The sequence below is a fragment of the Planomonospora sp. ID91781 genome, assembly GCF_015711595.1.
Lineage (GTDB): Bacteria > Actinomycetota > Actinomycetes > Streptosporangiales > Streptosporangiaceae > Planomonospora > Planomonospora parontospora.
Genome location: NZ_JABTEY010000001.1, coordinates 2,642,672 through 2,698,654, shown reverse-complemented (window position 1 = coordinate 2,698,654; position 55,983 = coordinate 2,642,672). Strand labels below are relative to the sequence as shown.

At 73.7% G+C, this 55,983-nt stretch carries 56 protein-coding genes (2 of these 56 only partly in view); 26 read left to right on the top strand and 30 right to left on the bottom strand.

Annotated elements, in window-relative coordinates; translation table 11 throughout:
- Positions 1–808: the 5' portion of a DMT family transporter gene (locus HS048_RS12290; RefSeq protein ID WP_307832441.1), read on the bottom strand. Its footprint begins 134 nt before the window's first position; the window shows 808 of its 942 coding nt (coding positions 1–808); the start codon lies at positions 806–808; the stop codon falls past the left edge of the window.
- Between the two features lie 127 nt (positions 809–935).
- Between HS048_RS12290 and HS048_RS12285 the strand changes: the two genes are divergently transcribed.
- The 5 genes from HS048_RS12285 (at position 936) to HS048_RS12265 (ending at position 6,147) form a co-directional block, all read left to right on the top strand.
- A complete protein-coding gene (locus tag HS048_RS12285) occupies positions 936–2,324 on the top strand; it encodes a PLP-dependent aminotransferase family protein (RefSeq protein WP_374058776.1) in 1,389 nt (462 codons plus the stop codon).
- A gap of 146 nt (positions 2,325–2,470) precedes the next feature.
- A complete protein-coding gene (locus HS048_RS12280; protein WP_068896983.1) occupies positions 2,471–3,025 on the top strand; it encodes a CGNR zinc finger domain-containing protein in 555 nt (184 codons plus the stop codon).
- Between the two features lie 127 nt (positions 3,026–3,152).
- Positions 3,153–3,764, top strand: coding sequence for a GNAT family N-acetyltransferase (locus tag HS048_RS12275; protein WP_068896984.1), 612 nt, complete (start codon positions 3,153–3,155; stop codon positions 3,762–3,764).
- A 214-nt stretch (positions 3,765–3,978) separates the two neighbouring features.
- Positions 3,979–4,848: a 1,4-dihydroxy-2-naphthoate polyprenyltransferase gene (locus tag HS048_RS12270; protein ID WP_196467009.1), complete on the top strand. Its 870-nt coding sequence runs from the start codon at positions 3,979–3,981 to the stop codon at positions 4,846–4,848.
- Positions 4,849–5,094: 246 nt separating this feature from the next.
- The gene (locus tag HS048_RS12265) at positions 5,095–6,147 is read left to right on the top strand and encodes a hypothetical protein (RefSeq protein ID WP_196467008.1); all 1,053 of its coding nucleotides are present in this window, start codon (positions 5,095–5,097) and stop codon (positions 6,145–6,147) included.
- Between the two features lie 124 nt (positions 6,148–6,271).
- Here the strand turns inward: HS048_RS12265 and HS048_RS12260 are convergent, their stop codons facing one another.
- The 14 genes from HS048_RS12260 to rimP all read right to left on the bottom strand — a co-directional run bounded on the left by HS048_RS12260 (position 6,272) and on the right by rimP (position 21,811).
- Entirely contained in the window at positions 6,272–6,781 is a 510-nt protein-coding gene (locus HS048_RS12260; RefSeq protein ID WP_196467007.1) for a GNAT family N-acetyltransferase, read from the bottom strand.
- Between the two features lie 185 nt (positions 6,782–6,966).
- The gene (gene dapB / locus HS048_RS12255; protein ID WP_196467006.1) at positions 6,967–7,704 is read right to left on the bottom strand and encodes a 4-hydroxy-tetrahydrodipicolinate reductase; all 738 of its coding nucleotides are present in this window, start codon (positions 7,702–7,704) and stop codon (positions 6,967–6,969) included.
- An 89-nt stretch (positions 7,705–7,793) separates the two neighbouring features.
- A complete protein-coding gene (locus tag HS048_RS12250) occupies positions 7,794–9,104 on the bottom strand; it encodes a pitrilysin family protein (protein ID WP_068897115.1) in 1,311 nt (436 codons plus the stop codon).
- Positions 9,104–11,455, bottom strand: coding sequence for a polyribonucleotide nucleotidyltransferase (locus HS048_RS12245; protein WP_196467005.1), 2,352 nt, complete (start codon positions 11,453–11,455; stop codon positions 9,104–9,106). The genes HS048_RS12250 and HS048_RS12245 overlap by 1 nt, the downstream gene beginning before the upstream one ends.
- A 330-nt stretch (positions 11,456–11,785) precedes the next feature.
- Entirely contained in the window at positions 11,786–12,055 is a 270-nt protein-coding gene (gene rpsO / locus HS048_RS12240) for a 30S ribosomal protein S15 (protein ID WP_068896989.1), read from the bottom strand.
- A 246-nt stretch (positions 12,056–12,301) separates the two neighbouring features.
- Positions 12,302–13,255 (bottom strand): bifunctional riboflavin kinase/FAD synthetase, encoded by a 954-nt coding sequence (locus tag HS048_RS12235; protein ID WP_068896990.1) that lies wholly within the window; start codon positions 13,253–13,255, stop codon positions 12,302–12,304.
- Between the two features lie 286 nt (positions 13,256–13,541).
- Positions 13,542–14,441, bottom strand: coding sequence for a tRNA pseudouridine(55) synthase TruB (gene truB, locus HS048_RS12230; protein WP_196467004.1), 900 nt, complete (start codon positions 14,439–14,441; stop codon positions 13,542–13,544).
- 102 nt (positions 14,442–14,543) lie between these two features.
- Complete coding sequence (locus tag HS048_RS12225) at positions 14,544–15,737, bottom strand: bifunctional oligoribonuclease/PAP phosphatase NrnA (protein ID WP_196467003.1); 1,194 nt, start codon at positions 15,735–15,737, stop codon at positions 14,544–14,546.
- 11 nt (positions 15,738–15,748) lie between these two features.
- Positions 15,749–16,276 (bottom strand): 30S ribosome-binding factor RbfA, encoded by a 528-nt coding sequence (rbfA, locus tag HS048_RS12220; protein ID WP_196467002.1) that lies wholly within the window; start codon positions 16,274–16,276, stop codon positions 15,749–15,751.
- A 68-nt stretch (positions 16,277–16,344) separates the two neighbouring features.
- Complete coding sequence (locus HS048_RS12215) at positions 16,345–16,644, bottom strand: DUF503 domain-containing protein (RefSeq protein WP_068897117.1); 300 nt, start codon at positions 16,642–16,644, stop codon at positions 16,345–16,347.
- A 78-nt stretch (positions 16,645–16,722) separates the two neighbouring features.
- Complete coding sequence (infB, locus tag HS048_RS12210; protein ID WP_196467001.1) at positions 16,723–19,857, bottom strand: translation initiation factor IF-2; 3,135 nt, start codon at positions 19,855–19,857, stop codon at positions 16,723–16,725.
- A gap of 142 nt (positions 19,858–19,999) precedes the next feature.
- Positions 20,000–20,302 (bottom strand): YlxR family protein, encoded by a 303-nt coding sequence (locus HS048_RS12205; RefSeq protein WP_084008282.1) that lies wholly within the window; start codon positions 20,300–20,302, stop codon positions 20,000–20,002.
- Positions 20,286–21,290 (bottom strand): transcription termination factor NusA, encoded by a 1,005-nt coding sequence (gene nusA / locus HS048_RS12200; RefSeq protein WP_068896995.1) that lies wholly within the window; start codon positions 21,288–21,290, stop codon positions 20,286–20,288. Before nusA ends, HS048_RS12205 begins: the two co-directional genes overlap by 17 nt.
- An 11-nt stretch (positions 21,291–21,301) precedes the next feature.
- Positions 21,302–21,811 carry a ribosome maturation factor RimP gene (rimP, locus tag HS048_RS12195; protein WP_068896996.1) on the bottom strand — a complete coding sequence of 170 codons (510 nt, stop codon included), beginning with the start codon at positions 21,809–21,811 and terminating at the stop codon, positions 21,302–21,304.
- Between the two features lie 189 nt (positions 21,812–22,000).
- Between rimP and HS048_RS37105 the strand changes: the two genes are divergently transcribed.
- The 4 genes from HS048_RS37105 (at position 22,001) to HS048_RS12180 (ending at position 23,570) form a co-directional block, all read left to right on the top strand.
- Positions 22,001–22,495 carry a hypothetical protein gene (locus tag HS048_RS37105; protein WP_230880815.1) on the top strand — a complete coding sequence of 165 codons (495 nt, stop codon included), beginning with the start codon at positions 22,001–22,003 and terminating at the stop codon, positions 22,493–22,495.
- A complete protein-coding gene (locus tag HS048_RS37100; RefSeq protein ID WP_307832440.1) occupies positions 22,492–23,004 on the top strand; it encodes a ferritin-like domain-containing protein in 513 nt (170 codons plus the stop codon). Before HS048_RS37105 ends, HS048_RS37100 begins: the two co-directional genes overlap by 4 nt.
- 91 nt (positions 23,005–23,095) lie before the next feature.
- Positions 23,096–23,290, top strand: coding sequence for a DUF4236 domain-containing protein (locus tag HS048_RS12185; RefSeq protein ID WP_068896999.1), 195 nt, complete (start codon positions 23,096–23,098; stop codon positions 23,288–23,290).
- A 76-nt stretch (positions 23,291–23,366) separates the two neighbouring features.
- Positions 23,367–23,570 (top strand): DUF4236 domain-containing protein, encoded by a 204-nt coding sequence (locus tag HS048_RS12180; RefSeq protein ID WP_191895733.1) that lies wholly within the window; start codon positions 23,367–23,369, stop codon positions 23,568–23,570.
- A gap of 29 nt (positions 23,571–23,599) precedes the next feature.
- Here HS048_RS12180 and HS048_RS12175 read toward each other — a convergent pair whose 3' ends face one another.
- The 4 genes from HS048_RS12175 to HS048_RS12160 all read right to left on the bottom strand — a co-directional run bounded on the left by HS048_RS12175 (position 23,600) and on the right by HS048_RS12160 (position 27,672).
- The gene (locus tag HS048_RS12175; RefSeq protein ID WP_307832439.1) at positions 23,600–24,757 is read right to left on the bottom strand and encodes an NlpC/P60 family protein; all 1,158 of its coding nucleotides are present in this window, start codon (positions 24,755–24,757) and stop codon (positions 23,600–23,602) included.
- On the bottom strand, positions 24,754–25,056 hold the full coding sequence (locus HS048_RS12170) for a hypothetical protein (protein WP_196466999.1): 303 nt from the start codon (positions 25,054–25,056) through the stop codon (positions 24,754–24,756). Before HS048_RS12170 ends, HS048_RS12175 begins: the two co-directional genes overlap by 4 nt.
- Before the next feature lie 246 nt (positions 25,057–25,302).
- A complete protein-coding gene (locus HS048_RS12165; RefSeq protein ID WP_084008283.1) occupies positions 25,303–27,045 on the bottom strand; it encodes a proline--tRNA ligase in 1,743 nt (580 codons plus the stop codon).
- Positions 27,046–27,132: 87 nt separating this feature from the next.
- On the bottom strand, positions 27,133–27,672 hold the full coding sequence (locus HS048_RS12160) for a hypothetical protein (RefSeq protein WP_196466998.1): 540 nt from the start codon (positions 27,670–27,672) through the stop codon (positions 27,133–27,135).
- 188 nt (positions 27,673–27,860) lie between these two features.
- Between HS048_RS12160 and HS048_RS12155 the strand changes: the two genes are divergently transcribed.
- A complete protein-coding gene (locus HS048_RS12155; RefSeq protein WP_307832438.1) occupies positions 27,861–28,979 on the top strand; it encodes an acyl-CoA dehydrogenase family protein in 1,119 nt (372 codons plus the stop codon).
- A 113-nt stretch (positions 28,980–29,092) separates the two neighbouring features.
- Here the strand turns inward: HS048_RS12155 and HS048_RS12150 are convergent, their stop codons facing one another.
- Positions 29,093–29,545, bottom strand: a complete 453-nt coding sequence (locus tag HS048_RS12150) for a hypothetical protein (protein ID WP_230880814.1) — start codon at positions 29,543–29,545, stop codon at positions 29,093–29,095.
- Positions 29,546–29,760: 215 nt separating this feature from the next.
- Between HS048_RS12150 and HS048_RS12145 the strand changes: the two genes are divergently transcribed.
- The 3 genes from HS048_RS12145 (at position 29,761) to HS048_RS12135 (ending at position 34,414) form a co-directional block, all read left to right on the top strand.
- The gene (locus HS048_RS12145) at positions 29,761–31,149 is read left to right on the top strand and encodes an FAD-dependent oxidoreductase (RefSeq protein ID WP_307832437.1); all 1,389 of its coding nucleotides are present in this window, start codon (positions 29,761–29,763) and stop codon (positions 31,147–31,149) included.
- Between the two features lie 138 nt (positions 31,150–31,287).
- Positions 31,288–33,123, top strand: coding sequence for a GGDEF domain-containing protein (locus tag HS048_RS38810; RefSeq protein WP_196466996.1), 1,836 nt, complete (start codon positions 31,288–31,290; stop codon positions 33,121–33,123).
- Positions 33,124–33,238: 115 nt separating this feature from the next.
- The gene (locus tag HS048_RS12135; RefSeq protein ID WP_196466995.1) at positions 33,239–34,414 is read left to right on the top strand and encodes an aldolase; all 1,176 of its coding nucleotides are present in this window, start codon (positions 33,239–33,241) and stop codon (positions 34,412–34,414) included.
- A 141-nt stretch (positions 34,415–34,555) separates the two neighbouring features.
- Here the strand turns inward: HS048_RS12135 and HS048_RS12130 are convergent, their stop codons facing one another.
- From HS048_RS12130 to HS048_RS12120, 3 genes are all read right to left on the bottom strand, one after another.
- Entirely contained in the window at positions 34,556–35,230 is a 675-nt protein-coding gene (locus tag HS048_RS12130) for a copper homeostasis protein CutC (RefSeq protein WP_068897006.1), read from the bottom strand.
- A gap of 43 nt (positions 35,231–35,273) precedes the next feature.
- Complete coding sequence (locus HS048_RS12125) at positions 35,274–35,963, bottom strand: N-acetyltransferase (RefSeq protein WP_196466994.1); 690 nt, start codon at positions 35,961–35,963, stop codon at positions 35,274–35,276.
- Positions 35,964–36,179: 216 nt separating this feature from the next.
- The gene (locus HS048_RS12120; RefSeq protein ID WP_068897007.1) at positions 36,180–36,926 is read right to left on the bottom strand and encodes a GntR family transcriptional regulator; all 747 of its coding nucleotides are present in this window, start codon (positions 36,924–36,926) and stop codon (positions 36,180–36,182) included.
- Between the two features lie 509 nt (positions 36,927–37,435).
- Here HS048_RS12120 and HS048_RS12115 point away from each other — a divergent pair.
- Both HS048_RS12115 and HS048_RS12110 read left to right on the top strand, forming a co-directional pair.
- Positions 37,436–38,584 carry an acyl-CoA dehydrogenase family protein gene (locus HS048_RS12115; RefSeq protein ID WP_196466993.1) on the top strand — a complete coding sequence of 383 codons (1,149 nt, stop codon included), beginning with the start codon at positions 37,436–37,438 and terminating at the stop codon, positions 38,582–38,584.
- A 60-nt stretch (positions 38,585–38,644) separates the two neighbouring features.
- Entirely contained in the window at positions 38,645–39,334 is a 690-nt protein-coding gene (locus tag HS048_RS12110; protein ID WP_196466992.1) for a DUF2238 domain-containing protein, read from the top strand.
- Between the two features lie 11 nt (positions 39,335–39,345).
- Here HS048_RS12110 and HS048_RS12105 read toward each other — a convergent pair whose 3' ends face one another.
- The gene (locus HS048_RS12105; RefSeq protein ID WP_196466991.1) at positions 39,346–39,924 is read right to left on the bottom strand and encodes a DUF1772 domain-containing protein; all 579 of its coding nucleotides are present in this window, start codon (positions 39,922–39,924) and stop codon (positions 39,346–39,348) included.
- Between the two features lie 87 nt (positions 39,925–40,011).
- Between HS048_RS12105 and HS048_RS12100 the strand changes: the two genes are divergently transcribed.
- Positions 40,012–40,659, top strand: a complete 648-nt coding sequence (locus HS048_RS12100) for a TetR/AcrR family transcriptional regulator (RefSeq protein WP_068897009.1) — start codon at positions 40,012–40,014, stop codon at positions 40,657–40,659.
- 12 nt (positions 40,660–40,671) lie between these two features.
- Here HS048_RS12100 and HS048_RS12095 read toward each other — a convergent pair whose 3' ends face one another.
- The gene (locus tag HS048_RS12095) at positions 40,672–41,616 is read right to left on the bottom strand and encodes a family 16 glycosylhydrolase (protein ID WP_196466990.1); all 945 of its coding nucleotides are present in this window, start codon (positions 41,614–41,616) and stop codon (positions 40,672–40,674) included.
- 270 nt (positions 41,617–41,886) lie between these two features.
- Here HS048_RS12095 and HS048_RS12090 point away from each other — a divergent pair, with 270 nt between their 5' ends.
- Both HS048_RS12090 and HS048_RS12085 read left to right on the top strand, forming a co-directional pair.
- On the top strand, positions 41,887–43,185 hold the full coding sequence (locus HS048_RS12090; protein ID WP_068897011.1) for a DUF2252 domain-containing protein: 1,299 nt from the start codon (positions 41,887–41,889) through the stop codon (positions 43,183–43,185).
- Between the two features lie 94 nt (positions 43,186–43,279).
- Entirely contained in the window at positions 43,280–44,041 is a 762-nt protein-coding gene (locus HS048_RS12085; protein WP_068897012.1) for a glucose 1-dehydrogenase, read from the top strand.
- Between the two features lie 33 nt (positions 44,042–44,074).
- Here HS048_RS12085 and HS048_RS12080 read toward each other — a convergent pair whose 3' ends face one another.
- Both HS048_RS12080 and HS048_RS12075 read right to left on the bottom strand, forming a co-directional pair.
- Positions 44,075–44,644, bottom strand: coding sequence for an RNA 2'-phosphotransferase (locus HS048_RS12080; RefSeq protein ID WP_196466989.1), 570 nt, complete (start codon positions 44,642–44,644; stop codon positions 44,075–44,077).
- 101 nt (positions 44,645–44,745) lie between these two features.
- On the bottom strand, positions 44,746–45,597 hold the full coding sequence (locus HS048_RS12075) for a RimK family alpha-L-glutamate ligase (protein ID WP_196466988.1): 852 nt from the start codon (positions 45,595–45,597) through the stop codon (positions 44,746–44,748).
- Between the two features lie 180 nt (positions 45,598–45,777).
- Here HS048_RS12075 and HS048_RS12070 point away from each other — a divergent pair, with 180 nt between their 5' ends.
- The 4 genes from HS048_RS12070 to fes all read left to right on the top strand — a co-directional run bounded on the left by HS048_RS12070 (position 45,778) and on the right by fes (position 49,682).
- A complete protein-coding gene (locus HS048_RS12070; protein WP_068897124.1) occupies positions 45,778–46,467 on the top strand; it encodes a TetR/AcrR family transcriptional regulator in 690 nt (229 codons plus the stop codon).
- Positions 46,464–47,150 carry a DNA alkylation repair protein gene (locus HS048_RS12065; RefSeq protein ID WP_068897014.1) on the top strand — a complete coding sequence of 229 codons (687 nt, stop codon included), beginning with the start codon at positions 46,464–46,466 and terminating at the stop codon, positions 47,148–47,150. The genes HS048_RS12070 and HS048_RS12065 overlap by 4 nt, the downstream gene beginning before the upstream one ends.
- 241 nt (positions 47,151–47,391) lie before the next feature.
- Entirely contained in the window at positions 47,392–48,417 is a 1,026-nt protein-coding gene (gene fepB / locus HS048_RS12060) for a Fe2+-enterobactin ABC transporter substrate-binding protein (RefSeq protein ID WP_196466987.1), read from the top strand.
- Complete coding sequence (gene fes / locus HS048_RS12055; protein ID WP_196466986.1) at positions 48,417–49,682, top strand: enterochelin esterase; 1,266 nt, start codon at positions 48,417–48,419, stop codon at positions 49,680–49,682. Before fepB ends, fes begins: the two co-directional genes overlap by 1 nt.
- Before the next feature lie 9 nt (positions 49,683–49,691).
- Here the strand turns inward: fes and HS048_RS12050 are convergent, their stop codons facing one another.
- Positions 49,692–50,732: an iron chelate uptake ABC transporter family permease subunit gene (locus tag HS048_RS12050; protein ID WP_196466985.1), complete on the bottom strand. Its 1,041-nt coding sequence runs from the start codon at positions 50,730–50,732 to the stop codon at positions 49,692–49,694.
- Positions 50,729–51,715: an iron ABC transporter permease gene (locus HS048_RS12045; protein ID WP_196466984.1), complete on the bottom strand. Its 987-nt coding sequence runs from the start codon at positions 51,713–51,715 to the stop codon at positions 50,729–50,731. Before HS048_RS12045 ends, HS048_RS12050 begins: the two co-directional genes overlap by 4 nt.
- 233 nt (positions 51,716–51,948) lie before the next feature.
- Here HS048_RS12045 and HS048_RS12040 point away from each other — a divergent pair, with 233 nt between their 5' ends.
- Complete coding sequence (locus HS048_RS12040; RefSeq protein WP_068897018.1) at positions 51,949–52,584, top strand: HAD family phosphatase; 636 nt, start codon at positions 51,949–51,951, stop codon at positions 52,582–52,584.
- Positions 52,585–52,599: 15 nt separating this feature from the next.
- Complete coding sequence (locus HS048_RS12035) at positions 52,600–53,241, top strand: MerR family transcriptional regulator (RefSeq protein WP_196466983.1); 642 nt, start codon at positions 52,600–52,602, stop codon at positions 53,239–53,241.
- A gap of 126 nt (positions 53,242–53,367) precedes the next feature.
- On the opposite strand, the gene HS048_RS12030 is transcribed toward HS048_RS12035, so the two are convergent.
- Positions 53,368–54,036 carry a ThuA domain-containing protein gene (locus tag HS048_RS12030; RefSeq protein ID WP_196466982.1) on the bottom strand — a complete coding sequence of 223 codons (669 nt, stop codon included), beginning with the start codon at positions 54,034–54,036 and terminating at the stop codon, positions 53,368–53,370.
- Positions 54,037–54,250: 214 nt separating this feature from the next.
- On the opposite strand from HS048_RS12030, the gene glnII reads away from it, so the two are divergent.
- Positions 54,251–55,270: a glutamine synthetase gene (gene glnII / locus HS048_RS12025; RefSeq protein ID WP_068897022.1), complete on the top strand. Its 1,020-nt coding sequence runs from the start codon at positions 54,251–54,253 to the stop codon at positions 55,268–55,270.
- Between the two features lie 97 nt (positions 55,271–55,367).
- Positions 55,368–55,983: the 5' portion of an SDR family NAD(P)-dependent oxidoreductase gene (locus tag HS048_RS12020; RefSeq protein WP_068897023.1), read on the top strand. It continues 146 nt past the right edge of the window; the window shows 616 of its 762 coding nt (coding positions 1–616); its start codon is at positions 55,368–55,370; the stop codon falls past the right edge of the window.

Below are 55,983 nucleotides of genomic sequence, written 5' to 3'. Positions count from 1 at the left end.
TCTGCCCGGCGCGGGCGATGCCTCCCCGCGCCAGGCCCGCGTACCACGGGATGAAGCCGAGGAACATCGAGACCAGCCCGGCGTAGGCGAACCCGGCCAGTGGGAGGGCCCCCGGCCGGACCTCGGTGGTCAGCGCCAGGACGGCGGTCGCGGGGACGGTGAGCGGCGCGGCCACCACCAGGGCGCGGGAGATCACCTGCCAGCCGGGGGTCTCGCGGGTCAGCCGCGCGCCCTCGGTGTAGCCGGCGGCGGCCGCCAGCAGCGCCCCGACCAGGAGCAGGTCGGCCCCGCTGACGCGGCCGCCGCCCCGGCTGAGGCTGAAGACCGTGATCGAGACCGCTCCCAGACCGCAGGCGAGCCAGAACAGCGGCCGGGGCCGTTCTCCGGCCCGCAGTACGGCGCAGGCGGCCGTGGCGGCGGGTAGCAGCCCGATGACCACGGCGGCGTGCCCCGCGCTCGTCCCGGCGTCGAGCGCGAGCCCGCTGAGCAGCGGGAAGCCGAAGACCACGCCGGCCACGATGACGAGGTAGGACCTCAGCTGGGAGCGGGGAGGCAGCAGCGGCACCCGGGCCGCCAGGAGGAACGCCAGCGCCGCCACCGCCCCGACCACGGCCCGGCCGATCGCCACCAGGTAGGGGTCGAAGCCCTCCATCGCGAACACCGTCGCGGGGAACGAGCCGGAGAACGCGAGCACCCCGAGCCCGGCCAGCAGCGTCCCCTGCCAGGCTCCTGCCGGAGCACTCGGGGCGGAGGGGGCCCGGCTGGGGGAGCCCGGGACGGAGGACTTCGGGAGGGAGGAAGGCGGCACGGAGAGGCCTGGGACTCCCGAGACCTCGGGACCGGCGGACCCGCTCTGAACGAAGGGGCCGACCGCATCCGCTATCCGCGCGGAGGTGATAGCGCTACTCTTGCTTCTCATGAATGACGATAGCAGTATCCTCCGATTGGCCGCCATCCTCCGTGAGGAGACGGAGCGGCTCCGGCCGGGGGACAGACTGCCGTCGAGCCGGGAGCTGATGCGCCGCCACGGCGTCAGCCCGGTGACCGTCTCGCGGGCCCTCGGGCGGCTGGCGGCCGAGGGACGGGTGGTGACCCGGCCGGGCAGCGGCACCTACGTCGCACCCCGGTCCGCCCGCGCGAGCAGCGAGCCCGCCGACCTCTCCTGGCAGACGGTCGCCCTGGGCGACCGGGTGGTGGACGACACCCGGGTGGTCGGGCTGCTCACGCCGCCGCCCGAGGGGACCGTCCCGATGACCGGCGGCTACCTCAATCCCGCGCTCTGCCCGTCCAGGGCGCTCGGCACCGCCGCCGCCCGCGCCCTGCGCCGTCCCGACGCCTGGGCCGTCCCGCCGGTCACCGGGCTGGCGGAGCTGCGCCGGTGGTTCGCCCAGGAGGCCGGGGGGGACGTCACCCCCGCCGACGTCCTCGTGGTCGGCGGCGGGCAGTCGGCCCTCGCCCACGCCTTCCGGTCCCTGGCCGCCCCCGGCTCCCCGGTGCTCGTCGAGACCCCCGCCTACCCCGGCGCGCTCGCCGCCGCACGGGCCGCCGGACTGCGGGCGACCGCCGTACCGACGGACCGCGACGGGGTGCGGCCCGAGCTCCTGGCCGAGGCGTTCGCCGTCACCGGCGCGCGGGTCTTCTGCTGCCAGCCGACCCTGCACAACCCGACCGGCGCGACGCTCGGCTCGGAGCGCCGCGAGCAGGTCCTGGCGGTGGCCCGGGCGGCGGGCGCGTTCGTGGTGGAGGACGACTACGCCCGCTACTTCACGACCGCGCCCGTCCCTCCGCCGCTGGTGGCGCTCGACACCCACGGCACCGTGGTCCACGTCAACTCCCTGACGAAGGTCCTGTCCCCGAGCGTGCGCGTGGCGGGGGTCATCGCCCGGGGCCCGGCCGCCCACCGGCTCCGGGCGAGCCAGGTGGTGGACTCCTTCTTCGTGGCCAGGCCGCTGCAGGAGACGGTGCTGGAGTTCGTCGGCTCCCCCGCCTGGCCGCGCCACCTGGCCGCCCTCACCGGCGAGCTGGCCGCCCGCAGGGACGCGCTCCTCGCGGCCCTCGCCGCCCGGCTGCCCGCCGCCGAGCCCCACCTCGTGCCCCGGGGCGGCCTGCACCTGTGGGTACGGCTCCCGCAGGACCTCGATGAGGACGCCGTGGTGGAGGCGGCCCGGAGGGAGGGGGTCCTGGTCGGCCCGGGACGCGTCCACTACCCCGCCGAGCCGCCGGGGCCCCGGCTCCGCCTCACCCACACGGCCGCGGCCCACCCCTCCGAGCTGGTCGAGGGGGTTCGGCGGCTGGCCCTGGCGGTGGAGCGGGTGGCCTCATGATCCGGTCTCGGGCCTCCTCTCGGACCCGAGGCAGGGCCGCACGGCCCATGAGCCCGCCGGACACGCCGTCGGCGGCCTTCCGGAGGCGTCGGAGGCGAGGAGAACCACCTAATGCCATACAGTGGTGACGAAGGGGTGATCCGTCCATGTCCGAGCCCGCCGTCCTGGTGTGCGAGTTCGTCAACAGCTACGACGTCGAGAGCGACACCGACGCGCTCTCCTCACCGGCGGCGCTCGTCGCCTGGCTCGCCAGACGCGGCCTGGCCGGGACCGGCGATCCCGCGGGCGACGAGGAGCTGGCCGCCGCCGTCGACCTCCGCGAGACCCTGCGCGCCGCGTTGCGCGCCAACCACGCCCCGGGCCCCGGCCAAACCCCGGACCGCGGCTCCCCGCTCCCCCGCTCGTTCGGCCGGCTGCCGGTCACGGTCGTCCTGACCCCCGCCGGGCCCGTCCTGGAACCGGCCGGGACCGGAGTCCTGGCCGGGCTCGCCAGGATCGCGGCGGCGGTGGTGGAGGTCCGCGTCGAAGGGCTCTGGCCGCGGCTCAAGGTGTGCACCGAGAGCACCTGCCAGTGGGCGTTCGTCGACTCCTCCAAGAACCGTTCCCGATCATGGTGCTCGATGAAGGTGTGCGGAAACCGCACCAAGACCAGGGCATATCGGGCACGCCGACAGACGGGGACAGGTTCGCGTCATCTGTGAGCCAGATTCCCCGATACGGTGTAACTGCCTGTCTCCCGGGTCCACCCGCCTGATGCCCGCTCGCGTGGCACGAGACCTGCGAGGCAGCGCGTCCTGGTGGCGTACGGCAGATAAGGAGCGGGCCGAGATGGCAGACGTAGGCGTGCGGGCGGCTCGGCACGATGATGTCGACGCGGTGACGAAGACCCAGATCCGCGCCTGGCGATACGGCTACAGGGAGTTCCTGCCCGAGGGGCCGCTGGAGCAGATGACCGGCCCGGCCGCCGAGAAGATGTGGCGCCGGCAGTGGGACGAGGCGATCGTCACGCCGCCGACCTCCCTGCACCGCGTGCTGGTCGCGGTGGAGCAGGTCGTCCTGGACACCGACGCGTTCCCCGCGCTCGGCCCCGGCGGGATCGAGGCCATGGCCGCGATGCAGGGCGCGGAACGCGTGGTGGGCCTGGCCTCCCACGCCCCGGCCGAGGACCCCGACCTCGACCCCACCGTCACGGCCGAGATGCTCTCCTTCCTGGTGGACCCCGACCACGTCCGGCGCGGCCACGGCAGCCGCCTGCTCAACGCCACGGTCGACCACCTGCGCGAGGACGGCTACCGCACCGTCGTGACCTGGGTGTTCGCCGACAACCACGCCCTGCTCGGGTTCCTGGAGTCGGCCGGCTGGGGCGAGGACGGCGCCGAGCGGGTCCTGGACATGGGCCGCCCGGTGCGGATGGTCCGCATGGCCACCGACATCAGCTGACGGTCCGCCCGATCACCGGCGCGTCAGCCGGTGGCCCGCACGACCACCCGCATCAACCGGTGGCCCGCGTAACCACCCGCATCAGCCAGGAAGCCGCGCGGCCCCGCCACGGCGGAAGGCCCGCGGAGCACCGCCCGGAGGCGTCCCGCCCTGCTTCCGTCGTCACGACGGGCTCATGGAGCGCCCCGACACGTCCGAGAGGAAACCCGCCGCCATGGCCACCCCGAGCCAGTGGATCGCCGGAGCCCGTCCGCGCACCCTCCCCGCCGCCGTCGTCCCCGTCGCCGTCGGCACCGGCGTCGCCCTCGGGTACGGCGGAGCGGTGTGGTGGCGCGCCCTGCTGGCCCTGTTCGTCGCCCTCGCCCTCCAGGTCGGCGTGAACTACGCCAACGACTACAGCGACGGCGTGCGCGGCACCGACGACGAGCGGGTCGGCCCGATGCGCCTGGTCGGTTCGCGCGCCGCGTCTCCGCGCCAGGTCCTGGCGGCCGCCCTGGGCTGCTTCCTGGCCGCCGCCGCGGCCGGGCTGGTGCTGGTCGTGGCCACCGGCGCGTGGTGGCTGCTGCTGGTCGGCGCGGCGTCGATCGCGGCCGCCTGGTTCTACACCGGCGGCTCCCGCCCGTACGGCTACCGCGCGCTCGGCGAGATCTCCGTCTTCGTCTTCTTCGGCCTGGTGGCCGTGGCCGGCACCACGTTCGTCCAGCTGGAGCGGCTGCCCTGGCCCGCCCTGGCCGCCGCGGTCCCCGTCGGGCTGCTGTCCTGCGCCATGCTGGTGGTCAACAACCTGCGCGACATCGTCACCGACGGCCCCGCGGGCAAGCGCACGATGGCGGTCGTCCTGGGCGACGCCCGGACGCGGACGCTCTACGCCCTCTGCCTGCTCCTGCCGCTCGTCATCTCACTGGCCCTGGCCCCCTGGCACCCGTTCGCCGCGCTGGGCGTGCTCGCCGCCCCGCTGGCGATCGGCCCGGTCAGGGCGGTCCGCGCGGGCGCCGCCGGCCCGGCGCTGATCGCGACCCTCCAGCAGACCGGCCGCTTCCAGCTGGTCTTCGGCGTGCTGTTCACCCTCGGCCTGGCGCTCTGAACACCCTGACCCCCTGACCCCCTGGCGCTCTGAGCGCCCTGGCACTCTGAACGCCCTGCCGGCGGCGGAGGCCTCCCTTGACGAGGCGGCTTCACGCGGCCTCGTCCTCGGCCGCCGGGCCCGTCCCGGTCCCGGATCCACGGGCCGCGAATCCCCTGGGGTGTCACCGGGGTGGAGGAGCCGCGGCATGTGCCCAAAAGTGGCAGAGGGCACGATCGTGCCCGCCACGACGTGGGAAAGGTCGTCATGAGATCCAGAACTCTGCGAGGTGCGGCACTGTCCGCGGTGCTGCTGGCCGGCACCCTGCACACCCCTGCCGCGGCGGCTTCGGCGACCGCCGCGGGCTGCGCCTGGAAGATGAGCGCGCAACTGCCCCTGCCCCCCGGAACGACGTCGGGGATGGTCTGGACAACGGACAACCAGGGCTCCTACTCCGGCACGGCCTGGGGCGCCGACGGCAAGCGCCGGGTCCTGACGTGGAAGAACGGGACGTTCATCGACTACGGAACGGGGACCGCCCGCACCAGAGTGAAGGGCCAGAACCGGGCCGGGACCGTCATCGGCTTCAACTCCGGCGGCTGGATCGTACCCACCGGAGAGGGCTGGCGCACCCGCAACGGCAGGATGGAGCCCCTGCCGAAGCCGCCCGGCACCTTCGAGTCCTACCCCATCGCCATCGAGGACGACGGCGACGTCTTCGGCCGGATCTCGGTGACCGCGGACGACGGCGCCGTCCGGCGCAGCTTCGTGCGCTGGCCCGGTGACCGGCCGGACACGTTCGAGATACTGCCGCTGACCCTCCCCGAGGACGCCGTCCTCGCGGGCATCGACGACGACGGCACGATCCTGCTCAACTTCAACGGCAGGCAGGGGACGTACGCGGTGGGCCTGTGGCGCGACGGCGTGGTCACCTACCTGCCCAAGGTGCCGGGGGCGACGCACACGATCGTGCGGGCGATCTCCAACGGGCGGGTGGTGGGCGACACCACGCACCGGGACTCCGCGGGCCTGTACCACACCGACGGCGTGCTGTGGGACCAGGACGGCACCGTCCACGTCCTGGCCGACACCAGCTCCGCCGGGCAGATCAACCGCAACGGCCTGGTCGGGGCCGACTCCGACGGGCGTGCGAACCACGACTTCTTCCACCACGTCTGGCGGCTCGGGACGCTCGATTTCACCTTCCCCGGCCCCGACGACAGAGTGACCGTCCTGGCGGACGACGACACGATCGCCACCACCCACCCCGTACCGGGAACCACCGACGTCCGACCGGCGATCTGGCACTGCGTCCGGTGAGAGCCGGGCGGCGTGGCCGGCGGCCGAGATGAGCCGGAAGGAGATCCGCGGGCCGTGACGGCCAGCCGGATCCGGGCCGGGCGGCCGTGATCGGCCGCCCGGTCGCACGGCGGCGCGGCCCCGCCTACAGGGCGCGGCGCATCACGACCCGGGGAGCGAGCTCGATGCCCAGATCCCGCTCGTGCGCTACCAGAGCGGCCAGCTCGGGTCCCCACTCGGCCGGGTCCAGGACGGTGAAGCCGCGGCGGCCGTACCACGGCCCGTTCCACGGGACGTCCCGGAACGTGGTGAGGGTGACGGCCGCCGAACCGACCGACGCCGCGTGGACGCAGACGGCCTCCACCAGGCGGCCGCCGGCTCCCCGCCGCCCGTGGTCGGGACGGACCGCCAGCTGGTCGAGGTGGACGTTCCCGTCGACCCAGCCGAACATGGCGAACCCGACCGGCGGGTCACCGGCCACCAGCACCCGGGACGGGTCGTCGGTCTCCTCGACCATCGTCGTCCCGGCCGGGAAGGTGATGCCGACCTGGGCGAACACCCCGTCGGCCGCGATCTCCACGGCCGCCAGTCCGGGCAGCTCGTCCGCCGTCGCCCAGCGGACCCCAGCCGAAGCCGGAAACGGAATGCTCGTCATGGAGACGGAGGATACAGCGGCGGAGCACGCGGATCACCGGATTAACCGGTGGGAGGCCACCCCCACCGGCCGTCCGGACCGCTCCCCGCGGGACTCCGGGCCACCGTGGCACGGACGGGCGAGCCGGGACCGTGTCGTTCCGGTGCGGCGAACGGCTCCGCGGCCGGGGCGCCGGCCGCGAACCCTCACAGGTCGAGCAGGTGCTCCAGTCCCACGGTCAGGCCCGGGATCTCCCGGACCCGGCGCACGCCGAGCAGCACTCCGGGGGTGAACGACGCCCGGTTCATGGTGTCGTGGCGGATGGTGAGGATCTCCCCGTCCCCGCCCAGCAGCACCTCCTGGTGCGCGATCAGACCCGCCAGCCGTACGGCGTGCACGTGGACGCCGTCCACGTCGGCGCCCCGGGCGCCGTCCAGCTCGGAGCTGGTCGCGTCGGGCATCGGGGCCATCCCCGCCTTGCGCCGCGCCTCGGCGACCAGCTCGGCCGTACGGCGGGCGGTGCCCGAGGGCGCGTCCGCCTTGTTGGGGTGGTGCAGCTCGACGATCTCGACGGAGTCGAAGTAGCGGGCGGCCTGCTGCGCGAAGTGCATCATCAGCACGGCGGCGATGCCGAAGTTCGGCGCGATCAGCGCGTTGACGCCGGGGTTGGCCTCCAGCCAGCCGCGGACCTGCGCCAGCCGGCCGGCGTCGAACCCGGTGGTGCCGACCACCGGGTGGACGCCGTGCTCGATGCACCAGCGCATGTTGTCCATGACCGTGTCGGGGTGGGTGAAGTCGACCACGACCTCGGCACCCTCCAGGGCCTCGATCGGATCACCCTTGTCGACGGCCGCGACCAGCTCCAGGTCGTCCGCCGCCTCGACGGCCCTGCACACTTCGACACCGACGCGCCCGCGGGCGCCCAGAACTCCAACCCTGATCACGGCCCCAAGGGTATACCGCCGCAGAACGGCGGACGGCCTCGGCACCGGGTGCCTAGGCCGTCCGCGCGGGTTCCGCGGGGTGGATCCGGCTAGGCCGAGACGGCCCAGCCGAAGTCCTTGTCCTCGTAGGGCCCGATGACCGCGAGGGTCCGCGGGCGGGTGAGGACGTCGGCGGCGACCTCGGAGATCTCCTCCGGGGTCACGGCCTCGATCCTCGCCAGCACCTCGTCGACGGAGAGCAGCTCGTCGTAGACCAGCTCGCCCTTGCCGATCCGGGACATCCGGGAGCCGGTGTCCTCCAGGCCGAGCACGAGACCGCCGCGCATCTGGCCCTTGCCGCGGGCGATCTCCTCCTCGGAGAAGCCGTCGGCGACCACGCGCAGCAGCTCCTCCCGGCAGATCTTCAGCACCTCGTCCGTCTTGGACGGCAGGCAGCCGACGTAGACGCCGAACTGACCGGTGTCGGCGTACTGCGAGGTGTAGCTGTACGCCGAGTAGGCCAGGCCGCGCTTCTCCCGGATCTCCTGGAAGAGCCGGGACGACATGCCGCCGCCGAGCGCCGCGTTGAGCACGCCCAGCGCGAAGCGCCGCTCGTCGGTGCGGGTCAGGCCGATCGTGCCGAGGACCAGGTTGGCCTGCTCCGTCGGGCGGTGCAGCACCCGGACGCCGGAGCGGGCCGGGACGGTGTCACCGGACACGCGCGGCGGGACCGGCTCGGCGTCGCCGCCCAGCGCCCCCGCCCGCTCGTAGGCGGCGGCGACCAGCTCCACGACCTGCTCGTGGGTGACGTTGCCCGCCACCGACACCACGGTGCGCGAGGGGAGGTACCGGTCCCGGTAGTACTCGTCGATCCGGTCCCGGCCGATCGCGTTGATCGACTCGACCGTGCCGAGGATCGGCCGTCCGATGGGCGTGTCACCGTACATCTCGGCGGAGAACTGCTCGTGCACCACGTCCGACGGGTCGTCGTCGTGCATGGCGATCTCCTCCAGGATCACGCCGCGCTCGGCCTCGACGTCGTCGGCGGTGATCAGCGAGGAGGTCACCACGTCGGCGAGCACGTCGATCGCCACCCGCAGGTCCTCGTCGAGGACCCGCGCGTAGTAGCAGGTGTACTCCTTGGCGGTGAAGGCGTTGATCTCACCGCCGATGCCCTCGATCGCCGCGGAGATCTCCAGCGCGTCCCGCGTGGGCGTCCCCTTGAACAGCAGGTGTTCCAGGAAGTGGGAGGCCCCCATGTGCTCGGGGTCCTCGTCCCTCGATCCGATGCCGACCCACATGCCGACCGCGACGGAACGCACGGTCGGCATGGTCTCGGTCACCACCCGGAGCCCGCCGGGGAGGACGGTGCGCCGCACGACCCCGGCACCTCCGGATCCGGGGTGCAGAGTGGTGGTGATCACGAGTTGCGGTCTTCTTCCCCGCGGCCCCCGCCGCCGCTCGTACGGGTGCGGGTGCGGGTGCGGCGGGGCTTCTCCTCCGCGGGCGCGGCGGCGGCGGGCCGCTCCGCGACGGGTGCGGCGGGGGCGGCGTCCGTGTCGCCCGACTCGGAGGTGCCGGCCTCGCCCTTCGCCTCGGCCTCCTTCTCGACGACCTCGACGGGGACGAGGGAGAGCTTGCCGCGGGAGTCGATCTCGGCGATCTCCACCTGGATCTTCTCACCCACGTTCATGACGTCCTCGACGTTCTCGATGCGCTTGCCGCCGTGCAGCTTGCGGATCTGGGAGACGTGCAGCAGGCCGTCCTTGCCCGGCATGAGGGAGATGAACGCGCCGAAGGCGGCGATCTTGACGACCGTGCCCAGGTAGCGCTCGCCGACCTCCGGCATGTGCGGGTTGGCGATGGCGTTGATCGCCGACCGCGCCGCCTCGGCGGACGGGCCGTCGGTCGCGCCGATGTAGATGGTGCCGTCGTCCTCGATGGTGATCTCGGCGCCGGTGTCGTCCTGGATCTGGTTGATCATCTTGCCCTTGGGGCCGATGACCTCGCCGATCTTGTCGACCGGGACCTTGATCGTGATGATGCGCGGGGCCGTCGCGTTCATCTCCGCCGGGGAGTCGATGGCCTCCTGCATCACGTCGATGATGGCCAGGCGGGCGCCCTTGGCCTGCTTCAGCGCGGCGGCCAGGACCGAGGCGGGGATGCCGTCGAGCTTGGTGTCGAGCTGCAGGGCGGTGATGACGTCCTTGGTGCCGGCGACCTTGAAGTCCATGTCGCCCATGGCGTCCTCGGCGCCGAGGATGTCGGTCAGCGTGACGTACTGGTCGCCCTCGTTGATCAGGCCCATCGCGATGCCCGCGACGATGCCCTTCAGCGGGACGCCCGCGTCCAGGAGGGACATCGTGCTGGCGCAGACCGAGCCCATCGAGGTGGAGCCGTTGGAGCCGAGGGCCTCGGACACCTGGCGGATCGCGTAGGGGAACTCCTCGCGCGTCGGCAGCACCGGCAGGAGCGCCCGCTCGGCGAGCGCGCCGTGGCCGATCTCGCGGCGCTTGGGCGAGCCGACCCGGCCGGTCTCACCGGTGGAGTACGGCGGGAAGTTGTAGTTGTGCATGTAGCGCTTGGTGCGCTCGGGGTTGAGCGTGTCGATCATCTGCTCCATGCGGAGCATGTTCAGCGTGGTGATGCCCAGGATCTGGGTCTCGCCGCGCTCGAACAGGGCCGAGCCGTGCACCCGGGGCACGACGTGGACCTCGGCGTTGAGCTGCCGGATGTCCTTCACGCCGCGGCCGTCGATGCGGACGCCCTCGGAGATGACCCGCTCGCGCATGAGCGACTTGGTCAGCGACCGGAAGGCGGCGCCGACCTCCTTCTCGCGGCCCTCGAAGTCCGGGGCGACCTTCTCGGCGGCCAGGGCCTTGAGCCGGTCGAGCTCGGCCTCGCGCTCCTGCTTGCCGGCGATGGTCAGCGCGGAGGCGAGCTCGCTCCGCACCGCGGCGGTCACGGCCTCCAGGACGTCGTCCTGGTAGTCGAGGAAGAGGGGGTACTCGCGGGTCTCCTTGGCGGCGACCTTGGCCACCTTGGCCTGCGCGTCGCACAGGACCTTGATGAACCGCTTGGAGGCCTCCAGGCCCTGCGCCACGGTCTCCTCGGTGGGCGCGACGGCGCCCTCGGCGATGAGCTTGAGCGTGCCGCGGGTGGACTCGGCCTCGACCATCATGATCGCGACGTCGCCGTCGTCCAGGACCCGGCCGGCGACCACCATGTCGAAGGTGGCGCTCTCCAGCTCCGTGTTGGTCGGGAAGGCCACCCACTGGCCCTCGATCAGCGCGACGCGCACGCCGCCGATCGGGCCGGAGAACGGCAGGCCGGCCAGCTGCGTGGACAGGGAGGCGGCGTTGATCGCGACCACGTCGTAGAGGTGCTCCGGGTGCAGCGCCATGACGGTGGCGACGACCTGGATCTCGTTGCGCAGGCCCTTGACGAAGGACGGGCGCAGCGGCCGGTCGATCAGGCGGCAGGTGAGGATGGCGTCCTCGGACGGGCGGCCCTCACGCCGGAAGAACGAGCCGGGGATGCGGCCCGCGGCGTACATGCGCTCCTCGACGTCCACCGTGAGGGGGAAGAAGTCGAGGTTCTCCTTGGGGTTCTTGGACGCGGTGGTCGCGGACAGGACCATCGTCTCGTCGTCCAGGTAGACGACGGCGGAACCCGCCGCCTGGCGCGCGAGGCGGCCGGTCTCGAACCGGACGGTACGCGTGCCGAAAGAGCCGTTGTCGATGACGGCTTCGCTGCTGTGGACACCCTCCACGGGGGACCTCCTTGTGGTCGGTCGCCCGCGTCCCCCAGGCACGCGTGTCGCGCCTGGGCCTCTTTTCGCCGCCCCGTAGGTGCAGCGCCGGTCTTCGATCGAAGCGCCCGGTTCGCGTGCGGCACGAGCCGCGATGACCGGGGGCCACTACCGAGGACCGGCCCTTCGACGCCGTGGGGCGCACTTGCTCTCGGACGCGGGGCACTTTCTCGGCTATTCAGTTTTCTCGGTTGTTAAGTCTGCCCATGGAACCGGCGTTCACGCGACGCGACGCGCCGGGGACGGGACCATGAGGCGGGGGAGCGGCGCGGGCGCCGCTCCCCCGTCACGCTATCGGCGCAGGCCGAGCCGCTCGATGAGCGACCGGTAACGCTGGATGTCCTTGCTCTGCAGGTACTTGAGCAGACGACGGCGACGGCCGACCAGCAGCAGCAGACCGCGCTGGCTGTGGAAGTCGTGCTTGTTGCGCTTCATGTGCTCGGTGAGCTCGCTGATGCGCTTGCTGAGCAGCGCGATCTGCACCTCGGGCGAACCGGTGTCGGTCTCGCTCTTGGCGTACTCACTGATGATCTGCTTCTTGGCGTCGGTGTCGAGCGACACATCTCTCCTTGAACGTCTACGGGCACGCGCGATTTCGAGAGCCCGAGCGACCGTGCGTGCCTACAGTCGCCGTGGCGGGATCAGAGACCGGGGGTTACGACACCACCGGTTACAGAGCTGACATGCCAGGCTACCATCGGCCGTGACCCGCTCGCACGCCCCGCGGCACCGGGCGTCCCGCCGCGGCGCGGGCGGCGCGCCCGCGGGCGGGCCCCGGACCGAGCCGCAGGCGGGGCCGGGGGCCGCTCAGGAGGTGAAGCGGCGGGCCTCGTCGACGTCGGCGTGCATCTGCTCGATCAGCGCCTCGATCGAGTCGAACCTCTGGTTGTCGCGGAGCCGGCGGCCGAAATCCACCGCCACGTGCGCGCCGTACAGCTCCAGGTCGTCGCGGTCGAGTGCGTAGGCCTCGACGGTGCGGGCCACTCCCTCGAACGTCGGGTTGGTGCCCACGGAGATCGCCGCGGGCCAGCGCTCGCCGTCGTAGGCGGCGGGCAGGTTCCCCACCGCGATGCCCTGGAGCCAGCCCGCGTAGACCCCGTCCGGCGGGATCGCGGTGAACTCGGGCGACTCGACGTTGGCGGTGGGGAAGCCGAGCTGACGGCCGCGCTGGTATCCCCGGACCACCACGCCCTCCACCCGGTGCGGGCGGCCCAGCGCCGCGGTGACCGCCTCCACGTCCCCCGCGGCGAGCCGCTCGCGGATCCTGGTCGAGGAGATGGTCTCGCCGTCGCTGACCAGGGGGACGCCTTCGGCCTCGAAATCGTACTTCTCGCCGAGCGTCCGCAGCGTCTCGACGTCGCCGGAGGCCTTGTGGCCGAAGCGGAAGTTCTCCCCCACCACGACCCCGGCCGCGTGCAGCCGGTCGACCAGCACGGTCTGCACGAACTCGTCCGGGCTCATCCGGGAGAACTCCAGGGTGAAGGGGAGCACGCAGACCGCGTCCACCCCGAGCGCGCCGAGCAGCTCGGTGCGGTGCCTGGCCGTCGTCAGCCGGGGCGGGTGCGTGCCGGGGCGGACCACCTCGTCCGGGTGCGGGTCGAAGGTCACGACCACCGAGGGGAGCCCGAGCCGCCCGGCCATCGCCACGGCGCGGGCCACCATCTGCTGGTGGCCGGCGTGCACCCCGTCGAAGACGCCGATCGTGATGACGGACCTGCCCCAGTCGTCGGGAACATCGTCCAGTCCGTGCCAGCTTCGCACCGCAGCCTCTTCCTTCTCGACGTCTCCCCTGCGTGGACCGCCGGGGATCGGGGGTTCCGGCCCTGGCCCGAGGGACAGGTCCTCCGCCCTGAGTATCCGGTGACGGATCGACTTCTCAAGCGTGCCATGCGCCGGGCGTTCCCACCGCATCGGGGAGGCCCTACGGCGCGGGGGATCCCACCCGCTCCGCCTCCGGCCGCCCCGGCGGGGGCCGGCCGGGAGCGGTCCGGTCCGGGTCCCGCCGTCCCGGTGCGGGCCGGGCAGGAGCGGTCCGGTCCGGTCCGGGTCAGCCCGCGAAGACGGCCAGGGACTTGGCGACCCTGCCGTGCTCCTCGACCAGGGCGACGAGGGCGCCGTCCGGCCCGAACACCCCGATCGGTCCCGGACCCAGTCCCGCCGCGGGCAGCCGCCCGCCGTGCGCGACCGTGCCCGCCTCCTCCGCGGTCACGTCGCGCCGGGGGAAGGCCGCCGCGACGGCGTCGGCCATCGGCAGGATCACGCACTCCCGGCCGAGCTCCTCGATCGTGTGCGCCATCGACAGGTCGTACGGGCCGACCCGGGTGCGGCGCAGGCGGGTCAGGTGGCCGCCGGTGCCCAGGGCCGCGCCCAGGTCGCGGGCCAGGGCCCGGATGTAGGTGCCGCTGGAGCAGGTCACCGAGACGTCGACGTCGAGCAGGTCGCCCTCCCGGCGGACGGCGGCCACCTCGAACCCGGACACCGTCACCGGGCGCGCCGCCAGCTCGACCTCCTCCCCCGCCCTGGCCATCTTGTAGGCCCGCTGCCCGTTCACCTTGATGGCGCTCACCTGCGGCGGGACCTGCATGATCCGGCCGGTCAGCGCCGCGATCCCCCGGCGGACGTCCTCCTCGGCCACGTCGGCGGCCGACGCCGTCGCGACGACCTCGCCCTCGGCGTCGTCGGTGTTGGTCGTCTGGCCCAGCCGGATCGTGCCGTCGTAGCCCTTCTCGGTCAGCGCCAGGTGGCCGAGGAGCCGGGTCGCCTTCTCCACGCCCACGACCAGCACGCCGGTGGCCATCGGGTCCAGGGTCCCGGCGTGGCCGACCCTGCGGGTGCCCGCGATGCCGCGGAGCTTGCCGACGACGTCGTGCGAGGTCCAGTCGGCGGGCTTGTCCACGATGATCAGCCCGCTCGGCGGCGGGGTTCGCTTGGCGCGAGCCGTGCTCATCGAATCTCCTCGGTTGTGGAGGCCTCCGTCCCGGGGGCGGGAGGGAGGCCGGCGGCGCGTCCTCCTGGCGGGGACGTCTTCACGGGCTTGCGGGGGACGCCGCTACAGCAGCGCGCGGAGACCGGCCATGGTCTCCTCGACGGGCAGGCGCGAGGTGAAGCCCGCGGCCCTGGCGTGCCCGCCGCCGCCCAGCGCGGAGCAGACGCGGGCGACGTCCACGCCGCCCCGGGAGCGGGTGGAGACCTGCCAGGCGCCGTCGTCGTCCTCCTTGAGGACCACGGTCACCTCCGCCTCGCCGGTGCGCCGGACCACGTCGATGATCCCCTCCACCTCGTCGTACGGCAGGCCGTACGGGGCCCGGTCGGCCCGGGTGACGAACGTCCACACCAGGCCCCCGCCCACCTCCGGCTCCAGCGTCGCCCGGCCGAGGACGGCGCCCAGTACCTTCAGGTAGCCGAACGGGGAGCTGTCCCACAGCCTGCGGGCGATCTCCTCGGGGTCCGGTCCGGCCGCCACCAGCCTGGCGGCCATGTCGTGGGCCGCCGGGGTGGTCGAGGAGTGCCGGAAGGAGCCGGTGTCGGTGACCAGGCCGACGTACAGGCAGGTGGCGATCGCCTCGTCGATCGGCAGGCCCAGCCGGTGCAGCAGCCGCTCGACGAGCGTGGTGGTGGACGCGGCGGCGGGGTCGATCAGGTTGAGCGTGCCGAAGCCGGGGTTGGACGGGTGGTGGTCCACCACGATCAGCTCCCCGGCCCTGCCCGCGCTCTCCGCCAGCGTGCCCAGCCGGTCCACGGTGGAGACGTCGAAGGTGACCATCAGCTCCGGGGCGGCGGGGTAGCGGGCGGGCTCGACCAGGAGGTCCTGGCCGGGCAGGAAGCGCAGCAGCCGGGGGACCGCGAAGCGGCGGTCGCCGAAGGAGGCCGTCACCCGCTTGCCCGCCGCGCGCAGCGCCGCACCGGCCGCCAGCATCGAGCCGAGCGCGTCGCCGTCCGGCGACACGTGGCAGGCCAGCGCGACCTCGGAGGCGGACGAGATCAGCGCGACGGCCCGGTCCCAGTCCGCGTCCGGCGCCTGGGCCGGGACCCCGCGGGCACCGCCGCGCCCGGCGACCGCCACGTCACCGGCCGCCGCACCGCCGGGCACCGCCGCACCGGCCGGCGCACCACCGGCCGCCGGGTCACCGGCGGTCGCACCGCCGGGCACCCCCGCACCGATCGGCGCGTCACCGGCCGCCGGGTCACCGGCGGTCGCACCGCCGGGCACCCCCGCACCGATCGGCGCGTCACCGGCCGCCATCTCGCCCGGTGTCACGTCGCCGGACGTCCGGCGCGGTCCGGGGCTCCGCCCGCGCTCCCGCCGGACTCCCCGTCCGCGGCGCCCTCAGCGTCCTCATCGTCTTCGAGAGCCTCGTGGGCCTCGTCCCTGGGCCGCCGGTACGGGTCGGCCTCGCCGGCGTGCCGGGCCTTCTCCCGCTTTCTGGCGATCTCCTCGTCCCTGGCCCTGGCCTCGGCGAAGAGGTCGTCCAGATGGCGGGCGCTGTCCGGGAGCGGGTCGTGGGTGAACGTCAGCGTCGGCGTGTGGCGCAGGCCGGTCTGGCGGCCCACCTCCGAGCGGATGAGTCCCTTGGCGCTCTCCAGCGCCGCCGCGGAGTCGGCCCGCTCGGCCTCGGACCCGAACACGGTGTAGAACACCGTGGCCTCACCGAGGTCCGCGGTGATCCGAGCGTCGGTCACGGTCACGAAGCCGAGTCGCGGGTCCTTGATCCGGCGCTCCAGCATCTCCGCCACCACCTGCTGGATACGGTCAGCGATCTTGCGCGCGCGTGCGGCGTCCATCGTCGCTCCCCCTTCTCACAGAGACGACCGGGCGCGAAGGCGTCTTCGCGGCCGTTCCTCTGCGTCTGCTAGTCCTCGTCCTCGTTGTAGAGCCGCTGCCGCGCGGACAGCAGCTCGATCTCCGGGCGGCCGGCGACCAGGCGCTCGCAGTCGTCCAGCACGGCGCCGCAGTTGGCGGCGGTGGCGGAGACGACCGCGATCCCGATCTCCGTACGGCGGTGCAGGTCCAGGTGGCCGGTCTCGGCGACCGCCACGGCCGGGAACTTCTTCTGCACCTCGGCGATGATGGGACGCACCACGGAGCGCTTCTGCTTCAGCGAGTGAACGTCGCCGAGCAGGATGTCCAATGTCAGGGCACCTACGTACATGTCAGGTTCACCGCGCATGCCTGCTCCCGGCCCCGCGCCGGTGCGGCGGTGCGCACCGGCGCGGGGAGGGGCGAGGCGTCAGGCGCGCGGCTTCTCCCGCATCTCGAACGTCTCGATGACGTCGTCGATCTTGATGTCGCTGTAGCCGACACCGATACCGCACTCGTAGCCCTCGCGGACCTCGGTCGCGTCGTCCTTGAACCGGCGCAGCGAGGAGACCGTGAGGTTGTCGGAGATCACGACACCGCCACGGATGATCCGCGCCTTGCTGTTGCGGACGATCGTGCCCGAACGGACCAGCGCACCGGCGACGTTGCCGATCTTCGGCACCTTGAAGACCTCGCGGACTTCGGCGGTGCCCATCTGGACCTCTTCGAACTCGGGCTTGAGCATGCCCTTGAGGGCCGCCTCGATCTCCTCGATCGCCTGGTAGATGACCGAGTAGTAGCGGATGTCGACGCCCTCGCGCTCGGCCAGGTCGCGCGCCCGGACCTCGGGGCGCACGTTGAAGCCGATGATGACGGCGTTGTCGTCGGCCACGGCCAGGTTGACGTCGTACTCGGTGATGGCGCCGACCGCGCGGTGGAGCACCCGCAGGCGCACCTCCTCGCCGACGTCGATCTTGAGCAGGGCGTCCTCGAGGGCCTCGACCGAACCGGAGACGTCACCCTTGATGATGAGCTTGAGCTCGTCGACCTGGCCCTTCTCCATCTCGCTGAAGAGCTCTTCGAGGGTGCGACGGCGGCCGGACCTGGCCATGTCCGCGATGCGCTTGCGCGCCGCGCGCTGCTGGGCGATCTGGCGCGCCATCCGGTCGTCGGTGACCACGATGAAGTTGTCACCGGCGCCGGGCACCGCGGTCAGACCGAGGACCAGCACCGGACGCGACGGGTCGGCCTCTTCGATCGACTCGCCGTTGTCGTCCAGCATCGCCCGGACGCGGCCGAAGGCCTCGCCGCAGACGATCGAGTCGCCGACGCGGAGCGTGCCGCGCTGGACCAGCACGGTCGCGACCGGACCGCGGCCCTTGTCGAGGTGGGCCTCGATGGCGACGCCCTGGGCGTCCATCGTCGGGTTCGCCCGCAGGTCGAGCTCGGCGTCCGCGGTGAGCAGGACCGCCTCGAGCAGGCTCTCGATGCCGATGTCGTTCTTGGCGGAGATGTCCACGAACATCGTGGTGCCGCCGTACTCCTCGGCGACGAGGCCGTACTCGGTGAGCTGGGCGCGCACCTTGCTCGGGTCCGCACCCTCCTTGTCGATCTTGTTGACCGCGACCACGATCGGCACGTCGGCCGCCTGGGCGTGGTTCAGCGCCTCGATGGTCTGCGGCTTCACACCGTCGTCGGCCGCGACCACCAGGATGGCGATGTCGGTGACCTTGGCACCACGGGCACGCATGGCGGTGAACGCCTCGTGACCGGGGGTGTCGATGAAGGTGATCCGCCGCTGCTCGCCCTCGTGGTCGGTGGCGATCTGGTAGGCACCGATGTGCTGGGTGATGCCGCCGGCCTCGCGCGCCACCACGTTGGTCTTGCGGATGGCGTCGAGCAGCCTGGTCTTACCGTGGTCGACGTGACCCATGACGGTCACGACCGGCGGACGGGCGACCAGGTCGGCGTCGTCGCCCTCGTCCTCGCCGAACTCGATGTCGAAGGACTCGAGAAGCTCGCGGTCCTCCTCCTCCGGGCTCACGACGAGCAGGTTGTAGTCCAGCTCGGCGGCGAGGAGCTGCAGCGTCTCCTCGTTGACCGACTGCGTCGCGGTCACCATCTCACCGAGGTGCAGCATGATCTGCACCAGCGACGCGGGGTTCGCACCGATCTTGTCCGCGAAGTCCGCCAGGGACGCGCCGCGCGACAGGCGGATCGTCTGACCGCCGCCGCGGGGGGCCTGCACGCCGCCGATCGCCGGCGCCTGCATGTTGTCGAACTCCTGGCGCCTCTGGCGCTTGGACTTGCGGCCGCGGGCCGGGCGTCCGCCCGGACGGCCGAACGCGCCCGCCGTACCGCCGCCGCGGCCACGGCCGCCGCCACCGGGACGACCGGCGAAACCGCCGCCGCCACCGGGGGCACCGGTTCCGGTGCCGGGACGACCGGCACCGCCGCCGGGACGACCGGCGAAACCGCCGCCGCCACCGGGACGACCGGCACCGCCACCCGGACGACCGGCACCGCCACCCGGACGGCCGCCGCCACCGGGACGACCGGCACCGCCGCCGCCCGGACCCGCCGGACGGCCCTGGGGCATCATCATCGGGCTGGGACGCGGACCGCCGGGACGGGGACCGCCGGCACCCGCGCCGCCGCCGGGGCGCGGACCGGCCGCGCCGGCACCGCCGCCCGGACGCGGACCGCCCGCACCGGGCCCCGGACGGGGACCGGCCGCACCGGGCGGGCCGGGACGGGCGCCCGGAGGACGCGGAGCCGCACCGTCGCGCGGACCGCGGTCCTCACGGGGACCGCCGCCGGGACGGGGACCGCGGTCACCGGGACCGCCGGGGCCGCCCGGACGCGGCGGACGGGTCTGGCCCATGCCGCTGGCGTTCGAGGAGAACGGGTTGTTGCCCGGCCGCGGGCCGCGCGGGCCCGGACGCGGACCCGGCTTGGCACCGGGACCGCCGGGAGCCCCGGCGGCGGGACGCGGGCCCGAAGGGGCACCGGGACCGCCGGCGGGACGGGTCTGCGGGCCGGCCGCCTCGGGACGCGGCGCCGGGCGCGGGCCCGGACGCGGGCCCGGCTTGGCACCGGGACCGCCGGGGCCCGCGGGCCGCGGGGCCGGAGGCGCCTCGAAACGCGGCGGCTGGACCGGCGACGGCTGCTGCTGCACCGGCGGCTGCTGCTGGATCTGGGGCTGCTGCTGAACCTGGGGCTGCGGGGCCTGCGGCGCGGGGGCCGCAGGACGCGGAGCCGGCCGCGGACCCGGCTTGGGAGCCGGTCCCGGCCTGGGAACCGCGGTGGGCGCCGCAGCGCCGCCGGCCTGGCCCTCGGCCGGCCGGGGGGCCGCCTGAGGCGGCCGGGGCGCCCTTCCGGCACCCTTGTCGGACGAACCCTTCGCGGGCACGCCCAAAGCTTCCGTGAGCCTGCGGACCACCGGTGCTTCGATGGTCGAGGACGCCGAACGAACGAACTCGCCCATCTCCTGGAGCTTGGCCATGACGACCTTGCTCTCCACACCGAACTCCTTGGCGAGCTCGTATACCCGGACCTTCGCCACTGCACTCCCTTACTCGGCCCGGGAGGCTGTGCCGCCGGACCGTCGTTACGTAGACGTACTCATCGCCGCATGCTCATCAGGCGCTCATAGCTATCTGACCAGCCCATCAACTCGGCGTCCTACATGACAGTTGGCAACCATTTCACCCGGTCCTTTCAGCCTGCAGCTCTTCCACGTGGCCGCGCACGAGCGACAGGTCGAGCGTTTCCGTGACGCGGAAAGCGCGCGGAAACGCCCGTCTGCGCTCGGCGAGCTCGAGGCATCTCGGGGTGGGATGCAGTGAAGCACCACGCCCCGGGAGCCGTCGTCGCAGGTCGGGGACTATGACGCCCTCGACCGCCACCAGGCGGAGCAGCTCGGAGGAGACCGTGCGAACCCGGCAGCCCACACAAGTTCTCAGTGGGGCGGCCTGGCCACCATATTCCAGCTTACCGTGTGGACGCATCTGCGGAACCGGCCGCACCCTCCACATGGGTGTCCGGCCGGATGTCGATGCGCCAACCGGTCAGGCGGTTGGCCAGCCGGGCGTTCTGCCCCTCCTTGCCGATGGCGAGGGAGAGCTGGTAGTCCGGCACGGTCACCCGCGCGGCACGGCCGGCGGCGTCGATCACCTCGACATGGGAAACACGGGCGGGAGACAGGGCATTCCCGACGAACTCCGCCGGGTCCTCCGACCAGTCGATGATGTCGATCTTCTCGCCGTGCAGCTCGGTCATCACGTTGCGCACCCGCGAGCCCATCGGGCCGATGCAGGCGCCCTTGGCGTTGACGCCCGGCCGGCGGGAGCGAACCGCGATCTTGGTACGGTGGCCCGCCTCCCGGGCGATCGCCGCGATCTCGACGGTGCCGTCGGCGATCTCCGGGACCTCCAGCGCGAAGAGCTTCTTCACCAGGCCGGGGTGGGTCCGCGACAACGTCACCGACGGGCCCTTGTGCCCCTTCTTGACCTGCACCACGTAGCAGCGGATCCGCTCTCCGTGGACGTACTCCTCACCGGGGACCTGCTCGTTGTGCGGGAGCACCGCCTCGATCTTGCCCAGGTCCACCAGGACGACCCGCGGGTCCTTGCCCTGCTGGATCACCCCGGCCACGAGCTCGCCCTCACGGCTGGCGAACTCGCCGAAGTTGATCTCGTCCTCGGCGTCCCGGAGCTGCTGCAGGATGACCTGCTTGGCGGTGGTCGCGGCGATGCGGCTGAAGTTGCCCGGAGTGTCGTCGTACTCGCGGAGCACCTCCCCGTTCTCGCCGATCTCCGCGGCGTAGATGGCCACGTGACCGGTGCTCCGGTCCAGCTCGGCGCGGGCCTTGGCGGCCGCGCCCTCGGTCCGGAAATACGCGATCAGCAGCGCGTCCTCGATCGCCTTGACGACCAGGTCGAAGGAGATGTCCTTCTCCCGCTCCAGGCTGCGCAGGACGCTCATGTCGATGTCCACGAGGCTCCCCCTTAGCCCTCGTCGCCGTCTTCGCCGTCGTCTTCGGCGTCGTCGCTCTCATCGAGCCGGCGGAATTCCACCTGCACCCGTCCTCGGGCCAGGTCCTGATAGTCGGCGCGGTGCCGCACGCCCTCGACGTCCAGCTCCACACCGGTCTCGTCGGTCGCGACGATCCGGCCCTCCACGCAGGTGCCGTCCCGCAGGTCGGCCTTGACCAGCCGGCCCGCCGCCCGGCGCCAGTGGCGCGGCTCGGTGAGCGGGCGGTCGACTCCGGGAGAGGAGACTTCCAGCACGTAGGGGGCGGAGCCCATCGCGTCGCCGGCGTCCAGCGCCGCGGAGACGGCGTGGCTGACCTCCGCCACGCCGTCCAGGCTCACGCCGCCGTCGCGGTCGACGACGACGCGGAGCAGCCGGCGCTTGCCCGCCGGCGTGACCGTGACGTCCTCCAGGTCGAACCCTTCGGCCTCGACGACGGGCCCCAGAAGCTTCATCAGGCGGTCGCGGGATGTGACGCTGCCCATGTCGACCTCCTATTGTCACGATCTCGTCCGGGCGCACCTCGCCCATGTGATTCCCCAGCCTATCCACACCGGAGCGCGGAAAGAGCGTCACTCGGTGTGGCGGAGCCGTCCGGGACACGGGGTGAGCGCGGTTGCGAGCCCGTACGATGCTAGAGGCGTCAGCACCCCACCCGAGACCGGAGGTCGTCCGTGCGTTCCCTCACCCGGCGCGCGCTGCTGCGGAGCGGTGCCCTCGGGGCGGCCGCCGCGACGCTCGCGGGATGCGCCGGCGAGGAGCCCGGGCCCGCCCCCGCGCCGCCGCCCGACCCGGAGACCGTGCTGCTCAGGCAGCTGATCGAGGAGAAGGAGCGGACCGTCGCGCTGTACGCCGCGCTGCCCTCGCGCAGGCTCGCCCCCTTCCGGCGGCGGCACGAGGCCCACCTGGCGGAGCTGCGCCGGAGACTGCCCGCCGGGAACGTTCCGGAGCCCGCCGTCCCGGCCTCGCCGTCCGCCGCCCCGTCCGTCTCCGGATCCCCTTCGCCGGGTCCGGCACCGTCCCTGCGGAAGCTGCGCGACCTGGAGCGCAGGGCCGCCGCGCTCCGGCCCCGGCAGACCGAGGGGGTCTCCCCCGCGCTAGCGCAGCTGATCGCGTGCATCGGCGCCTGCGAGGCCGCGCACGCGGCGGCCCTGCCGAGGTCCCTGTGAGCGCCGGGACCGGCGGGCTCTCCACCGCCCTGGCCGCCGAGCATGCGGCCGTCTACGCCTACGGGGTCATCGCCGCCAGGACCACGGGCGAGCTGCGCGCCACCGCGACGGCGGCGTTCAAGGCCCACCGCGTCCGCCGCGACCGGCTCCGGGCCATGATCACCGAGCGCGGCGGCGTCCCCGCCGAGGCCGACCCGGCCTACGCGCTCCCGGTCACCCCGTCCAGCGCCGACCAGGCCGTGGAGCTGGCGGTGCTGGTCGAGAAGGGGGTGACCACCGCCTACCTGGAGCTGGCCGCCGACGACGACGCGGTGCTGCGCCGCATGGCCGCGCTGGCCATGCAGGAGTGCGTCAAACGCTCCTACGGCCTGCGTCCGGAGATCGAGGCCTTCCCCGGCATGCCGCCCGGCGCGGTGCCCTCGGCGCCCTCGGCGTCCCCGACGCCGTCACCGTCGCCCTCACCCTCCGCGACCCCGGGGCCCGGGGAGGACGGCGCCCGCACCTCCTGACGGCCTCCAGTGGCACCCCAGGCCGTTTTGCACAGGTTTGCAGCGCCTGTGACGGGTAGCCGACCTTCACGGATTCACAAGGAGGAAAGCGATGGGCTGGGGATTCAGGAAGTCGATGAAGTTCGGTCCGTTCCGTCTCAACCTCTCCCGGAGCGGAGTCGGCCACAGCTGGGGCAACCGCGCGTTCCGGGTGACCCGGACGGCCGACGGCCGCCGCACGCTGAGCGTCAACCTGCCCGGCGGCCTGCACTGGCGCAAGACCCTCAGCGGGTCGTCCCGCCGCTGATCCGGAACCCCGGGCGGGCGCCCGGCGTTGTTCCCACTGCAGGCATCCAGGGTTTCCGGAGGAGACGGGGAGAGACATGGGCTGGAACTACCACAAGTCGATCAAGCTGGGCCCGTTCCGCCTCAACCTGTCCCGGCACGGGGTCGGGCACAGCTTCGGCGGCCGCCGGTTCCACGTCTCCCGGACGCCCGACGGCCGCAAGTACGTGAGCGTCACCCTGCCGGGCGGGTTCCACCTCGGCAAGACGATCGGCGGCCACCCGCGCCGCCGCCGTTACTAGACTCCGCCCTTCCGCCCCGCCGGGTGCGCTCAGCCCGCCCCCGGCCGGGTGAACCCCAGGCGGGGCGTCGAATAGTCGCCGTAGCTCTCGACGCGCACCACCGAGCGCGAGTTGGGCGCGTGGATCATGGTCTGCCGCTCGGGGTCGAGCACGATGCCCACGTGATCGGCCTTGCCGTCTCCGGTGCTGTCGAAGAAGATCAGGTCTCCGGCCTGCACCTCGCCGTCGGGCACCCGCGGTCCGTGCACCCACTGGTCCGCGGCGACCCGTGGGATGCCGATCCCGGCCGCCTGGTACGACCGGAGCGTCAGGCCGGAGCAGTCGAAGGTGTTCGGCCCGGTCGCGCCCCAGACGTAGCGGTCGCCGAGCTGGTCGAGCGCGTACCCCACGATCGCCTTGGCGCGGGGGTTCGCACCCAGGTTGGGGACCGTGACCGGGCCCCCCGGGCTCCCCCCCGGATAGCCGGTCCCGCCGGACCCGCCCCCTCCGCCCGGCCCGTACCCGGATCCCGCGCCGTACCCCCCGGAGCCGCCGGTTCCGCCGTCCACCGGTGCCGAGCCGTCGTATCCGGCCAGCTGCGTCGATCTCCCCTGCCGGAAGTCCGGGTCGGGCACCCAGCGCATCGAGGGATTGTTGCGGGGGACGAAGTCCTGGTCCCCCGGGGCGGGGATGGCGGTGAAGAACGCGGTGCCGAGGTGCCCGCCGAGCGCGCCGACGGCCGCCTCGACGGCCTCGACGGCCCGCCGTCGCGAGTCTTCGGCCCGCCCCAGGGCGTCGGCCGCCTGGGAGGCGACGAGCTCCGCCGGCACGGCGCCGCCGGTCCGCTCGCGCTGCCCGGCCAGCCAGGCCTGCTTCTCCTCGTAGATCGCCTGGACCTCGCCCCTGGCGGTCTCCAGCGCGCCCCCGGCGCGCTCCAGCGTGGCGGCGCAGCTCTTCAGCGCGTCGCCGAGGGCCGCGCCCGCCTGCGGGTACCGGGCCATGTAGCCGATGAAGTTCTCGGCGGCGCCGCCGTTCCAGGCGTCGTCCACGGTGCCGGCCGCGCGCTTGAGCGCGCCGGTGTGCGTGCCGACGCCGGTCGCCAGCGCCCGCCAGCGCTTCGCGATCCCGGAGATCTCGGACTGGTCACCGGTCAGCTCGCCGACGATGCGCAGGAGGGCGCCGAACTCCCCCTCCCCGCCGCCCGTCACACGCTCTCCACCGGGACGTCCGGCCCGTCGGCCCTGCGGACGTTGGCGATGACGGTGTGCAGCGCCGCCTCGACCTTGTCGAGGTTCCGCTGGGCGTACCGGGTCTCCGCCTCGATCTTCCCCTCGAGCTTGCGGACGGCCTCGGCGAGCCTGCCGGACGCGTCCCCGAGCTTCCCGAAGCAGGAGGATCCGACGTCGGCGGGCCGCTCGTCGGCCGTGCTCCTGAACTGGTTCGCGACGCTTCTGGCCTTGTTCGCGCACTCTTCCAGCGCGTCGAAATGGAGGTCGAACCCTTTCACGGAACCTCACCCCATATGCCCCACGGGTGCCGATCGTCGGTAAAAGCTATCACTTCGATGATCAGAAAAGGGGCTTTCGCCCCGAACGCGCGCACGGCGCCGACCGGAGGACGGCGCCGTGCGCGCGTTCGGGCCCGGAGACCTGCCGGCGGATGGCCGTGCGCGTCATGGAGCCGGGCCCCGGGGCGGTGGAGCGCCACCGCGCCGGGCCCCGACCGGCGGGGCCCGACGGGGCCCGGCCGGATCTCAGGCCCGGCAGGCGGCCTCGACGCGGTCGGCGGCCTCGGCGATCGGGATCTCCTCCTTGACGCCGGTGGCCCGGTCGCGCAGCTCCGCGACGCCCTGGGCCAGGCCGCGGCCGATCACCACGATGGTCGGCATGCCGAGCAGCTCGGCGTCCTTGAACTTCACGCCCGGCGAGACCCCGGCGCGGTCGTCCACCAGCACGCGCAGGCCCCGTGCGTGGAGCTCCTCGGCGAGCCGGGTGGCGACCTCGACCTGGTTCTCCTTGCCGGTGCCCACGATGTGGACGTCGGCGGGGGCGACCTCGCGGGGCCACAGGAGCCCGAGCTCGTCGTGCCGCTGCTCGACGAGCACCGCCACCGCGCGGGAGACGCCGATGCCGTACGAGCCCATGGTGACGCGGACCGGCTTGCCGTCGGGGCCCAGGGCGTCGAGCCTGGCGGCGTCGGCGTACTTGCGGCCGAGCTGGAAGATGTGGCCGATCTCGATGCCGCGGTCGATGGACAGCTCCGAGCCGCAGGCCGGGCAGGCGTCCCCGGCGCGGACCTCGGCGGCCTCGATGGTGCCGTCGGCGGTGAAGTCGCGGCCGGCGACCACGCCCACGGCGTGCTTGTTCGGCTCGTTGGCGCCGGTCACCCAGGCGCTGCCCTCGACCACGCGGGGGTCGACGAGGTAGCGGATGCCGAGGTTCTTGAGGACCTGCGGGCCGATGTAGCCGCGCACCAGGCCGGGGTGCCGGTGGAAGTCCTCGGCCTCGAAGATGGCGGGCTCGCCGGGGGCCAGGGCGGCCTCCAGGCGCTTGAAGTCGACCTCGCGGTCACCGGGGACGCCGACGACCAGGACCTCGGTCTTGTCCGAGCCCGGGGTGGTCACCTTCACCACGACGTTCTTGAGCGTGTCGGCGGCCGTGACGTCCAGGCCGTGGTGCTCGTTGAGGTGGGCCACCAGCGACTCGATGGTGGGGGTGTTCGGCGTGTCCAGCACCCGCAGAGCCGGCCGCTCGCCGGTGGGCGCGGCCGGGGCAGGGGTGGTGACCGCCTCGGCGTTGGCCGCGTAACCGCAGTGGTGGCAGGCGACGAAGGTGTCCTCGCCGGTCTCGGCCGGGGCCAGGAACTCCTCCGAGGCCGAGCCGCCCATCGCCCCCGAGGTGGCGAAACAGATCTTGTAGGTGATGCCGAGCCGGTCGAAGGTGCGGATGTAGGTCTCGCGGTGCCGCTCGTAGGAGCGCTTGAGGCCCTCGTCGTCGAGGTCGAAGGAGTAGGAGTCCTTCATGACGAACTCGCGCCCGCGCAGGATGCCGGCCCGGGGGCGGGCCTCGTCGCGGTACTTCGTCTGGATCTGGTAGAGCGTCACCGGGTAGTCCTTGTAGGAGGAGTACTCCCCCTTGACCATGTCGGTGAACATCTCCTCGTGGGTGGGGCCGAGGAGGTAGTCGGCGCCCTTGCGGTCCTTGAGCCGGAAGAGCGTGTCGCCGTACTCCGTCCAGCGGCCGGTGGCCTCGTAGTACTCCCTGGGCAGGAGGGCCGGGAAGAGCACCTCCTGGCCGCCCATCCGGTCCATCTCCTCGCGCACGACGCGGGTGACGTTCTCCAGGACCATCTTGCCGAGCGGCAGCCAGGAGTAGACGCCGGGCGCGACCCTGCGGACGTAGCCGGCGCGGACGAGCAGCTTGTGGCTCGGGACTTCCGCGTCTGCCGGGTCGTCCCTCAGCGTTCGAAGAAACAGCGACGACATGCGCAGCAGCACGGCTACTCCTAGATGGCAGGGAATTCGGTGTCCTACAGGGTATCGAGCCCGGCGGGGCGGGCGCCTGCCATTAGGGTCCGCAGCCCGTCACGGCCCGGCGACGAAGAACAGGTGGGCGGTCGCCAGGACCGCACCCGCCAGGGCGGAGCGTACCGCCCCGGCCCCCCGGCGCAGCGAGAGGACCGCGGCGAGCAGCAGGACCGCGGCGATCTGGACGCTCCACGAGCCGGACTGCGCCGCCTCCACGGCCTCGATCATCAGGACGCCGGCGGGCAGCGCCGCGGCGAGGTCTCCCCGCGGGCCGTCCCGCCTGGTCCCGTAGGCCAGCAGGGCGCAGACGGCGAGGGCGAGGAGCGTGACGCCCGGCACCGCGCCGTCGACCCCGACGTGGAAGGGGTGGTAGCCCGACGGGAAGGCCGCGGCGGCCAGGATCGGGACGACCGGCCCGAGGGCGGCGAGCACCCCGGCCAGCACCGCCCAGCCGAACCCCGCGGCGGTCCTGCCGACGGCGAGGGCGAGGGCGAGGTAGGCGTAGGGGTCGTAGGCCGCGACGAGCGGGTCCGGCCCGTGGGCGAGCATCTCGCCGAAGGCGCCGAGCAGCAGCCCTCCGACGAGCGAGAGCATCATGTGCCAGAGGATCGCCCGCTCGCGACGGTCCCCCGTAATGAAATCGAACGTGTCATTCTGTCCGGCCAAAGCCGCTGATCCCCCGATCCGTCCCTGCCCGTGGGCATGCGCAGCATATATGACCTGCAAGAACACACAAAAACGTTCAAGCCCTACTAAACAACCGGTCGCTTGCTTATGCTGCGCGTGTGCATCCTGACGACACCGCTTCCCTCCCGGCGGCCGCCGTGCCCGCGGCGTCCCCGGAGTCCCCGGCGTCCGCGACCCCCGCCGGGCCGACCGGAGACGCCGGGATCGCCGACACGGGCCTAACCGGGGACTCCGGAGACGCCGACACGGGCCTCACCAGAGATCAGGCCGACCTCCGCGTCGCCGTCCGCTCCTTCCTCGCCGCGCGTCCCGGCGCCCCTTGGGAGCGCCTCGCCCGGGAACTCGGCGTGGCGGGCCTGGCCGTGCCCGAGGAGTACGGCGGGGCGGGGTGCGGCACCGCCGAGCAGGCGGTCGTCTGCGAGGAACTCGGCCGCGCGCTCTCCCCCCACCCCTACCTGGCCACCGCCGTGCTCGCCGTCGAGGCGCTCAGGGCCGCCGCCGATCCCGGGGCGATGGCCCGGCTGCTGCCCGCCATCGCGGACGGCTCCCGCACCGCCACCGTCCTGCTGCCCGGCGACGCCGACCTGGTCCTGTCCCGGGGACGGATCACCGGCACCGCGCCCTGCGCGCTGGACGGCGAGGTGGTCCTGGCCTTCGCCGGCGACGAACTGGTCGAGGCCGTGCCCTCGTCCCGCACGCCGCTGACGACGCTCGACCAGACCCGCCCGCTCGTCGCCCTCTCCTTCGACGCCGTCCCCGTACGGCCCGCCGGAGACGGCGCGGCCCGCGACCGGGTCCGGGACGCGGGCGTCGCCTGCCTGGCGGCCGAGCAGGTCGGCGGCGCCGCCGCCTGCCTGGAGGCCGCCGTGGAGCACGCCCTCCGGCGCCGGCAGTTCGGCCGCCCCATCGGTTCCTTCCAGGCCGTCAAGCACAAGCTCGCCGACCTGCTCCTGCTCGTCGAGTCCGCACGCTCGGCCGCGCTGGCCGCCGCCCGTGCCCTGCCCGGCGACCTCCCGGTCGCCGCCGCGATCGCGGGCTCCTACTGCACCGAGGCCTATCTGTCCGCCGCGGGCGAGAACATCCAGATCCACGGGGGCACCGGCGTCACCTGGGAGCATCCGGCCCACCGCCACCTCAAGCGCGCCGCCGCCGACGCCCAGCTCTTCGGCCCGCCGCAGGCCCACCGCGCCCGCCTCGCCGCGGCCGCCGGTCTGTGACGGTCCCGGCCCCGTCCGCGCGGGCACCGGCCACCATCCCGGACCACGCGGGCACCGCGGCCGCCGCTCCCCGCACCGGGCGGACCGTGCACGGCTCGGGAGCGCAGGAGGGCTCACCCGCCGAGGAGCTGCTCCCAGGGCCGGGGGGAGGGGCCGCGGCGGGTCGTGTCGAGGACCTCGGCCAGCCGCCAGGGGCCGAGGCGGGAGTGGGGACGGTCCCGGCCGAGCGGGTCGACGGCCCGCAGCACGAAGCGGACGCCGACCACGTCGAGCTCGGCGGACAGCGGAGTGGCCCGCCCGACGGGGTCCGCCGGGGAGCCGGGCTCCCGGACCCGCTCGGCCAGCGTCTCCGCCACCTCGGCGGCGTAGGGCCCCTCGCGCCACTCGATGTGCCAGCTGTCGTCGGCCCCCCGCCACCAGGTCAGATCGCGGCACGACTCCATCAGCTCGGCCTCGCCGCCGAGCGCCGCCATCACCCGGCCGAACGCCTCGAACCGGTGGGCGCCCACCGGCTGGATCTCGTCGGGCGCACTCGCGGAGCGCCCGCCCCCGCCCGGTCCCCTCATGCGTCGGAGCGTGCCAGTCCCGGGCCCGCACCCGGCCGCCCTTTGCCGCTCCTTCGCCTCCTCCTCACGGGCTCCGCACGGGAACCATCCCTTCCCTTTCCCCTCCCCGGGGCGGATGCCGCCGGATGCATCCCCTGCGGGCGGTCGCAGGAGTACGTTGGAGGAAGCGCGCCCCTGCCGATGCGCGGCCACCGGCACAACCCCTGGGAGGCGACGTGTCACTGCGAGTCGCTGTCGTCGGATCCGGCCCCGCCGGGATCTACACCGCCGAGGCGCTGACGAGGCAGGCCACCGGCCCCGTCGAGGTGGACGTGCTGGAACGGCTGCCCACCCCCTACGGGCTGGTGCGGTACGGCGTGGCCCCCGACCACACCTCGATCAAGTCGATAGCCGGCTACCTGCGCCGGGTGCTGGAGCTGCCCGGGGTGCGCTTCCTCGGCGGGATCGAGTTCGGCCGGGACGTGAGCCGCGACGACCTGCTGGCCTGCTACGACGCCGTGGTCTACTGCACCGGCGCGATGGTGGACCGGCGGATGGGCGTCCCCGGCGAGGACCTGCCCGGCAGCGTGGCGGCCACCGACTTCGTGAACTGGTACTGCGGGCACCCGGACGTGCCCGCCGACCGCTTCCTGCTGGACAGCCCCGAGGTCGCGGTGATCGGCGTGGGCAACGTGGCGGTGGACGTCGTGCGGATCCTGGCCAAGACCGCCGAGGAGCTGCGTGCCACCGACGTGCCGGAGGAGGTCCTGTCCCGGCTGGCCGCCAGCCGGGTGAAGGCCGTCCACATGATCGGCCGCCGGGGGCCGGAGCACGCCAAGTTCACCCTCAAGGAGCTGCGGGAGCTCGGCGAGCTGGCCAACGCCGACGTGCGCGTGCGGCCCGAGGAGGCGGCGGCCTCGGTGGAGGGCCTGCCGCGGCAGGTCCGGGGGAACGTCGAGGTGCTGCAGTCCTGGGCGGCCCGCACCCCGGCGGGCCGCCCCCGCCTCCTAGACGTGCGCTTCTGGATGCGGCCGGTGGAGATCCTGGGGCGCGACCGGGTGGAGGCCCTCAGGCTGGAGCGGACCCGCCTGGCCGACGGCCGCGTCGTCGGCACCGGCGAGTTCGAGGTCCTCCCCGTCGGCATGGTCCTGCGCTCGGTCGGATACCGCAGCGTCCCGCTGCCGGGCGTCCCGTTCTCCGAGGCCACCATGACCGTGCCGAACGAGGCGGGGCGGGCGGGCGACCGCGAGTACGTCGCGGGCTGGCTCAAGCGCGGGCCCAGCGGCGTGATCGGCACCAACAAGTCCGACGCCGCCGAGACCGTCCGCACCCTGCTGGCCGACCTCGCCGGCCGTGCGCCGGTACGCCACGCGGACCTGGACCCGCTCCTCGCCCGGCGCGGGCTCCTGCCCGTGACCTACGACGGGTGGCGGGCCATCGAGGCCGCCGAGGCCGCCCTGGCCCGGTCCCTCGGCCGCGGCGAGCGGGTGAAGCTGGCCGGCGCCGCCGCGATGGCCGCCGTGCTGGAGGGCCGGGAGCCGTGCGAGGACGGGGTCCCGGACGGGACGGGACGCACGGCGGGCCTGGCGGGCACGGAGGACACCGAGGGCCTCGCGGCCCGGTGAGGCCGCCCGGCCGGGTGAGGCCGCCCGGCCCGAGAGGTCACGCGGCCGGGTGAGGTCGCACGGTCCGGCAAAGAAATGATCTACCTGATATCAGGCCGAACCCCTACAGAATCCGATTCGGCTACCGATGAGGGCTCCGTGAACGGACCGTTGACCGACCCTGCCTCGAAGCCGGCGCCGAAGGCTCCCGTCACGGATCCGGTCCACTCCGGTTCCGGCACCAGGGCCGCCGTGCCGGACGCCCCCTCCGCACCCGCCGTACCCGCCGGGCCCGGCGAGGCGGCCGGAACGCTCACCGCGGAGGAGCTGTCGGCGGAGCTGGAGGCGCTGGAGATCACCAGCGGCTACAACATCGAGACGGCGTTCGACCGCGCGGTGGAGCTGGAGCGGGCGGCCGAGGAGCTCGGCGACGTCGTGCTGGCCCTGCGCGCGAAGCTGATCCAGGTCGACGTGCAGACCCGCTGGGGCGAACTGACCTCGGTGATACCGGTGATGTGGCAGGTCAACCGGTGGGCGGTCGAGAACGAGTGCCGCCCGCTGCTGGCCCGCACCCACCTGCTGATGGCGCGGGCCTATCGCGACCTGGGCGATCCGGCGGCCTCGCTGGAGCACACGGTGAGCTCCGTGGAGGCCCTGGAGGAGAGCACTCACCCCCGCATCCGGCTGAGCCACCTGATGCGGCTGGCGGACGCGCTCGACGAGACCGGTTCCACCGAGGCCTCCCGTGAGCGCTACCGGCAGGCCGAACGCCTCGCCGCCACGATCGACGTGGAACGGCACGTCACGGTCCTCAACAACCTCGCCTACGCCGAGTACGAGGCCGGCCGGTACGACCTCGCCTGGGAGTCCGTCGAGCGCATGCTGGCGATCAGCTCGGCCCACGACTACGAGCTCGACGTCTCCCACCTGGACACCATCGCCCGGCTCCAGATCCCGCTCGGCCACCACGCGGAAGCCGTCATGGCCGCCGAGACGGGCATCCGGATGTACGAGGACCAGGAGCTGAAGCAGGCGGCCGCGCTCCCCGAGATCCTGCTCACCCTGGCCATCGCCCAGCGCCACCTGGGCACCCTGAGGGACGCCCAGGCGAACCTGGACCGCAGCCGGTCGATCTGCGAGGAGCACGGCTACCTCAGGATCCTCGTCCCGCTGCAGCAGGAGCAGGCCGAGCTGCACGCCGCCACCGGCGACTACCGCCGCGCGTTCGAGGCGTACAAGGCCTACCACGCGGCCGAGAAGGACCTGGTCTCCCAGCAGCAGGAGGCCCGGGCCCGCACCCGGCAGGCCATGTTCGAGGCCAGCGAGGCACGCCAGGAGGCCGAGCTCTTCCGCGAGCAGGCCCGCCGCGACCCGCTCACCGGGCTGCGCAACCGCCGCTACGTCGACGAGCACCTGCCCGAGCTCCTCGCCGCCGCCGCCCTGACCGGCGACGCGGTGACGGTCGCGCTCGTCGACCTCGACCACTTCAAGCGGATCAACGACACCTGCTCCCACGACGTGGGCGACCAGGTCCTGGTCGCCGTCGCCAAGATGCTCGACGCCGTGCCGGACCCCGCCTGCGCCGGCCTGGGCTTCGCCGCCCGGATGGGCGGCGAGGAGTTCCTGGTCGTGCTGAGCGGGGTCAGCCCCGCCGCGGCCGTCGCCCGGCTGGAGGAGCTGCGGGCCGCCATCGCCTGCCGCTCCTGGCAGGCGCTCACCGGGGAACTGCCCGTCACCGTGAGCATCGGCGTCACCGCCTCCCAGCCCCACAGCACCCAGGCCGAGCTCATCGCCCTGGCCGACGCGAACCTCTACACCGCCAAGCACAAGGGCCGCAACCGCGTCTGCGCCACCTCCAGCGCGCCCCTGGGCGAGCGGCGCCGCCACCGTGACGCCGACGTCCGGTCGGAGGCGGGAGCGGCCGGTACGGCACAGCCCGGCGGAGGACAGCCCGATGCCGGACGGCCCGGCATGGAGCGGCCCGGCGCGGGGTGAGGGCCGCGGACGGGTTCGAGGGTCTCGGACGGGTTCCGGCGGCCCCGGGGCGGGTCCTAGGGTTCGGGTGACCCGCCTCTGCGGGCGGTCCGCCCCGACGGCAAGGAGCACCACCGTGCGCGTCACGCTCGCCGATCCCCTGGCCCTGATCCCCGGCTTCGAGCAGGCCCACCGGGAGCAGTCCGCGCGTTTCCCCCGGGCGGCGCCCCGCTGGCAGCCCGTGCACACCGTCTACGTCCCGGCCGACCGGTTCGGTCCGGAGACGGTCGCGGAGTGGGGGCGGGACGCGCTGGAACTGCTCACCCGGCACCTGCCCGGTCCCGGATCCCTCACCCGGGTCTTCGGCGTGCCGGAGGAGGCCGCCGCGCGACTGCACCCGAGGATCGCCGCGAAGCTGGCCGCCGAACCGGTCGAGGACCTGCGTGTGGACTTCGAGGACGGGTACGGCGTCCGCCCCGCCGAGGAGGACCGCGACGTCGCCCGCGCCGCCTCGGCCGTCGCCGCCCTGCACGCGGCGGGGACGCTCCCGCGCCGGTGGGGGCTGCGGGTCAAGTCGTTCGCCGACGGCGACCCCGGCCGGAGTCTGCGGACGCTGGACGGGTTCCTGACCGGGATCGTGGAACGGGCCGGCCGGCTGCCGGAGGGGTTCGTCGTCACCTTCCCCAAGGTCCTCATGCAGGACTACCTGTACCAGTTCGCCGACTGCCTGGAGGCGCTGGAGCGGGGGCTGGGCCTGGACGGGGGGTCCCTGCGGTTCGAGATCCAGGTCGAGGCCGCCCAGACGCTCCGGTTCCTCGGCCCCGATCTGGTCGCCTCCCTCGGCGGCAGGCTCTCGGCCGCGCACTTCGGCGTCTTCGACTACACCGCGAGCTGCGCGCTCCCCCCGCACGAACAGCGGCTGGACCACCCGGCCTGCGACCACGCCCGGCACGTCATGCAGACGGCGTTCGCCGGGACCGGCGTGGAGCTGTCGGACGGCTCCCTCGCCGCCTCCCCCTCCTCCGGCGGCACCCGCGACGTGCACGCCCTGTGGTCGCGCCACGCCGAACTGGTCGGGCACTCCCTGCGCCACGGCTTCTACCAGGGGTGGGACATGCACCCCTCGCACCTGGTCAGCCGCTACGCCGCGGTCTACGACTTCCACCTGCGCCACCACGCCGAGTTCACCCGCCGGGTCCGGGCCTTCCAGGAGCGGAGGGCGGCCGGGGGCGGCGTGATGGACGAGCCCGCGACGGTCCAGGCGATGGACACCGCGCTGCGCCGCGCGGAGCTGGCCCTGGGAAGCCCCTGACCCGCCGGACGCACCTCGCGGGACCCATGGGCGCCGCGCCGCGCGGAGCCGGCCCCGGGACGCCCCTGAGCCGCCGGACGCACCTCGCGGGAGGGAGCCGCCGGGCCCGGGATCTCCGGCGCGGGGCGCCGGCCCCGGCGGTCAGTCGACCAGTTCCCGCCAGCGGCGGACCAGGTGCGCCTCGACCGGATCCGACCACGACGCGCGCACCGCGCTCCCGACGTGGAAGGCGCGCACGCCGTACTCCAGCAGGGCCGGGACGTGACCGGGGCGCAGGCCGCCGCCGGCCAGGATGAGCGGGCCGTCGCCGGCCTCGCAGCGGGTCCGCAGCACGGACAGGCCGTCCCGCACCCCGCCGGGCGCGCCCGCGGTGAGCACGGTGGCGAGGTTGGGCAGCAGCCGTACGGCCCGCCAGCCCGCCTGGACGTCGGCCGCGTGGTCCACCGCCCGGTGGAAGGTCCAGGGCAGCGGGGCCACCGCGTGGATCAGCGCCTCGGTGGCGGCCAGGTCGACCGCGCCGGTGGAGTCGAGGAAGCCGAACACGAACCCGGCCGCGCCCGCCTCGGAGAGGGCCCGGGCGTCGCGCCGCAGGCCCTCCAGCCGCTCGGGCGAGGCCAGGAACGAGGCCTCGCCCCGCAGCATGACCATCTGCGGCAGCCTGCACTCCTTGGCGATCGCCGCGACCGTGTCCACCGCCGGGGTGAGCCCGCCCGACGCCATGTCGGCGACGATCTCCAAGCGGTCGGCGCCGCCCTCTTCGGCGGCGACGGCGTCGCGCACGTCGAGCGCGATCACCTCAAGCAGGGATCCGGTCATGAAGTGAGGCTATCGGATGGCTTTGTCCGAGGATCGCCGCGGTTCACGGACGTTCCAGCAGGACCCTGTCCCGGTGGGCGGCGGCCCCGGCGGCCTCGGAGCGGGCCCCCGCGACGGTCCCGGCGGCGACCTCCGAGACGGCCCCGGTAACGGCTCCCGGGACGGCCGGGGCCGCGCCGCGCAGGCCGCCGGGCCGCTGGAACAGCGCGCCCGAGGCACGGTGCGGCAGGTCGACCGTGCGCAGGTGGGCGAAGCGCTGCCGCCGGTAGTAGTCCTGCAGCCGCCGGTTCTCCTTGGCGCAGTCGAGCCGGAGCCAGCGCCGGCCCGCCGCGACCGCGCGCAGGCCCGCCCAGTCGAGCAGTGCCTCGCCCAGCCCCCGGCCGGAGTGGCCGCGCGCCACCGCGAGCTTGTGGACGTAGAGCGCCGAGGCGGGGTCGTCCTGGGCGGCCCAGAACTCGGGGTCGGCGTGGCCGTCCAGCGCCACGGTGGCGATCGGCCCGTCCTCCCCGTCCAGCAGGTACATGTCCCCTCTCTCGATCAGCGGGGCGATGCGCTCGGCCGGGAACCCGCCGGCGGGCCACTGCCGCACGCCCCGGCCGTCCAGCCAGGCGGCGGTCCGCGCCAGGAGCGCGAGCACCCCCGGCAGGTCCGCGGCGTCCGCCCGGCGCGGGGTGAGGCGCCGCGCGGAGACGGGGGCGGCGGGGGTGACGGAGGTGATGGTGCTGGAGTGCATGGTCGATCCCTTCGTTGCGCTGGGTGTGTGTGATGACACGGAATGTGTCCGTGCGGTGACGCACGGCATCCGCGCCGGGCCAGGGAGCCCCCGCGCTAGGGGTCCGAGGCGGACTGGGGGAAGGGGACGCGCCCGCCCGCACGGCGGGCCTCGCCCGGTGGCCGCCTGCCGTACGGGCAGGGCGGAGGCCGTCCCATCAGGGCGGCCGGAGGGAGGTCAACGGCTTTTCAGCTCGTACCGGATCAGGTGCTTGTCGGCGGGGAGCACCGAGACCGCGACCCGCACGGGGACGTCCTCCCCGTCGTATCCGACCCGGACGTAGACGACGACCGGCGTGCCCGACTGGAGCCTGAGCCGGTCGGTCTCCGAGCTGGTGGGCATCCGCGCCCAGATGTCGTCCACGACCCTCACCTGGGCGTGGCCGAGCTCCTCCAGCACCCGGTTGGCCCCCCGCGAGATGTCGCCGGGACGGGCGATCTCGGATCCGGAGACCAGCCAGAGCGGGAAGTAGGAGTCGTTGGTGTTGTACGGCTGCGCGTCCACGAACCGCAGCCTGCGGCGGACCACGGCGAGCCCGTCGTCGGGCAGCTCCAGCCGGCTGGCGATCTCCTCGGCCGGGTTCACGATCGACACCTCGATCTCCTGGCTCGGCTCGCGCCCCTCCTGGGAGACCGCCCAGGCGAAGGCCTCCCGGGTCTCCCCGGGCTGCGGCTGGAGCTCGCGCTGGGGGTGCATCAGCAGGGGGCGGCGCTCCCTGACCACGGTGCCCCGGCGGGGCGTCCGGGTGACCAGCCCCTCGTTGACCAGCTCGCCGAGGGCGAGCCGTACGGTGTTGCGGCTCACCTGGTGGGCGAGCATGAGCTCGGCCTCGGTCGGCAGCTGATCACCCGGCTTGAGCGCACCGGAGTAGATGGTCCTCCGGAGTTCGGAGGCCACCTGCTGATACAGCGTTGACCGAGCCATTTAGTCCCCTTTGTGCCAACAAAACTAGACGATTTGGTTCTAGTGGGGAACCGCCCCTTGACCTAGCCTCCCAGGAGCCGCATCATCCAATCGTTGGTACAAATCCATTGAAAGGCTCCACCCCCCCGACTCCCCGAGCGGCTGACCGCGTGAGGACCCCATCCCTCGCCGGGGTCCTCGCGCCACCGCACCGGGGAGAAGCGCGTCCTGGCGGGTCCCCCACGCCCGCCAGGGCGCGTCTTCCCGTCTCCGCGCCGCGGCCCTCCCCTTTTCCGCGCCGTAGCCCGCCCCGTCCGTCCGCACCGCAGCCCTTCCGGACCACCGCCCGTCCGCGCCGCGACCCCACCCGCGGACGGCCGTCTCCCCGTCCCGGATCGCGCGCTCCCGGAGAACGGGACGGCCCCGCCCCGCCCCGCCCGCCCTCCCCTAGGTTGCCGGGCAGGCGAGCGCGGACCGGCGGCCCTCCCCCGCGGGGGCCGTCCGGGCCGGGCGGAGGAGGCGAGACGACCGTGACGGGCTTCCGCGAGGAGATCCGCGCCTGGCTGCGGGAGCAGCTGGAAGGCGAGTTCGCCCACGCCCGCGGGCTGGGCGGGCCGGGCCGCGAGCACGAGGGCCACGAGGTACGGCTGGCCTGGGAGCGGCGGCTCGGCGAGGCCGGGTGGACCTGCCTGGGCTGGCCCCGGAGGTACGGCGGGCGGGACGCGCCCCTGGCCGACCAGGTCGCCTTCCACGAGGAGTACGCGCGGGCGGACGCCCCGGCCCGGGTCGGGCACATCGGCGAGGGCCTCATCGGCCCCACGATCATCGACTTCGGCACCGAGGAGCAGAAGCGGCGCTTCCTGCCCCCGATCCGGCGCGGCCGCGAGCTGTGGTGCCAGGGCTACTCCGAGCCCGAGGCGGGCTCCGATCTGGCCGGCGTGCGGACCCGGGCGCGGCAGGAGGGCGGCGAGTGGGTCCTCACCGGCCAGAAGACCTGGACCTCGCTGGCCCACGTCGCCGACTGGTGCTTCGTCCTGGCCCGGACCGAGTCCGGTTCGCGGCGGCACGCGGGCCTGTCCTACCTGCTGGTCCCGATGGACCAGCCCGGGGTGGAGGTCCGGCCCATCGTCCAGCTGACCGGCACCAGCGAGTTCAACGAGGTCTTCTTCGACGGGGCCCGCACGGCCGCGGGCAACGTCCTGGGCGCCCCCGGCGAGGGCTGGCGGGTCGCGATGGCCACCCTGGGCTACGAGCGCGGAGCCTCGACGCTCGGCCAGCAGATCGGCTTCCAGCGGGAGTTCGACCGCGTCGTGGAGACCGCCCGGCGCACCGGCGCGGCCGAAGACCCGGTGCTGCGCGACCGGCTGGTCCGGTCGTGGCTGGAGCTGCGCATCATGCGCCTGAACGCGCTGCGCACGATGACCTCCCCGTCGGCCGGGACGCCGGGGCCGGAGGCCTCGATCGCCAAGCTCTACTGGTCGGAGTGGCACCGGAGGCTGGGCGAGCTGGCGCAGGCCGTACAGGGCAGGGCGGGGCTGGTCGCCGACGGCCCGCCGTACGAGCTGAACGACCTGCAGCGGCTCTACCTGTTCAGCCGCGCGGACACCATCTACGCGGGTTCCAGCGAGATCCAGCGCAACATCATCGCCGAGCGCACCCTGGGCCTGCCCAAGGGCTGAGCCCCGGATGCGGCGGCCGTCCGTCTTCCGGTTTCCACGACGGACCGGGATCATTCGATCATGGCGTCCACACCCGGCGAAGCGATGGAGACCGGAGGCGGGAGCCCGCCGCCCCGCGCCGGTACGCGGTGGCTCGCCGCGGCGTTCGCGCTCGTCATGGCCCTCACCTGGGTCGCCCCGCCGTACCCCGCCGAGCAGGCGCTCCACCACTCGCTGACCGCGGTGGCGCTGCTGGCCCTGATCCCGCTCCGCCGGCACTACGCCCTTCCCCCGGCCTCACTGGCCGCGGTGCTCGGCTTCCTCGCCCTGCACTCCGTGGCCGCGCGCTGGATGTACTCCTACGTCCCCTACGACGAGTGGAGCGCGGCGCTGACCGGGGTGAGGCTGTCGGACGTCTTCGGCTGGGAGCGCAACCACTTCGACCGCCTGGTGCACCTCTCGTACGGCCTGTGCGCCGCCCCGGTGCTGGTCCGCTACCTCCGGGATCGGTGGGGCCTGCGCCCTCTCCCGGCCGTCGCGGCGGGCGTCGAGCTCGTCCTGTCGACGAGCGCGCTCTACGAGCTCCTCGAATGGGCGATAGCCGTCACCACGTCCCCGGAGATCGCCGAGGTCTACAACGGCCAGCAGGGCGACGTCTGGGACGCGCACAAGGACATCGCCCTGGCCTGCCTGGGCGCGCTGGCGGCCGCCGCGGTCATGCTGCTCCGGAGCCGGCGGGAGGCGGCGGCCGGGTCCGCGTCCCGGTCCTGACCCGGCCCCGCTCAGCGCGTGCGGGGAAACAGGACCGCCGCGGCGGCCAGCAGGGCGAAGGCGGCGCCCGAGGCGAGGGTGCGGACGGTGTTCCAGGCGTTCCACTCCGACTCGTACCGCGCGCGCACGGCGGCCAGGTCCGGGGCCGTCGCGGCGACCGCGGCGAGGTCCTCGTTCAGCGGCACGTTCACCAGCAGGGTCACGCCCAGGCCTCCGGCCAGGTAGACCGTGAAGGCCGCCGCCACCAGCCACACCGAGGCCGACCGCCGCCCCGCGGCGGCCAGTGTGGCGGCGAGGGCGACCGCGGCGAACACCGGCGCCCCGAAGAAGGAGAGCGCGAACGGGATGTTGCGGACCGTCGCGTTGATCGCCTGCATGCTGAGCACGTAGGTGTCCTCGCCGACCCCGGCCAGGCCGCGGGTGACCGAGACCTCGTAGGCGTAGAAGAAGCCCGCGATGGCGCCCATGGAGAGCAGCGCGACGACCAGGGCCGCGCGCGCCGCCGCGACGCCCGCACCCATCGGGGCGGCCGTCGCAGGGCCCGTCGCAGGGGCGGCCGCGGGGGAGGAAGGAACGGGGATGGAAGCCATGCGCCCTCATTAATCGTACCGGTAAGTTCGATTAATAATCGTACCGATAGGTACACTTGTCAACGGACACCGGGAGAGGCGGCGAGCATGCAGGGACGACGGGGCCGGCCCCGCGAGGGCGAGAACGAGGCCAGGCGGGCGGCCGTGCTGGACGCCGCCTTCGCCGAGCTGGTCGAACGCGGATACACCGGCACCACGATGCTGGCGGTGGCCCGGCGGGCCGGCGCCTCCAAGGAGACGCTCTACAGCTGGTTCGGTGACAAGCGCGGCCTCTTCGCTGCCCTGGTGCGCCGCCAGTCGGAGCAGGCGAACGCCGCGGTCGCCGAGGCGCTGGCCCTGGACCGGCCGCCCCGGGAGGCGCTGACGGCGTTCGCCGTCCGGCTGCTCCGGCTGCTGCTCGGGGAGGCCTCGGTCGCGATCAACCGGGCCGCGGTCGCGGCCCCGGAGCTCGCCGGGGTGCTGCTCGCCGAGGGGCGGCACACCACCGGCCCGCTCGTCGCGGGCTACCTCGCGGATCTGGCCGCGCGGGGGGAGATCGCCGCCGGCGATCCGGAGGAGGCCTTCCGGTTGCTGTACGGGCTCGTCGTCTCGGACGCCCAGATCCGCGTCCTGCTGGGCGAGGCGCCCCCCGCCGACCTCGAGGAGCGGGCGCGGCGGGCGGTGGACCGCTTCCTCGCACTGCTCCCGCCCGCCCCCGTCCGCGACCCGTCCGGGCGCGGCGCCGGGACCCGATGAACCGCCGGGGACTCAGCGCCCGGCCGCCCGGCCGCCCGTCCGCACGTAGTCCACGGTCAGGGTGCTGTCGAGGTCCGCGGCGGGCCGTCCCGCCTGCGAGCCGACCGCGACGTTGAGGATCAGCCTCGCGGACGACCTGGCCGGCACCCGGTAGGGGAAGGAGCGCACGAACCGGCCGTCGACGTAGAACCGGGCCCGGCCGGACGGGCCCGTGGTCCAGGTGACCTTGTAGACGTGCCACCGGGTGGCGTCGACGTCGTACGCGCCGCCGCCGCTGAAGCGGTCGGTGTGGACGTGGTACTCCGGCTTCCAGCGCGCGCCGTTGAGGCCGTTCTCCATCAGGTCGATCTCGCCGTAGTGCCGCTGCCTGCGCAGGGGGTCGGCGTGCAGCCAGATCGCCGGCCACGCGCCGCGCTGCCAGCCGGACACCTTCGCCCTCACCTGCACGCTCCCGCTCCCGCTCGCGAGCCTGGAGACGAGGCGCGCCGAGGTGTACTTGCGCCGTACGCCGTGGTCACCGGTGTAGGTCTCGCGCCGGGCGTTGATCACGAGGTGCCCGTCTCCGTCGAGCCGCGCGTTGCGCCCGCCGGAGGTGTAGCACTGCCGCTCGGCCCGGTATCCCCACAAGCACCCGGTCAGCTGCTCCCACCTGGACGGGTCCGGCTCGCTTCCCTCGGGACCGGAGAACTCGTCCGCGAAGCCGCGGGCCTCGGACGGCCTGGAGAAGCGGGCCGCGGAGGACCGGTGGTCTCCGCCCTCGGAGGACCAGTGGCCGCGGCCCTCGGGCGGCCCGGGGTCCTGGGCTGCGGAACGCCCGGAGTCGTGGACCCCGGAACGCCCGGAGTCGTGGACCGCGGCGGGCCGGGCCCGCGCGGCCGCGACCGCACCGTCTCCGAGCACGACCGCCGTGTTCACCAGCACGACCGCAACGGCCGCGGTCCGGCTTCCGATCCCCATCGGCCGCGACCCCTCCCCCGAGAGCACCGCCCTCCCGGACACGCCTCGGCGCGGAGTCCGGATCCTCCCGGCCTCCCGTCCCGCGGCTCCGCTCCGGGTGGTGAGACGACACAGAGGTCGGTCACTCTGTGTGCTGACGCCCTGACGATAACGCGCGGAGCCGGCTTCGGCGAGGAGCCGCGACGGAGTACCGCGGTCGGTTGCCGCGTTCCGAAGATGCAACCTCCCGCATCTGGCGGAGGACTCGCCCCCGGACGTAGCGTGCCCGCCATGACCACCGCGGGGCGCTCGGCCCACATCCTCGACGTCCTCGTCACCGAGTTCGGCGACTCCATCCGGCGCGACCCCGCCGCCTTCCGGCGCAAGTTCCGCAAGATGGCCGCCTCGCCCTTCGCGTTCTACCGCGGCAGCGCCTGCCTGTTCTACGCGGACATGACCGGCGGCTTCGCCGACGGGGCGTTCCTGGACGCCCGGACCAGCAGGGTGTGGATCCACGGCGACCTGCACGCGGAGAACTTCGGCACCTACATGAACGCCTCCGGCGTCCTGGTCTTCAACGTCAACGACTTCGACGAGGCCTACGTCGGCCCCTATCTCTGGGACCTCAAGCGGTTCGCGGCCAGCGTCGCGCTCATCGGCTACGCCAAGGCGCTCTCCGACGAGACGATCTCCGAGCTGGTCGCCGGATTCGCCCGCGCCTACCTGGCCGAGCTGGAGGGCATCGCGCACGGCGGCGACGACGCGATCGGCTCGCTGACGCTGGCGACCACCACCGGGGTGCTCCACCGGGTGCTGCAGACCGCCCGGCTCAACACCCGGGTGGCCCTGCTCGACCGGGAGACCACGGTCGAGAACTACGACCGCCGCTTCGCCTTCATGGAGGACCGCCTCCCGGTCGGCGAGGAGACCCGGCGCGCGGTCGAGGCCGCCTTCCAGGACTACCTGACCACGCTCCCCGCCGTCTCCGAGGTGGAGCACCGGATCAAGGACTTCGCGCTGCGCACCGGCGTCGGCATCGGCTCGGCCGGGCTCCCCTCCTACAACCTGCTGCTGGAGGGCCACACCGAGGCCCTGGAGAACGACGTCATCCTCTACATGAAGCAGGCGCAGGTCCCGGCCGTGGCCCGGCACATCGCCGACGAGAGGGTGCACGGCCACTTCCTGCACCAGGGACACCGCACCGCCGAGTCGCAGCGGGCCCTGCAGGCCTACGCCGACCCGTGGCTCGGCTACACCGCGCTGGACGGAGTCGGCCAGCTGGTCGCCGAGGTGTCCCCGTACTCCGCCGACCTCGACTGGGGCGACGTCAACGAGCCGGACGAGCTCGCCTCGGTGATCGGCGACCTGGGCCGGGCCGTGGCGCGCATGCACTCGGTGGCCGACGACGAGTCCAGCCACGACGTGGTCGACTTCTCCACCGAGGACGCCATCACGGCCGTGATCGGCGGCGACGGGGACGGCTTCACCGAGCTGCTCGTCGGCTTCGCCCACGCCTACGGCGCCCGGGCCAGAGCCGACCACCAGCTCTTCGTGGACCTGTTCCGCAACGGCCGCCTGCTGGGCCTCTGACCACCGGCCGCGCCCTCCCGCCGCGGAGGGGACCACACCGGAACCGACCAGTCGGTATGGACGGAACGGCGAGCGTACGGCATGCTTTCAGAACATGAGTCTGTTCTCGGTGCAAGGTAAGACAGTCGTGGTCACGGGCGGTTCCCGGGGCATCGGCCGGATGATCGCGGAAGGTTTCACGGAGGCGGGGGCCACGGTCTACATCTCCTCCCGCAAGGCCGCCGAGGTGGAGAAGACCGCGGCCGAGATCGGATGCGTCGCCGTACCGGCCGACCTGTCCACCCCCGACGGCGTCGCCGCGCTGGTGGAGGCGGTCTCCGCGCGCGAGGACCGGCTGGACGTGCTGGTCAACAACGCCGGCGCGACCTGGGGCGCGCCGCTGGAGGACTACCCCGAGCACGCCTTCGACAAGCTCTGGGGCGTCAACGTCAAGGGCGTGTTCTACCTGACCCAGCGCTTCCTGCCGCTGCTGCGCGCCGCGGCCTCCGCCGAGGACCCGGCCAGAGTGATCAACGTCGGCTCGGTCGACGGCATCCGGGTGCCCGCGCTGGAGACCTACGCCTACTCCACGACCAAGGCGGCCGTGCACATGCTCACCCGCCATCTGGCCCACCGGCTCGTGCGCGACTCGATCACGGTCAACGCGATCGCGCCCGGCCCCTTCGAGTCCAAGATGATGGCCTTCGCCCTCGACGACCCCGACATGCGCCAGGCGATCGCCTCCAGCGTGCCGATGGGCCGGATCGGCGCGCCCGAGGACGTCGCCGGGACCGCGATCTACCTCTCGTCGCGGGCCGGTGCCTACCTCACCGGCGTGGTGATCCCCGTGGACGGCGGCATGACCACCCACGGCTGAGGCCGCCGGCCGGGGCGCCCGGGTCGGCCCGGATCAGCCCGGGAGGCGGATGAAGGACGGCGGGACCAGGTCGGCCAGCCAGACGCCGTTGGCGCTGAGGCGGAACTCGTGCCCGGCCGCGCGCATCGCCGCCGCGTCGACGGCCAGCACGACCGGCCGGCCCCGGCGCGCCCCGACCCGGGTGGCGGTCTCGCGGTCGGGCGAGAGGTGGACGTGGTGGCGGCCCATCGGGCGCAGCCCCTCGGCGCGGATCGCGGCGAGGTTGCGGGCGACCGTACCGTGGTAGAGGAAGGCGGGCGGCTCGGTCACCGGGAGATCGAGGTCCACCGGGACCGAGTGGCCCTGGCTGGCCCGGATCCTGCCGTCCTCGATCGCGTAGCGCCGCTTGTCGTTGCCGGCCACGACCTGCTCCAGCTCCGCCCGCGAGATCGGGAACCCGTGCGCCGCCGCGGCGGCCAGCAGCGCGTCGACCTCCACCCAGCCGTGCTCGTCCAGCTCGATCCCGATCCGCTCGGGCTGGTGCCGCAGGTGCCTGGCGAGGTATTTGGAGACCTTCACCGCCCGGCGCTCGCCGGCCGCGGCCCCTCCGTGCTCCTCGGTCATCCTCCACCGTCCCATCCGCCGCGCGACATGGAGGTCCAGCCTTCCCGCCGGGCGGGCGGCGCGTCCACGGGTTTTCTGGAGCGGAGCCCGCGGTGCGCCGGTCAGAGCGCCTCGGCGACGGCGCGGGCCAGGTTGCCGGCGGCGCCGGGGGCGTAGCGCAGGAAGAGGTACGGCTCGGCGAGCTCCACCTCGATGAGAGCCGGGTCCCCGCCCGGGAGCCGGACCAGGTCCACCCGGGCATAAAGCACCCCGGGCACCCCGGAGGACCCGGCCGCCTCCGCCAGCACCCGCTCGGCGAGGGCGAGCTGGTCGGGCTCCGGGGTGCGGAGATCCGCCCGGGCGTTGTCGGCGTCCGGCGCGGCGGATCCTCCGGCCAGCATCGGGTTGCGCCGCACGGCGTGGCTGAACCGGCCGCCGAAGTAGAGCAGGGAGGTCTCCCCCTCGGTCTCGACCATGTCCAGGTAGGGCTGGACCATCGCGGTCCGCCCCTCGGCCGCCAGGCGGGCCGCGTGGGCCGCCGCCTTGTCCCGGTCGGTGGTCCTGATCGTGTCGCGGGCGCCCGCCGAGATCGCGGGCTTGACCACGTACTCGGCGAGGACGGGCAGGTCCGGACTCTCGCCCGGCGCGACCCAGGAGGTGGGGATGACCGGCACCGCCAGGTCCCGCAGGTAGGTCTTGTCGGTGTTGCGCTCCAGCACCGCCGCCGGGTTGGCCAGCCGCGTCACCGTCTCGACCCGGCGCGCCCAGGCCAGGAACTCCGCGCGCCGGTCCACGTAGTCCCAGGCCGAGCGGACCACCACGAGGTCGAAGGCCGCCCAGTCGGCGGCCGGGTCGTCCCAGCGCACGACCGTCCCCGAGATCCCCGCCTCCGCCCACGCGGCGAGGGCGATCTCCTTCTCGTCGTCGAACCCCTCCGGGTCCGCGTAGGTCACGTACGCCACCGAAGCGCTCACGGGAACACCCTCCATGCCACGATCGAAACACCAGAAGGGACATTACACAGGCCGCTCCCGCCACTTCGTTCACCAGGATGGCCTTTACGAAGTATGTCCGATTCATGGGCTCCGCCGTCCGGGGACGAGCCTGGGCGTTCACACGAACAAGCGATTGCGCAAGGGCTCATAATGGGAGGCGTGAACACGCGAAAGAACTCCGGAGGCGCGACCACCACCCCGGTCAAGCGCCAGCGCACGACGAAGCGCGCGGCCTCGGCCGGCTCCGCCTCGGAGCGCCGCGACCACCTCGTCAGGCTCGCCGCGGACCTCTTCGCGCGCAAGGGCTTCCAGGCGACCACCGTCCGCGAGATCGCGGAGGAGGCGGGCATCCTGTCCGGGAGCCTCTACCACCACTTCGACTCCAAGGAGACGATCGTCGACGAGGTGCTCAGCACCTTCCTCGACGACCTCATCGGACGCTACCGGGCCGCCCTGGAGCAGGGCGGCGACCCCCGCTCGATCCTGTCGGAGATGGTGCGGATCGGCTTCAGCGCCCTCGAGCCGCACCGCGCGGCGATCACCGTCATGCAGAACGACTGGAACTACCTGCGCTCCCTGCCCGGCGACCGCTTCGACTACCTGGTCAGGGCCGAGGACGAGGTCGAGCGCATGTGGGTCGGGCAGATCAAGCGCGGGCAGGCCGTCGGCCAGTTCCGCCCGGACGTCGACCCCAAGCTCACCTACCGCATGATCCGCGACAGCATCTGGGTCGCCGTCCGCTGGTTCCGCCCGGGCGGCCGCCTCGACACCGACGGCATCGCCGAGCACTACGTCACCGTCCTGTTCGACGGCCTGGCCACCGGAGAGCGGACGAGCCAGCGGGGATGAGCGCGGAAGCACTGCAGAAGGCCGTGCGGCTGGCCCTCACGGAGGCCGCCGACCCCGCCAAGGCCTCCGCCATGCAGGCCTACATGAAGTCCGCCATGCCGTTCCTCGGGGTGCAGGCCGTGCCGCGCCGTACGGCGTTGCGGAGGGTCTTCGCCGAGCACCCGTTCGAGGCCGCGCCCGAGTGGCGCCGGGCGGCGCTGACCCTGTGGCGCGAGGCGGAGTACCGCGAGGAGCGCTACGCGGCGATCACCCTCACCGGGTCCCCGCCCCGCTGGGGCCGGACCCTGTACACCCTCCCGATCTACGAGGAGATGATCGTCACCGGCGCCTGGTGGGACTTCGTCGACGAGGTGGCCGTCCACCGGATCGGCCCCCTGCTGCGGGAGTTCCCCGACACCATGCGCCCGCTGATGCTCGAATGGGCGCACAGCGACGACCTCTGGAAGCGCCGCACGTCGATCATCTGCCAGAACAGGTTCAGGGCCGCCACCGACACCGGCCTGCTCTACGCCTGCATCGAGCCGAGCCTGTCGGACACCGACTTCTTCGCCCGCAAGGCGATCGGCTGGGCCCTGCGCGAGTACGCCAAGACCGATCCGCGCGAGGTCGTGCGCTACGTCGCGCACAAGGGGATCACCGGCCTGAGCCGGCGCGAGGCCCTGAAGAACCTCCCCTCGGCCTGACCCCGCCGGCCGGGCCTCCCCTGCCGCCGGGCCGTCCCCGTCGCCGTCGCCAGGCCGTCCCCGTCGCCGGGCCGCCTCTGCTTCCCCCGTCGCCGGGGCGTCGGTTTCCCACGGCGGGGTCGCCGGCGGCCCGTCCGGCACGCGCTCCCTCCATGGCCGTACACGGACCCCGGCCGATCAACTTAGGTAAGCCTGCCCTAATATTCTTTGCACCAGCCTTACCGACTCTCCTGAGGTGCACATGAGGACTTCGATCCGCCGCCGCTGGGCCGTGTCCGCGGCCGCCGCGATCACGGCCGTCCTTGGCCTGACCGCCTGCAGTTCCGGTACCGGCGGCTCCACGGCCGCCGAACCCGCCGCGGCGGGGAGCCCGGCCTCGGGTTCGGCCGCGACGCGCAGCGTCACGCACGAACTCGGGACCACCGACGTCCCCGCCGCGCCCAAGCGCATCGTCTCGGTGAGCGTCACCCTGACCGGCCACCTGCTCGCGCTGGAGGCCCCGCTGATCGCCTCGCAGGCCACCCCGCCCGGGCCGATCACCGATGCCAACGGGTTCTTCTCCCAGTGGGCGGACGTCGCCAAGGAGCGCGGCGTCCAGGTGGCCTACCAGGGCTTCGAGGCCGACATCGAGAAGGTCATCGCGGCCAAGCCCGACCTCATCATCGGCTCGGCGTCCGGCGCCGACAGCACCGCCAAGGTCTACGACCGGCTCAAGGCCGTCGCGCCGACCGTGCTCTTCCGCCACGACGACCTCTCCTGGCAGGAGCTCATGACCAAGCTGGGCGGCGCGCTCGGCCTGGAGGCGAACGCGCAGAAGGTCATCACCGCCTACGACCAGCGGGTGGCCGAGGTGAAGGGCAAGATCAAGCTTCCCGAGCAGGACATCGTGCTGCTGCGCGACAACAACACCGACATCCCCGTCTTCACCGAGGCCTCCGCCCAGGGGGCGCTGCTGTCCTCCCTCGGCTTCCGGCTGCACACCGTCGACTCCTCCCTGGCCTCCGCCGACAGCCGCGAGGGCGGCAAGCGCCTGGACATCCTGACCGTCTCGCAGGAGAACATCGTCAAGGGCTTCGGGGACAGCTCGCTGTTCTTCGTCAGCCACACCGCGGACGAGATCTCCGCCACCACGGCCAAGCCGCTCTGGAAGGACCTGCCCGCCGTCGGCGACGAGCGCGTCCACGACCTCGGCCTCGACTCGTTCCGCATCGACTACTACAGCGCGTCCAACGTGGTCGACCGCATCGAGCAGCAGTTCGCCGGCTGATGAGGAACGTCCCGCCCCAGCTCCCCTGCCCCTGTCCGCCCGAGGTCCTCACCGGACGGCGCGTCACCGCGCTGGCCGCGGACCTGCGGGCGGGCAGGACGGGGGCGCTGGAGGCGTTCTGGGCGGAGGCGGCCGCGCGGGGGACGCCCCTGGTGGAGGAGATCCCCGGTGACCCCGGTCACCGCGCCGTGACGTTCCTGTGGCGCGGCGACGCGGAGGACGTGCTGGTCATGGCCAACAAGCTCACCGATCCGGGCCTGCTCGGCGCGAGCCTGATGGAGCGGATCGACGGCACCGACGTCTGGCACCGTACCTACCGGATCAGGTCGGGCTGGCGCGGTTCCTACCGGCTGGCGCCGCGTGTCCCCGGTACGGTCGGCCGGCCGCTCGACGGCGAGGCGGCGCGGCGCCGGGACGCCATGCTCGCCGCCGGGTCCCCCGCCCCGCGCGCGGCGATAGAGCGCTGGTGCCTGGGACTGACCCAGGCGGTCGCAGACCCGCTCAACCCGCGGACCCTGGACGGGCACTCGGTCGCCGAGCTCCCGGGCGCGCCGTCCCAGCGGTGGCTCGCGCCGAGGCCGCACCGGAGCGGCCCGGAGCACCGTACGGCCCGCCCCGAGCGCCGCACGGTCGGCGGCCGGACCGTGTGGCGGCTGCGGCCGGACCGGCGTCCGGAGGGCACCCTCGTCCTGCTGGACGGCGAGTGCTGGCTCGACGACCTGCCGGTCCTCCTCGGCAACCTGACCGAAGCCGGGGCCGTGCCGCCGCTCGCCGCGCTGCTGGTCGAGGCGGGTCCTCCGGCGGCCAGGATCCGCGACCTGACCTGTGATGACGACTTCGTCGCCTTCCTCGCCGACGAGCTGCCGTCCGGGGTGCACCCGCCCGCCCGGACCGCCGTCGCGGGGCAGAGCCTCGGCGGGCTGACCGCCCTGTACGCGGCCCACCGCCGCCCGGACCGGTTCGGGGCCGCCATAGCGCAGTCCGGGTCGTTCTGGTGGCCCAACGAGCCCGCAGGGCCCGGCGAACGGAGCGGGTCCGGCGGCGAGCGGCTGACCGCCGAACTGGCCGCGGCGGACCGGGTCCCGGACCGGGTCTACGTCGAGGTCGGCACCTACGAGTGGGCGCTGCTCGGCCCGACCCGGCGGCTGCGCGACACGCTGCGCGCCGGGGGCTGCGAGCTGACCTACCGGGAGTACGAGGGCGGGCACGACCACGCCTGCTGGCGCGGTTCGCTCGCCGACGGCCTGATCGCGGTCTTCTCCTGACCGCCGCGCTCAGGAGCGGCCCGCGCGCCACTCCCGGTGGAGCAGCCAGGCCAGGTAGAGGCCGCCGAGCCCGCCCGTCAGGACGCCCACCGGCAGCTGGCCGGGCGTCGGCAGCCGCTGGGCCGCCAGGTCGGCGGCGGCCAGCAGCAGTGCACCGGTCGCCGCCGCGGTGGCGACCCCCGCGCCCGGGGCCCCGGTCAGCCGCCGGGAGAGCTGCGGCGCGGCGAGCGCCACGAAGACGATGGGACCCGCCACGGAGACCGCCACCCCGGACAGCAGCACGGCGACGAGCAGCAGGGCCAGGCGGAGCCGCTCCACCGGCAGGCCGAGCGCCGAGGCGGTCTCGTCGCCCATCTCCATCGTGCTCAGCGAGCGGCTCAGCGCCAGCGCCGCCGGGAGCAGCACCGACAGCACCGCCGCCATCGGCCACACCTGCGCCCAGCCGCTCCCCGCCAGGCTCCCGACGAGCCACACCTTCGCCCCCTGCGACTCGTACAGGTCGGCCCGGGTCAGCAGGTAGGCGATGACCGAGTGGAGCATGGCGGTCACCCCGATGCCGACGAGCACCAGCCGGGTGCCCTGCACCCCCCGTTTGAAGGACAGGGCGTACACCAGCAGTCCCGAACCCAGGCCGCAGGCCAGCGCCCCCGCGGTGACGGCCAGCGGGGTCACGGTGCCGACGACCAGGAGCATCAGGACCGCCCCCACGGCCGCCCCCGCGTTCACCCCGATGATGTCCGGGCTGCCGAGCGGGTTGCGGGACAGGCTCTGCACGACGGCGCCGCCGACGCCGAGCGCCGCGCCGACCAGCAGGGCGAGCAGCACGCGCGGGGCGCGCAGCTCGTAGACCACCATCTCGCTCATGGCGTCGCCCCGGCCGGCCAGGGTCCTGACGACGTCCCCGACCGAGATCGCCGACCCGGTCCCCAGGGCGAGCAGCCCGACCGCGGCGGCGGCCCCCAGCAGGCCCAGGAGCACCGCGGCGGCCCGCAGGTGGACCCGGAACGAGACGCGGCGCGACGGGGTGTGGAAGATGCGGTAGGCGCTCACAGGTCGGCTGTCCTTCGGCGGCGGAGCAGGTAGATGAAGACCGGGGCCCCGATGAAGGCGGTGACGATGCCGCTCTGCAGCTCGCCGGGCCGTACGACGACCCGGCCCACGACGTCGGCGGTGAGCAGCAGGGCCGGAGCGAGCAGCGCCGAGTGCGCCAGGATCCAGCGGTGGTCCGGGCCGGTGAGGACGCGCACGGCGTGCGGGGCCATCAGCCCGATGAAGCCGATGGGTCCGGCCGCGGCGGTCGCCGCGCCGCAGAGCAGCATGATCGCCGCGGCTCCGGCCAGCCGCACGCGCCCCGGGTTCACCCCGAGGCCCTGTCCGGTCTGCTCGCCCAGCGCCACGGCGTTGAGGCCGCGGCCGAGCGCGAGGGCGAGGACCACACCGGCCGCGACGAACGGCGCGACCTGCCGGACGACCTCCGCGTCGCGCCCGGCGAGCGCCCCGACGTCCCAGAACCGCCACTGGTTGAACACTCCCGCGTCCAGGGTGAGCGCCGCGTTGATGGCGGCGAGCAGGGAGGCGCTGACGGCCGCGCCGGCGAGCACCAGGCGGGCCGGGTTCGCGGCGCCGCGCCCGGTCGCGCCGAGCGCGTAGACGGCGACGGTGACCAGCGCCGCGCCGAGGAGGGAGAACCAGACCCAGACCCGCAGGTCCGTGATGCCGAAGAAGAGGACGGCGCAGACGACGGCCAGCGAGGCCCCGGCGTTGACCCCGAGCATGCCGGGGTCGGCCAGCGGGTTGCGGGTGAGCGCCTGCATGAGCGCCCCGGACAGGCCCAGCGCGGCGCCGACGAGGACGCCCAGCAGCGTCCGCGGGATGCGCAGGTCATGGACGACCGCGGCGGTCTCCCCGCCGTCGGGGTGCCAGAGCTGCTGCCAGACCTCCCCGGGCGGGATCGCCTGCGCGCCGACCGCGATGCTGAGCGCGACCACCGCGATGAGCACCGCGGAGGAGACGGCGAGCCCCGTCCAGCGCATCGAACCTCCTGAATTTTAGGCAAGGCTTACCTTACATGAGGGAATACGCCTCCCTTCCGCCGCCCGCCGGTTGCCCGTCCCCCGTCTGCCGCCCGCGCGGAGACCGGAGATCGGCGCGCCGGACGCGACGGCCGTGTGGGACCCGTGCGGGTCGTCCGCGCGCGAAACCGGGCCGCCGCCCGCGTTCGCCGATAGGGTTGCCCTGATCCAGACGTCACGCGCGTTAGGCGGCCATGCTCGACCAACGACTCCAGCCGGCGCGGCCGTACGCCGCCCTGATCTTCGACTGCGACGGGACCCTCGTGGACACCGCCGCCGCCAACGAGACCGCGTGGCGGGCGGCCCTGGAGACCTGGCAGGTCGAGCTCGACCCCGCCTGGTACCACGCCCGGACCGGGCTGTCCGCCGATCGCCTCCTGGCCGAGCTGGAGGCCGAGACCGGCGCCGAGCTGGACCACCGGGTGGTGTCCGCCGCCGCGGCCGACGCCTACCGGTGGCTGGTGGACACCGTCGCGCCGCACCCGCAGGTGGTCGCGGTCGCCGAGGCCCACCGGGGCCGGGTGCCCATGGCGGTGGCCTCCGGCGGGTCGCGCGGGCGGGTCCGGGAGACCCTGCGCGCCACCGGTCTGCTCCCGTTCTTCGACTCGGTCGTCACCCGCGACGACGTCCGGGAGGGCAAGCCCGCCCCCGACGTCTACCTGCTCGCGGCCCGGCGGCTGGAGGTGCTCCCGCACGCCTGCGTCGCCTACGAGGACACCGACGAGGGGGTGGCCGCCGCGCTGGCCGCGGGGATGGAGGTCATCGACGTCCGCCCGGCCCTGCGGGACGCGGCCCGGAGCGGCGGGGAGAGCGCCGCACCGATTGGCTAGCTGTACTATCCACTGATGAGGATCTCGCAGCTCAGCGCCGTCTCGGGCGTCCCCATCCCGACGATCAAGTACTACCTGCGCGAAGGCCTGCTGCCCGCCGGGGAGCAGACCTCCGCCACCCGCGCCGAGTACGGCGAGCGGCACGTGCGGCGGCTCCGCCTGATCCGCGCGCTGCTGGAGGTCGGCCACCTGCCCATCGCGGCCATCCGCAAGGTGGTCGCCGCGGTGGAGGACGAGAGCATGGGCATGCACCGCGTGCTCGGCACCGCCCACTACGCCATCTCCCCGCCGGTCGAGTCGCATCCCGACGACGAGGAGTGGCGGCGCGCCCGGGCCGAGGCCGACGGCCTCATCGCCGACCTCGGCTGGCAGGTCGACGCCGCCGCCCCCGCCCGCGACGAGCTCGCCCAGGCCGTCCTCACCCTCGACCGGCTCGGCCTGCCCGCCACCGGCGACGCCCTGCGCCCCTACGCGGAGACGGCCATGCGGCTCGTCGCCGAGCACGAGATCCGCACCATCCCCCTCGACCGCACCCGGGAGGAGGCGGTCGAGGCGCTGGTCGTCGGCACCGTCGTGCACGGCCGCGTCCTCGACGTCATGCGCCGCCTGGCCCAGGAGTCCGCCTCTGCCCGGATCTTCGGGGCCCCGCCGGCCTGAGGGCCGCCGGCCCGGCGGGCGTCTCTCCGGACCCCGGCCCGGCGGTCACCCGCCCGCCGCCTGCGGGCCCGCCGTCCCGGGGTCACCGGCTCATCGGCCGCCGCCTGCGAGTCCGCCGCCGCGAGATCATTGGCTCATCGGGTGCTTGAGCAGCCACTGGGCGGCCCGGCGGAGCAGGGTGCGGTGGACCGGGTTGTCGTAGGAGCGGGTGTCGTGGCCCAGCGCGTCGTAGACGAGGCGGCCGCGCCGTACCGGGCGGGCCCAGACCAGGGGCTGGCCCATCGAGGAGGCGAGCGGCGTGACGTCCGGCAGGATCGTCAGGTCGCTGTAGACCTCGTCGACCAGGTCGAAGTCCCGCAGGCCCTCGACGATCGGGTGGTCGCCGTGGACGCGGACGGTGGTCCAGCCCAGCGGCGGGTGGTGCGACTTCGGCCACTCCCAGTGGCCGCCCAGCACCCGGGGCCAGCCCTGCCAGTCGTCGAAGCAGATGGACGCCGCGTGCATGCAGAGCAGGCCGCCGCCGCGCTCCAGGTGGTCCAGCAGCGCCGTACGCGCCTGCGGGGGCAGCTCGAATCCCCACCGGTCGCGGTGGGGGGCCAGGTGGTCGGAGGCCATCCGGCAGCGCAGGGCGTTGACGGTGATCAGGTCGTACTCGGGGGCGTCGGCCAGGCCGCCGGTGATGTCGTCGGTGACCTCCGACTCCACTCCGACCTCGGCGAGGGTCTCGGCCAGCGCGGCGGAGGTCGCGGGGAAGTCGTGGAAGGGGCCGCCGGAGAGGATCAGGTTGCGTGCCACGGGTCCAGTCCAGCACGGAAGCCTGCGGGCCGCCAGCGGTGTGGGATAAGCCCAGCTCACAGGGGCAGAACCGGCCTGTGAGAATTTTCCGGCAGCCCCTGCCTGCCCGAACGGCCCCAAGTAACACCACGTTCACATACGGGCAACAGATGCGAAATCGCGACTTGCGACTCTTCAGGGGCAGCAGACCACTCCCTCCCCAAGGACTCCGCCGATGACCTTCAAGGCTGAATACATCTGGATCGACGGCACCGAGCCGACCGCCAAGCTCCGCTCGAAGACGCGAGTCCTCGCGGACGGCGCAGAGCTCCCGATCTGGGGCTTCGACGGGTCCAGCACCAACCAGGCCGACGGCCACTCCTCCGACCGCGTGCTCAAGCCGGTCTTCACCTGCCCGGACCCGATCCGCGGCGGCGACAACGTGCTGGTCCTGTGCGAGGTGCTCAACCCCGACATGACCCCGCACTCCAGCAACACCCGCGCGCTCCTCACCGAGGTCGCCGAGAAGTTCGCCGACCAGGAGTCCTGGTTCGGCATCGAGCAGGAGTACACCTTCTTCAAGGAGGGCCGCCCGCTCGGCTTCCCGCTGGGCGGCTTCCCGGCCCCGCAGGGCGGCTACTACTGCGGCGTCGGCGCCGACGAGGTCTTCGGCCGCGAGGTCGTCGAGAAGCACCTCGACCGCTGCCTGGAGGCCGGTCTGGCGATCTCCGGCATCAACGCCGAGGTCATGCCCGGCCAGTGGGAGTTCCAGGTGGGCCCGGCGGGCCCGGTGGAGGTCTCCGACCACATGTGGGTCGCCCGCTGGCTGCTCTACCGCACCGCGGAGGAGTTCGACATCGCCGCCACGCTCGACGCCAAGCCGGTGAAGGGCGACTGGAACGGCGCCGGCGCGCACACCAACTTCTCCACCAAGGCGATGCGCGAGGGCTTCGACCCGATCATCACCGCCTGCGAGGCGCTGGGCGAGGGCGACAAGCCCCTCGAGCACGTCAGGAACTACGGCCACGGCATCGAGGACCGCCTCACCGGCCACCACGAGACCGCCCCGTGGAACAAGTACAGCTACGGCGTCTCCGACCGCGGCGCCTCGGTCCGCATCCCGTGGCAGGTCGAGGTCGAGAAGAAGGGCTACATCGAGGACCGCCGTCCCAACGCGAACGTCGACCCGTACGTGGTGACCCGTCTGATCGTGGACACCTGCTGCTCCGCGCTGGAGAAGGCCGGCCAGGTCTGATCCCGCGGGCGATCCGGGGGACGGAGGCCGCGGACACCCTGCCGGGGGTGTCCGCGGCCTCCGCGTTCCACGCGCACCCGCCGTGTAGCGTCGAGCCGTGGATCTCGGAATCGAAGGCAGGGTCGCCCTGGTCACGGGCGGCAGCGCGGGACTCGGCCTCGCGTCGGCCAGGAGTCTCGCCAGGGAGGGCTGCGCGGTCTGCGTGAGCGCCCGCTCCCCCGAGCGGCTCGCCGACGCCGTGGTGGAGCTGCAGGAGTTCGGCGGGACGGTGCACGCGGTGCTCGCCGACGTGGAGGACCCCGAGGCGGCCGCACGGGTCGTCGCGGAGACGCGCGAGGTGCTGGGGCCGGTCGACATCCTGGTCGCGAACGCGGGCGGGCCCCCGCGCGGGGACTTCCTGGAGGCGGACCCGGACGAGTGGGAGACGGCGGTCAACCGCAACCTGCTGGGCACCGTCCGGCTGATCCGGGCCGTGCTCCCGGACATGCGCTCGCGCGGCTGGGGGCGGATCGTCACGATCACCAGCCGGTCGGCGCGCGAGGCGCTCGACGGGCTGGCGCTGTCCAACGCGACGCGTCCGGCGGTCGCCGGGGTGGTCCGCACGCTCGCCCGCGAGGTCGGCCGGGACGGCGTGCTGGTCAACAACGTGCTGCCGGGGCCGATCCTCACCGACCGGCTCAGGGAGACGACGCCCACGCGGGAGGGCCTGGCCG

What these genes read in the sequence shown, in the direction of transcription:
- HS048_RS12090 (WP_068897011.1), top strand. Translation starts at nt 41,887, where the DNA reads ATGACCACCGCGGGGCGCTCGGCCCACATCCTCGACGTCCTCGTCACC.
- HS048_RS12080 (WP_196466989.1), bottom strand. Translation starts at nt 44,644, where the DNA reads ATGACCGAGGAGCACGGAGGGGCCGCGGCCGGCGAGCGCCGGGCGGTG.
- HS048_RS12180 (WP_191895733.1), top strand. Translation starts at nt 23,367, where the DNA reads ATGGGCTGGAACTACCACAAGTCGATCAAGCTGGGCCCGTTCCGCCTC.
- HS048_RS12160 (WP_196466998.1), bottom strand. Translation starts at nt 27,672, where the DNA reads ATGATGCTCTCGCTCGTCGGAGGGCTGCTGCTCGGCGCCTTCGGCGAG.
- HS048_RS12205 (WP_084008282.1), bottom strand. Translation starts at nt 20,302, where the DNA reads ATGCGTCCACACGGTAAGCTGGAATATGGTGGCCAGGCCGCCCCACTG.
- rbfA (WP_196467002.1), bottom strand. Translation starts at nt 16,276, where the DNA reads ATGGACGCCGCACGCGCGCGCAAGATCGCTGACCGTATCCAGCAGGTG.
- HS048_RS12225 (WP_196467003.1), bottom strand. Translation starts at nt 15,737, where the DNA reads ATGGCGGCCGGTGACGCGCCGATCGGTGCGGGGGTGCCCGGCGGTGCG.
- HS048_RS12100 (WP_068897009.1), top strand. Translation starts at nt 40,012, where the DNA reads ATGCAGGGACGACGGGGCCGGCCCCGCGAGGGCGAGAACGAGGCCAGG.
- HS048_RS12040 (WP_068897018.1), top strand. Translation starts at nt 51,949, where the DNA reads ATGCTCGACCAACGACTCCAGCCGGCGCGGCCGTACGCCGCCCTGATC.
- fes (WP_196466986.1), top strand. Translation starts at nt 48,417, where the DNA reads ATGAGGAACGTCCCGCCCCAGCTCCCCTGCCCCTGTCCGCCCGAGGTC.
- glnII (WP_068897022.1), top strand. Translation starts at nt 54,251, where the DNA reads ATGACCTTCAAGGCTGAATACATCTGGATCGACGGCACCGAGCCGACC.
- HS048_RS12215 (WP_068897117.1), bottom strand. Translation starts at nt 16,644, where the DNA reads ATGTACGTAGGTGCCCTGACATTGGACATCCTGCTCGGCGACGTTCAC.
- HS048_RS12150 (WP_230880814.1), bottom strand. Translation starts at nt 29,545, where the DNA reads ATGAGGGGACCGGGCGGGGGCGGGCGCTCCGCGAGTGCGCCCGACGAG.
- HS048_RS12110 (WP_196466992.1), top strand. Translation starts at nt 38,645, where the DNA reads ATGGCGTCCACACCCGGCGAAGCGATGGAGACCGGAGGCGGGAGCCCG.
- HS048_RS12105 (WP_196466991.1), bottom strand. Translation starts at nt 39,924, where the DNA reads ATGGCTTCCATCCCCGTTCCTTCCTCCCCCGCGGCCGCCCCTGCGACG.
- truB (WP_196467004.1), bottom strand. Translation starts at nt 14,441, where the DNA reads ATGAGCACGGCTCGCGCCAAGCGAACCCCGCCGCCGAGCGGGCTGATC.
- HS048_RS12185 (WP_068896999.1), top strand. Translation starts at nt 23,096, where the DNA reads ATGGGCTGGGGATTCAGGAAGTCGATGAAGTTCGGTCCGTTCCGTCTC.
- HS048_RS12095 (WP_196466990.1), bottom strand. Translation starts at nt 41,616, where the DNA reads ATGGGGATCGGAAGCCGGACCGCGGCCGTTGCGGTCGTGCTGGTGAAC.
- HS048_RS12085 (WP_068897012.1), top strand. Translation starts at nt 43,280, where the DNA reads ATGAGTCTGTTCTCGGTGCAAGGTAAGACAGTCGTGGTCACGGGCGGT.
- HS048_RS12265 (WP_196467008.1), top strand. Translation starts at nt 5,095, where the DNA reads ATGAGATCCAGAACTCTGCGAGGTGCGGCACTGTCCGCGGTGCTGCTG.
- HS048_RS12130 (WP_068897006.1), bottom strand. Translation starts at nt 35,230, where the DNA reads ATGACCGGATCCCTGCTTGAGGTGATCGCGCTCGACGTGCGCGACGCC.
- HS048_RS12065 (WP_068897014.1), top strand. Translation starts at nt 46,464, where the DNA reads ATGAGCGCGGAAGCACTGCAGAAGGCCGTGCGGCTGGCCCTCACGGAG.
- rimP (WP_068896996.1), bottom strand. Translation starts at nt 21,811, where the DNA reads ATGGGCAGCGTCACATCCCGCGACCGCCTGATGAAGCTTCTGGGGCCC.
- HS048_RS12120 (WP_068897007.1), bottom strand. Translation starts at nt 36,926, where the DNA reads ATGGCTCGGTCAACGCTGTATCAGCAGGTGGCCTCCGAACTCCGGAGG.
- HS048_RS12125 (WP_196466994.1), bottom strand. Translation starts at nt 35,963, where the DNA reads ATGCACTCCAGCACCATCACCTCCGTCACCCCCGCCGCCCCCGTCTCC.
- fepB (WP_196466987.1), top strand. Translation starts at nt 47,392, where the DNA reads ATGAGGACTTCGATCCGCCGCCGCTGGGCCGTGTCCGCGGCCGCCGCG.
- HS048_RS12045 (WP_196466984.1), bottom strand. Translation starts at nt 51,715, where the DNA reads ATGCGCTGGACGGGGCTCGCCGTCTCCTCCGCGGTGCTCATCGCGGTG.
- HS048_RS12270 (WP_196467009.1), top strand. Translation starts at nt 3,979, where the DNA reads ATGGCCACCCCGAGCCAGTGGATCGCCGGAGCCCGTCCGCGCACCCTC.
- HS048_RS12280 (WP_068896983.1), top strand. Translation starts at nt 2,471, where the DNA reads ATGTCCGAGCCCGCCGTCCTGGTGTGCGAGTTCGTCAACAGCTACGAC.
- HS048_RS12260 (WP_196467007.1), bottom strand. Translation starts at nt 6,781, where the DNA reads ATGACGAGCATTCCGTTTCCGGCTTCGGCTGGGGTCCGCTGGGCGACG.
- HS048_RS12275 (WP_068896984.1), top strand. Translation starts at nt 3,153, where the DNA reads ATGGCAGACGTAGGCGTGCGGGCGGCTCGGCACGATGATGTCGACGCG.
- HS048_RS12035 (WP_196466983.1), top strand. Translation starts at nt 52,600, where the DNA reads ATGAGGATCTCGCAGCTCAGCGCCGTCTCGGGCGTCCCCATCCCGACG.